The organism is Pseudomonas sp. NPDC087346 (genome assembly GCF_044744235.1).
Classification (GTDB): Bacteria; Pseudomonadota; Gammaproteobacteria; order Pseudomonadales; family Pseudomonadaceae; genus Aquipseudomonas.
The window spans coordinates 57,672-101,065 of record NZ_JBIUXX010000007.1 but is presented as its reverse complement, the minus strand read 5'-3'; the positions used below and the strand labels follow the sequence as shown (position 1 = coordinate 101,065).

Genomic DNA, 43,394 nt, shown 5'->3' with positions numbered 1-43,394 from the left:
AGGATCGCCACGGCGAACGCGGCTACGTGGTTGTAGTCGTTGTAGAGGATCTCGACGTGCAGCGGCAAGGTATTGGTCACCCCGCGAATGTGCCCGGAAACCACCGACACCGCACCGAACTCACCCATCGCCCGCGCGGTACACAACACCACGCCATAGATCAGGCCCCACTTGATGTTCGGCACGGTGACATGCCAGAACATCTGCCAGCCATTGGCGCCGAGCAGACGTGCGGCTTCCTCTTCCTGCGTGCCTTGTTCCTGCATCAGCGGGATCAGTTCACGGGCCACGAACGGCACGGTGACGAAGATCGTCGCCAGCACGATGCCCGGCAAGGCGAACACGATTTGAATGTCGTGGTCCTGCAGCCAAGGCCCGAAGAAGCCCTGTGCGCCGAACATCAGCACGTAGACCAGACCGGCGATGACCGGCGATACCGAAAACGGCAGGTCGATCAGCGTCACCAGCATGCTCTTGCCGCGGAACGAATACTTGCTCACGCACCACGCGGCACTGACGCCGAACACCACGTTCAGCGGCACCGAGATCAGCACGGCGATCAGCGTCAGTTTCAGCGCCGACAGTGCGTCCGGTTCGAAGATCGCAGTGAAGAATGCGCCGAAGCCGTTCTTCAAGCCTTGCGATACCACGATGAACAGCGGCAGTACCAGAAACAGGAAAAACACCAGCCAGCCGAGGCCGATCAATACGCGTCGTGAATTCGCACTGCCACGGCGGGCGGCGTTGGCCGAAGAGGCGGCCGCAATAGACGATTGGGACATGTTCGCGCCTCCTTATGGGGTTTCGATGCGCCGCTGCAACAAGTTGATCAGCAGCAACAGGACGAAGGAAACCACCAGCATCAGCACGCCGATGGAAGTGGCGCCGGTGTAATCATACTGGTCGAGTTTGACCATGATCAGCAGCGGCAGGATTTCGGTTTTCATCGGCATGTTACCGGCGATGAAAATCACCGAGCCGTACTCGCCGACACCACGGGCAAACGCCAGGGCAAAACCGGTCAACCAGGCTGGCAGCAGTGCCGGCAGTAGAATGTGGCGGAACACCTGCAACGGTTTCGCGCCGAGGCACGCGGCCGCTTCTTCGACTTCACGCGGTATATCGGCCAACACCGGTTGCACCGTACGCACCACGAACGGCAGGGTGACGAAGGTCAGCGCCAGAGTGATCCCGAGTGGCGAATAGGCGATTTTGAAACCGAGGTCGGCGGCAAATTGGCCGACCAGACCGTTGGGGGCGTACAACGCGGTCAAGGCGATACCGGCTACAGCGGTCGGCAGCGCAAACGGCAGATCGATCATCGCGTCGATGATCTTGCGCCCCGGGAAGGTGTAGCGCACCAGCACCCAGGCGAGCAGCGTGCCGATAATGCCGTTGATGATCGCCGCACACAGCGCGGTGCCGAAGCTCAGCTTCAACGCCGCCAGTACGCGGGGTGCCGAGATGATCGTCCAGAACTGATCCCAGGTGAGTTGGGCGGCATGGACGAACATCGCCGCCAGCGGGATCAGCACAATCAGGCTGAGGTACACCAAGGTGTAGCCCAGCGTCAGCCCGAAGCCGGGTATGACGGGGGAGATACGACGCGACATAAAAGTCCCTGGTTAAAAACGCATTCCGCTAAACGCACCAATGTGGGAGCGAGCCTGCTCGCGAAGAGGGAGTATCAGTCAACTTTACGTCCTCTGACACACCGCATTCGCGAGCAGGCTCGCTCCCACATTTTCCGCGCCTGAGCATCAGGCTCGTGGTGTGGTTGAAATCAGATTACTGCGCCTGATAGATCTGGTCGAACACGCCACCGTCGTTGAAGAATTTCGGCTGAGCGGTTTTCCAGCCGCCGAAGTCCTTGTCGATGGTTACCAGTTCCAGTTTCGGGAACTGCTGGGCGTATTTGGCGGCGACGTCTTTATCCCGTGGACGGTAGAAGTTTTTCGCCGCGATTTCCTGACCCGCCGGGCTGTACAGGTGCTTGAGGTAGGCTTCGGCGATCTGTTCGTTGCCCTTCTTCTCGGCGTTCTTGTCGACCACAGCCACCGGAGGTTCGGCAAGGATCGACAGCGAAGGTACAACGATGTCGAACTTGTCGGCGCCGCCGTCTTCTTTCAGCGCGAGGAACGCTTCGTTTTCCCAGGCCAGCAACACGTCGCCCTGACCGTTGTTGACGAAGGTAATGGTCGAGCCGCGAGCACCGGTATCCAGAACCGGCACATGCTTGAACAGGGTCTGTACGTATTCCTTGGCCTTGGCTTCGCTACCGCCGTTGGCTTTCAGGCCGTAAGCCCAGGCCGCGAGGAAGTTCCAGCGTGCACCGCCGGAGGTTTTCGGGTTCGGAGTAATCACCGAGACGTCATTCTTGACCAGATCGCCCCAGTCCTTGATGCCTTTCGGGTTGCCTTTGCGCACCAGGAACACGATGGTCGAGGTATATGGAGTGCTGGCGTCCGGCAGACGTTTCTGCCAGTCGGCGGGCAGGGTCTTGCCGAGTTTGGCGATTTCGTCGATGTCGCCGGCCAGTGCCAGGGTCACGACGTCGGCACGCAGACCGTCGATCACCGCACGGCCCTGTTTGCCCGAGCCACCATGAGACTGCTGGATTTTCACGTTGTCGCCAGCGTGTTCCTGCTGCCAGAACTTGATGAATTCAGCGTTGTAGTCCTGATACAGCTCACGCGTCGGGTCATACGACACGTTGAGCAGCTCGTAGTCCTTGGCAACCGCGGAACCGGCAAACACAGCGCTGGCCAGAGCGGCCAAAGCGTAACGGCGAATCGACGACATGGTGAAAGCTCCTGGAATTCTATTGGCTTTTTCTTATGTATTGCTGAATCGGGTGCCGGTTAAAGATCGCCGCCTCCGACAGCTCCTGTGCAGATCCCCTGTTGGACTTGCCGCAGGCTGCGATCTTTTGCTCTACGGATCAGCTCGGTTTGTTGCCCGGCTGCTGCAAGCGGAATTTCTCTTTACGTTCGATCTGGACGACTTGAGCGTTGTGCACAGTGATCTCCACCGCGCCGAAACGCAGATCGCGCAGAGCGCTCTGGATTTCACGCAAAATGGTGGTTTCGTCCTGACCGTCAACGCTACGCAGGGATGCGCTCATGGTGCTGCTCCTTTGTATGGGATTTGCCTGGCAGTGGGCGGCACTGCGTTCGGCGTGGGAGCAATATAAGAGAGGCGCGGATATTCTTAAAAAGACTATTTAAGAATGTTTATATAACTGAAAAACATTATGTGGCGGGGCAAGGGTTTGCGCGGTGTTCAAGCTCCTGAAGAACACTGAAAACCTGTGGTGAGGGGATTTATCCCCGTTGGACTGCGCAGCAGTCCCCTGCTACCTGGATAAAGAACGGGGCCGCTCCGCGACCCAGCGGGGATAAATCCCCTCGCCACAAGATCAGCGCTCAGCTTCAACAGACTTGTCAGCCAATAACTGGCGCCTTCGTCCAATCAATATCCTGCGGCGGGCTCGGCCGTCCGAACCAGTAACCCTGACCCAGATCGCATTCCTGTCCCAACAGGAAAGCCGCCTGCTCAGCCTGTTCGATCCCCTCGGCATGCACCTGCATGCCCATGCTGCGGGCTAGTGCGATGATCACCCGGACAATTGCCGCATCATCCTCATCCCACGGCAGGCCGGCGACGAAACCCTGATCGATCTTGAGCTTCTGCACCGGCAGGCGCTTGAGCCGCAGCAGCGACGAATAGCCAGTGCCGAAATCGTCGATGGCCAGCCGAATCCCCAATTCACGCAGGTGATGCATCTGCTCCAGCGCCACCTCCGGATCTTCCATCACCGCGCTTTCAGTCACTTCCAGTTCCAGATAAGCCGGGTCCAGTCCGGTGTCATGCAGCACCTGCGCCACCTGCTGATAAAGCTCACGACGGGCGAACAACCGTGACGAGACATTCACCGCGATAAACGACAACACCACACCATCCTGCTGCCATTGGCACATCTGCCGGCAGGCCTGCTGCATTACCCAGGCGTCGATTTCGGCGATCAGTCCGGTGCGCTCGGCAATCGGGATGAACTCCGCCGGCGACACCAGACCACGCTGCGGATGCTGCCAGCGCACCAGCGCCTCGACGCCAATCAGGCGACTGGTTTTCAACTCATGCACCGGTTGGTAGTAAACCCGCAGTTCCTGCTGCTCAATCGCACGGCGCAGTTCGAAAGCGATCTCAACCCGCCGCTGCGCATGTGCAGTGAGTTCTTCGGTGTACAACGCGTAGCCATTGCGCCCGCTGCTCTTGGCCTTGAACAGCGCCGCATCGGCATTGCGCAGCAGTTGCTCGGCACTCAAGGCATCGCTGGGGAACAGGCTGATGCCGATGCTGGCGTTGATAAACAGTTGGTGACCGTTGATGCAGAACGGCTCCTTGAGGGCATCGAGAATGCGCTGCGCCAGCGCTGCTGCCTGCACCAGTTGCGGACAACTCTCGGCCAGCACCGCAAACTCATCGCCGCCGAGCCGCGCCAGAGTGATGCCCGGCCCGAACAGTTCCTGCAAACGCACTGCCACCGCCTTGAGCAAACTGTCACCGACGTTGTGCCCGAGACTGTCGTTGATCATCTTGAAGTGATCGAGATCGAGCATCAGCAAGGCGCAACCGCGTTTGTGGATCTGCGCCGAGGCCAGCGCCTGCTCGGCACGGTCACTGAACAGCAGACGGTTCGGCAGATCGGTCAAAGGATCGTGGTGCGCGAGGTGCTTGAGTTCGTGCTCGGAATCCTTGATCGCACTGATATCAGAGAACACCGCGACGTAATGACTGAGCCGACCCTGATCGTCGTGAATGACGCGGATGGTCTGCCATTGCGGGTAGATTTCGCCGCTTTTGCGACGGTTCCAGATTTCCCCGCTCCACTCACCCTGACTTTGCAGCGTGGCGAACATCGCCTGATAGAAACCCGGTGGATGATGGCCGGACTTGAACAGGCTCGGTTGATGGCCGAGGACCTCTTCACGCTGATAACCGGTGATCTCGATGAACGCACGGTTGACGTGCACGATCAGGCCCTGGCGGTCGGTGACCAACACGCCTTCACGGGTGCAATCGAACACCGCCGCGGCTTGGCGCAGACGTTCGCGATCCGCCTGACGCTCGCGCAAACGCGCGCCGATGCCCAAAACCTCACACAATTTAGCCCGCGCAAGAAAGATCAATCCGGCGCTGATCGCGGCCCAGACGTAACCGTTGATCAGTTGCCAACGCTCCAGGTCGACAGACTCATCAAAGAAACTGTTCAATAAGTAACCAGTGCCGCGCAGCCAGACTATGGCAAACAACAGGTAAAGCAGCGCTGCACGCATGGCATCGCGATAAATGGCAGGCATTCGGCTGTCCATGTCCCTACAAAAAGGTTGGAATTATAGGTCAAGAAACATCCAGCGACTCTTATCTGAAAGGGCGACTGGTTTTATCTGTGTGCTTAGTGATAATGCAACGGCTGTTTTTATCTTTATCGAGGGCCCTATAGCCTATGTGGTACGAAGGTTTTCTTGGCTTGTCGGCCTGGTCACTGGTCGCTGTCACCCTGCTGATGACCCACGTGACAATTATTGGTGTCACGGTCTATCTGCACCGTTACTCGGCCCATCGCTCGCTGGAGCTGAATGCTGGCCTGAAACATTTCTTCCGCTTCTGGCTGTGGCTGACCACGGCACAGAACACCCGCGAGTGGACGGCCATCCACCGCAAGCACCACGCCAAATGCGAAACCGAAGATGACCCGCACAGTCCGGTGATCAAAGGTCTGTCCACGGTGCTGCGCAAAGGTGCCGAGTTGTATCGCGCCGAAGCCGAAAACCCCGAGACCCTGCGCATCTACGGCAAGAACTGCCCGGAAGACTGGATCGAACGTAACCTCTACAGCCGTTATCCGTTGCTGGGTGTGGCGATCATGGGTGTTATCGACCTGCTGCTGTTCGGCACCATCGGCATCACCATCTGGGCGATCCAGATGATGTGGATTCCTGTGTGGGCCGCTGGCGTCGTCAATGGTCTCGGCCATGCCGTCGGCTACCGCAACTTCGAATGCCGCGATGCCGCGACCAATCTGGTGCCGTGGGGCATTCTGATCGGTGGCGAAGAACTGCATAACAACCATCACACCTACCCCAACTCGGCCAAACTGTCGGTGAAGAAGTGGGAGTTCGACCTCGGCTGGGCGTGGATCAAAGTCTTCAGCTTCCTGCGTCTGGCCAAGGTGCAGCGCGTTGCGCCAATTGCCCACCGCGTCGAAGGCAAGGGCAATCTGGACATGGACACCGCCATGGCGATCCTCAACAACCGTTTCCAGATCATGGCCCAGTACCGCAAGCTGGTGATTGGCCCGCTGGTCAAACAGGAACTGGCCAAAGTCGATCACTCGGTGCGTGACCAGTTTCATCGGGCCAAACGCCTGCTGTCACGGGAAACCAGCCTGTTGGAAGATCGTCATCACCAGCGCATCCAGAACATGCTCGAACACAGTCAGGCACTGAAGGTAATTTACGAGAAACGCCTGGCCCTGCAGCAGATCTGGGTCAAGACCAGTGCAAATGGCCACGATATGCTCGCGGCGATGAAGGAATGGATTCACGAGGCCGAGTCCAGCGGCATTCATTCCCTGCGCGACTTCGCCAACCAGCTGAAGACCTACTCGCTGCGCCCTGCAGCCGTGTGATTGTGGCGAGGGAGCTTGCTCCCGCTCGCTGCGCAGCAGTCGTAGAACCCTACACCGCGTTTTGACAAACAAAACGCGGTGTCGGTACCGCCCGGCGGGAGCAAGCTCCCCCGCCAAAAAAGGTCGGAACTTAGCTCCAAAACCCCTATCTCAAAGACACTTCGCCACCCCGGCGGGCTTATTGGTGGCCGCTGTCGTCATACGCGGCACGCCCTTTGAGACAAGTGTCGATGGTCAACAACAATCAAAAAGACTCGTCCCTCCCGCAGTGGCCCGAAGCCGCGCAAACCCTCATGGCACTGATGCACGCCCAAGGCGAGGTCGCCCGCCTGAGCGAACGGGAACAACTGTTCAGTTCACTGCTGGTCAGCGTCAACGCGGTGCTTTGGGCCTTCAATTGGGAAACTCGGCAGGTGCTGTACGTCAGCCCGGCCTATGAACGAATTTTCGGGCGCTCTGCCGGGCTGTTGCTGGCGGACTACAACCAATGGCGCGACAGCATCTACCCGGACGACCTGGACTACGCCGAGCAAAGCCTCGCCCAAGTCCTGCACAAAGGCGCGGTGGAAGATCGCGAGTACCGGATCATCGCCGCCGACGGCCAGATACGCTGGCTCAGCGACAAATGCTTCATCAATCGCCAGGAAGAACCCGGCCAGCCAGTGATCATCGTCGGCATCGCCGAAGACATCACCGACAAGAAGCAGATGGAAACCGAACTGCAACGGCTGGCCACCACTGACGTGCTGACCCAGAGCAGCAACCGCCGGCACTTCTTCGAATGCGCCAACCGCGAGTTCGAACAGGCCCGTTTGCAAGGCGCGCCACTGGCCTTTCTGCTACTCGATATCGATGACTTCAAGGTCGTCAACGACTCCTATGGCCATCCCGAGGGCGACAACGTCCTGCAACGCATCGCCGAATGTGGGCTTGCATCCCTGCGACGCGGTGACCTGTTCGGACGAATTGGTGGAGAGGAATTTGCTGCCGTGTTCCCGGGGTGTGCGCCGGACATGGCGATGCAAGTGGCCGAACGGCTGCAACGAGAGATTCAGCGCTTGAGCTTCAGCCATGATGGCCAGGCGTTCGGCATCACCGTCAGCCAGGGCCTGACCAGCCTCACCGCCGAGGACGAGAACCTCGACAGCTTGTTCGCCCGCGCGGATGCGGCGATGTACGAAGCCAAGCGCCAGGGCAAGAACCGGATCGTCTCTGGTTGAGCCCGGAATTTCGGTCCAACACATAACCCGTGTAGGAGCTGCGGCACGCTGCGATCTTTTGACTTTAAAGATCAGGATCAAAAGATCGCAGCGTGCCGCAGCTCCTACATGGAATCACGCGGGTTATTTACGCATCCGCATCAGTTCCGGCAGACCGATCTTGAGCAATCGCGCCGTACGGCTTTTCGCCAACTCCTCCACGCCTTCATGCTCGGTCAATCGGGCCATCTGCGCCGCCATGTTCATCACCAGCGCTTCGCGGGAATACACCCCGCCACCGAGCTGATAAACCGAAGCAATCAACTCACGCAACTCCAGCGGCAGACGCCAGCGAGTTCGCAGTGCCGAGCCGTAAGCCGCACCAAATTCCGCCAGCGCCTCGCCGACCTCTTCCAGTTCATCCAGCTCACCGCCCGCCTGCTGCCATTCCTGCAAACAGCGCAGCAACGCCAGATCACCCAGTCGATGCAGCATCCCCGCGCAGTAACAGCGTTCCTGATCCAGATCGAGCAGGCGTGCCAGCGTGCGCGCGTATTCAGCGGTGTGCAGTGACAAGCCCCAATAACGCTCGGCATAATCCGCCAGACAAGGATCGCTGAGTTTCGCGCTGCGCTTGAGCGCCAGCCCCAGAATCAGGTTCATGCTCTGCCCGGTGCCGAGCCGATGCAGCGCCTGTCCCAAGGTCTGCACGGGCGCGCTTTGATGTTGCGCCGCACTGTTGGCCGCCGCGATCAACACTGCAGTGATCTGCGGATCAGTGCGGATTTCCTGCTCCAGCAGGTTCAGATCCAGACCATTGGGATTCAGACTGCGCTTCACCGCCACTTGCACATCGGTCATCAGTGGCGCGCCATCGGTCTGCTCGCGGCGCCGCTCAAGGAACACCGACAGGGTCATGCCCGGCGCCAGCGCCGGCACTTCGCAGAACACCTCTTCACCAGCGTTCAGCAGCAAACCCTGCAAGCGCTCGGTCAAGCTTTCCATGTTCAGCGGTTTGGTCAGGTACGCCGTCGGTGCCAACGGCAACGCTTCGCGCACGCTGGCGCTGTCGTTGCGGCTGCTCATCAGAATGAACGGCAGCGGCGGATTGCGTTTGCGCTGACGCACACTGCGCAACACGCTCAGACCATCAATGCCGGGCAACTCCCAATCGACAATCGCCAGGTCATACGGCACTTCGCTGAGCAGCGACAGAGCTTGCTGGCCATCGGCACACAGATCCAGCCGCGCATCGCAGCGCACATTCAGCAGCACTTGTTTGAGCAGATCCCGAGACCACGGATCAGCCTCGGCGATCAGCACTCGGGGTACCGCGGGTAATACAACGGCAGTCATGCGCGCTCTCCCTTGCAATGCCTGAACCTTAGCCAATGCTGGCCTTTCGATACAGCGCTAAAGCGGTCGAAGTGTTTCAGGGGCATGAAAAAACCCGCCGAAGCGGGTTTTTTGTCGATCCGATCACACAGTGCCGGGGCTTACAGCTCCGAGAAGCACTCTTCGATGATCGCCAGACCTGCGTCCAGTTGCTCGTCCGGCGAGGTCAGCGGTACGAGTACGCGCAGAACGTTGCCGTAGGTGCCGCAGGACAGCAGGATCAGGCCCTTGTCGCGAGCCTTGGCCACGACCGAGGCCACAGCAGCGGCGTTTGGCTTGTGGCTGTCGCCATTTTCGAACAGCTCGACCGCAATCATCGCGCCCAGCGCACGGACTTCGCCGATCACCGGGTACTTGGCCTGGATGGCTTTGAGGCCAGTGACCAGACGCTCGCCGACTGCCTTGCAGCGGTCCAGCAGGTTTTCTTCTTCGAACACTTCCATCACGGCCAGCGCCGCGGCGCAAGCAATCGGGCTACCAGCGTAGGTGCCGCCCAGACCGCCTGGAGCGATGGCGTCCATGTACTCGGCCTTGCCGCAAACACCGGCCAGCGGGAAGCCGCCAGCGATGGATTTGGCGAAAGTGGTCAGGTCGGCGCTGACGCCCATCTGTTCCATGGCGAAGAAAGTGCCGGTACGGCCAGCGCCGGTCTGCACTTCGTCAGCGATCAGCAGGATGCCGTGCTGGTCGCACAGGGCACGCAGACGCTTCATGAATTCTTTCGGCGCGACGTAGAAACCACCTTCGCCCTGAACTGGCTCGATGATGATCGCGGCGATGTCTTTCGGCTCGGCGTCGTTCTTGAAGATGCGTTCGATGGAAGCGATCGAATCATCAACGCTCACGCCGTGCAGTTCGTTCGGGTACAGAGCACGGAAGATGCCGCCTGGCATCAGACCCATGCCGGCCGAGTAAGGTACGACTTTACCGGTCAGACCCAGAGTCATCATGGTGCGACCGTGGTAAGCGCCGGTGAAGGCGATCACGCCAGCACGGCCAGTGGCGGCACGGGCGATTTTCACGGCGTTTTCTACGGCTTCGGAACCGGTGGTGACCAGCAGGGTTTTCTTGTCGAAATCACCTGGCACCTTGGCGTTGATTTTTTCGCACAGCTCAACGTACGGCTCGTAGGCCAGTACCTGGAAGCAGGTGTGAGTCAGCTTGTTCAGTTGCTCGGTCACGGCGGCGATGATTTTCGGGTGCAAATGGCCGGTGTTCAGTACAGCGATACCGCCGGCGAAGTCGATGAATTCACGACCTTCAACGTCAGTCACGGTCGCGTTCTTTGCCGACTCGGCGAAGATCGGGTGAATCTGGCCTACACCACGTGGAACAGCTGCGGTACGGCGGGCCATCAGTTCAGCGTTAGTCTTGCTCATTACAGTCCTCATTCGCCGCTCATCGGGCGGCGTGGTTCAAGGATTAAGCGGGAGGAATCGACGGTGGCAGCATGCGATGATCGACTGCCACGGCGTTCCCGGCCGCAGAGAAAATTCCGGTTTGAAACGACGCAAAGGGACAGCGCTCTCGTGCCCTTTGCGTTTAAAGCAATGCCAGGCCGGGCTTAGATGCCCAGGCAGAGGTATTTGATTTCTAGGTAATCTTCGATGCCGTACTTGGAGCCTTCACGGCCCAGGCCCGAGGCCTTGATGCCGCCGAACGGCGCGACTTCGTTGGAGATCAGCCCGGTGTTGACGCCGACCATGCCGTATTCCAGGGCTTCAGCCACACGGAACACACGGCCCAGGTCGCGAGCATAGAAGTACGAGGCCAGACCGAACTCGGTGTCGTTGGACATCGCGATCACTTCGGCTTCGTCTTTGAAGCGGAACAGCGGCGCCAGTGGGCCGAAAGTTTCTTCCTTGGCCACGGCTGCGTTTTTCGGCACGTTGGTCAGGATGGTCGGCTCGAAGAAGTTGCCTTCCATCTGCTTGCCACCGGCCAGCACGGTTGCGCCTTTGGCCACAGCGTCAGCGATGTGCTCTTTGACCTTGGCCACGGCTTTTTCGTCGATCAGCGGGCCAGTGGTGGTGCCGTCTTCCAGACCGTTGCCGATCTTCAGTTTGGCGACTGCCACTTTCAGTTTCTCGGCGAACGCGTCGTAGACCGAATCCTGAATGTACAGACGGTTGGCACAAACGCAGGTCTGGCCGTTGTTGCGGTACTTGGAAATGATCGCGCCTTCGACGGCCTTATCCAGGTCCGCGTCGTCGAACACGATGAACGGCGCGTTGCCGCCCAGTTCCAGCGAGACTTTCTTGATGTCCTTGGCGCATTCAGCCATCAGTTGACGACCGATTTCGGTCGAGCCGGTGAAGGACAGTTTGCGCACGATCGGGTTGCTGGTCAGCTCGCTGCCGATGTCGCCGGCGCTGCCGGAAACAACGCTGAACACGCCCGCAGGAATGCCGGCACGCTGGGCCAGTTCGGCCAGAGCGAATGCGGAGAATGGGGTTTGCGAAGCCGGCTTGAGCACCATGGTGCAGCCAGCGGCCAGTGCCGGGCCGGCTTTACGGGTGATCATCGCGGCCGGGAAGTTCCACGGCGTGATGGCCGCGGTAACGCCGATTGGCTGCTTGATCACGATCAGGCGCTTGTCCGGCTGGTGGCCCGGGATCACGTCGCCATAGATGCGCTTGGCTTCTTCGGCGAACCACTCGATGAACGAAGCGGCGTAAACGATTTCGCCCTTGGCTTCGGCCAGCGGCTTGCCCTGCTCGAGGGTCATCAGGCGAGCCAGGTCGTCCTGGTTCTCGATCATCAGTTCGAACCAGCGACGCAGTTTGCCCGCACGTTCCTTGGCGGTCAGTGCACGCCAGGCCGGCAGTGCCTTGTCGGCGGCCTCGATGGCACGGCGGGTTTCGGCAGCGCCCATCTTCGGCACGGTACCGAGGATCTCGCCGGTTGCCGGGTTGTTGACCTTGATCGTCTGACCGTTGTCCGCGTCTACCCAAGCGCCATCAATGAAGGCTTGCTGGCGGAACAACTGGGTGTCTTTAAGCTGCATGTCGGCTTTCCTTAACAGCACCGCGACAGACGCGGAGCAAAATTATGATTGTAGAAAGGCGCCTCGCAAGGCTGCCGTCAGGGAAATCATTACCGGGTTGAAGCACTTTATCAGCGCACGGCCAGCAACACGTGCGGCTCGGCACCCGGTCAAAGAGCGTTTGAAATCTCAAACGAATCCTAGGATCAAAGGGGGTAAAGGACAATAGGCCGTTCGAAAAAAAGAACAAAAACCCCGCTTTTGCTGAATTTTTCAGATCAACGAGCCAAAAGCCCCGGTCGCAGGCAAACGATAGATCAGTCCCGCCAAAGCGCCAAACGAGCCTTTTGCAGAACGTTACAGCTTTATGGAATGCCGCCGCCGATCCGACATCCGCACTGACAATACCTGCTAAAACCCAGCATGGACGCCCCGAGCCGACCTAGGTATGATGTCGCCCGCTGCACCAGTAGCTCAGCTGGATAGAGTACTGCCCTCCGAAGGCAGGGGTCGTGGGTTCGAATCCCGCCTGGTGCACCATAGATAGAAACGAAAAAGCCTCAGACTTCACGGTCTGGGGCTTTTTTGTGGGCAATGCATTTCAAGGCTGATTGTTGCTGTTGAGTTCAAAGAGCCGGGCGAGGTCCTGCGCGCTATGCAGAACGCGCTCTATCAGGATGTCGCCCTCTACGATCGAGTAGAAAATCAAGTATCGGCCATGAGTGATCATTTTCAGCCCCTTGGCACATTCCTCTCGGGAAACCCCTTGATTCGGCTGGGTGGTGAGGTGCTCACACCTCACACGCAACTCGCTAACGAAAGATCGGGCACGTCCAGGATTGTCGCGAGCGATGTAGCGGGCAATCTGCTGCAAATCGTCGCGGGAAAGTGCAGAAAACAACAACCGCCTCATCGGCGATTTTGCTCTGCTTCGATGTCATCTATAAGTGCATCAAGCTCAGAAAAAACGGTGTCGGCTGCCACGGCCGGACGTGGATCATTGCGACTTGCAGCAATCGCCTCGCGCAATTCAGCGGCTCGCAGGCGATCAAGCAATTCCTGATAAGTCGCATGCGCCAGCAGGTAGGCAGCGGGACGATTATGGTTGAGAACGGCGATGGGCTCCAAGCCGGCCTGCTCGATCACAGTGCTGGGGCTGCGTTTCAGTTCGGTGATACTCACCGAGCGACTAGCAAGCAGTTGCTCCATGACGCCTCCAAAGGTACAAAAAATAGTACCTTATAGTGCTCTTTTTTGAAGTTGAGGGTCAACGAGCAAATGATCGGCGTAACGTCAGGAATCAATCGCAGGCGGGGGTAATCAAAGGCGAAGCTCCAGCATGTCGGAGGCCGTCAGAACAGCGATTTGGATATGTATAAACGCGAACGATCGGCAAATCACCTTCACTCCGTCGTCCAGTCAAACTCGTCATAACCCTCATCCTCGTCGTCTTCTTCCTCCTCAACCTCCTCGTCATAAACGTCCTCTTCCAGCACGTCTTCTTCCGATTGGTTGAGCAGAAATTCCTTACGAGCTTCGGTAATCGCTCGCCGCATCTCCTCGCCCTTTTCCGGGCAGTTGAGGAGTTGGGCGATGCGGTCGATTTTCGGTGCCACTTTGTTCTCCAGCGCATCGGCAATGCCCCGATAGTGCGCGTTTTTGCGGGGCAATGCCAAATCGCTGGGGGTTGCTGTGATCAGTTTTCTTGTAATTGTTTGAGTCGTGCGTCGAGATCGGCATTGGGGTAGCGTTTGTGCAGGTTGTTGAACAGCGCATCAGCCGCTTGCGACTGGCCGGATTCACGCAGGCGCAGAACTTCTTGTAGTTGCTGGTCCAGGCCATTGGCCGGGGCGGCGGCGCGCTTGCTGGTCTTGGCTTGGTCGGCCATGTCCGCGCTGATCGCTTCGCTTTGCATCGGTGCGGCCATTTCCATCATCGGCGCGGGAGCGGGCATGCCGCCTGCCGGTGCGGCCAGCGATTGCGCTTCCGGCGCTTGTTTTTTAGCCAGCGGTGCAGCGGGTTTCGCGGCCGGGGCGAAGTCGTATTGGGGTAGCGGCTCGGGAGCGCGCTGCACCAGTGACAACATCAATGCCACGCCGACCAGGCTGGCGAACGCCACTTGATAACGTGGTCTCTGACAGGCTTGCAGCCAGCGCTGCCACAGGCTCGGCTTCGGCGCCGGGGTTTGCCGGTGGGCGGCATCGAGAATAAAGGCATCAAGACGCGCCGATGGCTCAGCGTTGTGTTGCTCACGATAGTGCTTGAGCAGTTGTTCTTCGGGTGTCTGGCGGGCGTCAGTCATGTCAGTACCTCCTCGGCCAGCAGCCGACGCAGTTTTTGCTGGGCGTAGCGCAAACGGCTTTTGACGGTCTCCAGCGGTGTTTCGGTGAGGCTGGCGATTTGCGCCAGATCGAGATCGCCGTGGGCGCGCAGCAGAAAGACTTCACGCTGGTCGGCGGGCAGGATTTGCAGGGCATTTTCCAGGCGTTGGCTGTCGCGGCTGAGATTGAGCAATTGCTCGGGATCACTCGCCTCATCGCTGACAGCGTGGACCTGCTCGTCATAGCTGTCATGCAACGGTTGATGGACGCCGTGCTTGCGCCAGTGATCGATCAATCGATTGCGGGCAATCTGGAACAGCCACGTACGAAATGTCGCCCGGCCCTGTGGCTGACTGCTGCTGCGGATCAGGCTCAGCCAGGTTTCCTGATAGACCTCTTCCGCCAGTTCTGGCTTGCCACTCAAACCCAGCAAGAACCGATACAAACCCTGGCGATGGCGGGCGTACAAAATCTCGAACGCCACAACGTCGCCTTCACGGTAACGCGCCAGCAACGACTCATCGCTGCTGGCGGCGGGGCTGTCTGCGGGGGCAAACAGCTGACTGATGAAGCCCTTCAAACGGCTCACTATTCAATCCGTCGTTCGGTCGGCATCACGTTGGATGCGGTTGAAGTACGCAGGCTCTGCGCCAGCTCCACCAGTTGCACGAACTCGTTGCGCAGACCGAAGCGATCATCGCCCCGCGCCCCTCGGGCCAGTTTTTCGGTGTCTTGCAGGCTGAAATCGCCGGTATAGCGACCGTCCTTGAGTTGCTGGGAAAACGCCGCGACCGCAGCGGCAAAACGCAGATCCTCGCTGGCCGGTTTGACCTGATTGCTGATCGGGTGCTCGATCAAAAGACTTTTCCCACCTTCCGGCGACTGATATCGCACACGCAGCATCGCCATCTCTCCTGTGTTTTCAGACATTGCGACAGCAGCCTTGCCGTAGCGCAGCGGCTCCAGCCAGCCCTTCTCGCCTGCGGGGACAATTTCATACAGCGCTGTCACCGTGTGTCCTGCCCCGATTTCACCGGCATCGACCTTGTCGTTGCTGAAATCCTCACGCTTGAGCGCACGGTTTTCATAACCCAGCAAACGGTATTCGCTGACCTGCGCCGGGTTGAACTCCACCTGCAACTTGACGTTTTTCGCCACCACCGCGAGGGTCGAAGCGAGCTGATCGACCAGCACTTTGCGCGCCTCGCGCAGGTTGTCGATGTAGGCATAGTTGCCGTCACCGGCGTCGGCCAGTTGTTCCATCAAGTGTTCATTGTAGTTATCCACACCGAAACCCAGGGTCGTCAGGGAAATCCCGCTCTTGCGCTTATCCACAGCCATTTGTTTCAAGCTGTCGAAGTCGCTGACACCGACATTGAAGTCACCGTCGGTGGCCAGCAGGATGCGGTTGATGCCTTTGGCGATGAACGCCTGTTGCGCCATCTGATAGGCCAGTTCGATACCGGAAGCGCCTGCCGTAGAACCACCCGCCGTCAGTTGCTCGATGGCGGTACGAATTTTGGCTTTTTCGCGACCGGATGTTGGCTCCAGCACCACTCGCGATTCGCCGGCATACACCACCAGCGACACCCGATCCTGTTCGCGTAACTGATCAACCAACAGTTTCAGGGTGCTTTTAACCAGCGGCAGGCCTTCGCGGCGATCCATCGAACCGGACACATCCACCAGAAACACCAGATTCGCCGGGGCCAGTTCTGCCACCGCACGATCGGAAGCCTTGATGCCGATCCGCAGCAAACGCGTGTGCGCATTCCACGGAGTGGCGGCCAGTTCGGTGGTCACGCCAAACGGCGAGCCATCGCTGGGCAGTGCATAGTCGTAGGGAAAATAATTGACCATTTCCTCCAGCCGCACCGCGCCTTCCGGCGGCAAGCGGCCCTGATTGAGCAAACGGCGGACGTTAGCGTAGGCGCCGGTATCGACGTCGGCACTGAAAGTGGAGACCGGGGTTTCTGCGACGGAATGGATCGGGTTGTCGGCGAGCGCTTGATATTGCTCGCGCTGCTCTGCGCGATAGCCCTGTGGATAACTTTCGCCTGCCGGCATTGGTGCAAAACTGGCCATCGGCGCGGCACCCGCACTGCGCTTGGCCATCGCCACATCAGCCTTGAGCGCTTCATGTTGAATCAACACTTGCGGCTGCGCTGGGGCGGGAACAGCGGCAGATTGCGGATCAGAAGTAACGCCGCAGCCAGCAACGGCGAGCAACACGCCGACCGCCACGGGCCGCAGGAAAGATACAGGGAGAGACATGGGGGCTGACCTCGGGATGAAATTGATCCATTCATCCTTTGAGACGGGCAGCCCCTTCAGTTCGGGTTAAACCCCGCTGGAAATATTTTCAGCGGTGATAACGCCGTACTGCACTGCTGTTGCGCAGCACATGACCTTTGATTTTTTCCATCAGCTCGGCGCGGGTCAGACCGGCCGGCAACGCGTCTGGAGCCAGATCGAGGGCGTAGATCTGAATGATGTAGTGGTGCGCGCTGTCGCCGGTCGGCGGGCAAGGGCCCATGTAGTGCGTATTGCCTTTGCTGTTGGTGCCGCCGACGCCTTCGAAAGCGGACTTGGCACCGACGCCGGCCGGGATCTGCCGGGTGGTGGCTTTGATGCCGTAGTGAATCCAGTGATCGACGCCCAGGCCTTTCTGGCCATCCGGATCGTGCATGACGATCGCATAGCTTTGGGTGGCCGCCGGGCCGGCATTCCAGCTCAGCGCCGGCGACTGGTTCTTGCCGCCGCAGCCTGCCGCGTCGCTGGCCGCAGCCGCGGTGAACAGGCGGTTATCCGAAACGCCGGGGATGCTAAGGGTGAAGCGCTCCTGGGCCTGCGCCGGAAACTGCACGCAAAGGGCGACGGCAAGGGCCGCCAGCCAAGGGTTGAGAGTGGTCAATCGGGTCATTCCGGGAGCACCTTGTGCAGTTGGGCCGTCGTCGGCCTGCAAACTATAGCTGTACCGTTCGTGCCGTGGCAGTGGCAATTGGCTGAACCTCGCACTGCGCCGCAAACTCGTAAGAGAAATGCCCGCGAGGAAGCCGAATATGTCCCTGCACCATGTCGCCCGTTTCGCCGATGTTCCTGAAGACCATGGCCTGCAAGTGCAGATCGGTGATTGCAAGATCGTACTGTTACGCGTCGCAGGCCAATTACGCGCCTTTCAGGGCGAATGCCCACACGCCGGCGCGCCATTGGCTGACGGTGCGTTGTGTCACGGACGTCTGATTTGCCCATGGCACAAGGCGGCGTTCCGCGCTGAGGACGGCAGACTGTGCGAGCCGCCGGCCCTCGACAGCCTCAAGCGTTACGCCTTGGAACTGCGCGGCGACGAAGTCTGGGTCGATGACCAGCCGATTTCCGATCCGCACGTTCCTCCGGCAGATGATTCACGCACATTCATCATTGTCGGCGTCGGGGCGGCAGGCACCGCGTGTGCGGCGGCGCTGCGCGAGAAGGGTTTTGGCGGACGCATCGTGCTGATCGATCACGAGCCCGAGGCCGGTTACGACCGCACGGTGTTGAGCAAGTTTGTACTCGCCGGGGACATGTCGGCCTCAGAGACACCCGCATTGCGCGATCAAGGCTTCTACCAAGAACAACGCATCGAACGAATTCACGGCGAAATAACGTCGATTGATGCTCAAGCGAAAACCCTGCATTTGAACGATGGCCAAAACCTGCAATACGACGCGGCAGTTCTGGCTACCGGCGCCACACCCAACACACTGGAGTTGCCGGGTGCCGATCTGCCACAAGTGTTTGTTCTGCGCTCAAGGCAGCAGGCCGAACAGATCATGCGCGGCACCGAACCCGGGCAACGGGCAGTGATCATCGGTGACAGCTTCATCGCAATGGAATGCGCCTCGGCGCTGCGTCAATACGGACTCGAAGTCACTGTACTCGCCCGGCATGCCATTCCTTTCGCCGCGCAATTCGGCGAAGCCGTGGGCAAAGCGATCCGCCAACGGCATGAAGACCACGGCGTGAAATTCATCACCGAACATCAAGCCCAGGAAATCGTCGGCGACGGTAAAGTCGAAGCGGTGCTGCTCGACAATGGCTTGCGCATCGCTGCGGATCTGGTTCTGGCCGGGATCGGCGTGCGCCCGGCCACCGAGGCTTTCGCCTCATTGCCAAGAGAGAAAGATCTGTCATTACGCGTCGACGGCGGTATGCGCGTGACCGATGGCCTGTGGGCGGTTGGCGACATCGCCACGTTCCCGTTGAACGGTCAGCCACAACGCATCGAACACTGGCGCCTCGCCCAACAGCATGCGCGAATCGCTGCTGCCAATATGCTCGGCGCCGAGGAACACTATCTCGATGTGCCGTTTTTCTGGACCTGGCATTTCGGCAAGAATTACGACTATCTGGGCCACGCCGAGCAATGGGATCAGATCGAGTTCATAGGAGAGCCCGAGCAACCGCCCTTCATTGGCCTGTTCGGCAACAAGGGCCTCGTGGTGGCCGCGATCGCCTGCGAGAAAGAGCGGGCGATGGCGATGCTCGCCGAACGGATGAAACAACCACTGCCCATCGATGAAGCCTGGAAACTGATCCGCGACTAACGAAAAACCGACTCAGCGGTTCGACGGTTCACGATTATCATCATCCTCGGCATGCAGAAAGATCGTCCGCGGATTTTCCAGTGGTGCCAGCGGCGGCGGCAACTCGGCCTGTTCAACCGGCCAGAAATGCGTCACCACATGGCTGATGTCGCCTTCCTGATCGTTGTGAATAGTCATCACCCCCGGCGTGCGCAGTTTCTGCAAACGGTCATCGTTGAGTCTGAAACTCTTGCTCAGCCCATCGTCATCAACCACCGGCGCCGGCAAACGCCGCTGAGCGAAGCTGCGGCTTTTACGCTGTTGATAACGCGCCCAGGAAATCAGGATCACCGCGTTGACCAACGCTACCCACAGATAGATATGCAAAGTGCCCAGCGCTTCGAACGCCGAGTTATCGATGAGCGGCCCACCCGCATGGGTTTCGATCAGTGGCCACAGCCCTCTGACCAGCAGAAACAGCAGGCCAACCCAGGCCAGCACCGTGAGGATCACGTCGATCACGACCAGGAACGGCCGCTGGCGAGTCCGGATGATTTTCATTTGATAACCTCCTCTTCGTCATCGCCGACCGGTTTGATGCCCCGGTCAGGACTGACCCAGCGCGCACGTTTCTGATGTTGGCCGAACAGCACTTTGGGAAAGCTGACCAGCGTGGTGAGCAGGCTGATGAACCAGAACACCAGCGGGTACCAGACCACCCAGAACATGGTTTTGCCCAGACCCGGTTCGTAACGCCGATCGATGATGATGCTGATCGCGAACTGCACCAGACAGACGAACGCCAGCAGCAACCCGGTAAACGCCGGAGGCATCAGGTGATCGACGGCGATGGCTTCCGGCATGACCACAAACTTGCCGACGCCCCAGAAAATCACCGACAACAGGAAAGTGAACGCCCAACCGGTCGACAGGCAATACTCGAACAGCAACGGCCACAGATAACGGTGGCGGTACTGCCAGATGCCACGAATATTCTTGAACAACACTTCGGCGCCACCCTGAGCCCAGCGCAGGCGCTGCTTCCACAACCCGCCGAGGGTTTCCGGCATCAGAATCCAGCACAGTGCGCGCGGTTCGTAAAAGATGCTCCAGTGGTCGAGTTGCAGCTTCCAGCTGATGTCGATGTCTTCGGTGATCATGTCCGGGCTCCAGTAGCCGACCCGGTTCAACGCCGTACGGCGGAACGCGACGATCACGCCGGACACCGTGAAGATTCGCCCGAATACCCGCTGCGTGCGTTTGATCAGACCGATGATCGAAGAGAACTCACCGACCTGCACCCGTCCGACCAGCGTCGAACGCGTACGAATCCGTGGGTTGCCGGTCACCGCACCAAGCCGTGCGTTGTCGAGCATTGGCGCTACCAGATAGGCCGCCGTGTTCGGCGCGAGCAGCGCATCACCGTCGATGCACACCAGATATTCGCTACGTGCGGCGATGGCGCCCATGCGCAGGGCGACAGCCTTGCCCTGGTTTTCCGCCAGATGCAGGACCCGCAGACGTGGATCTTCTTTGGCCAAGGCATCCAGCACTTGCGCGGTGTTGTCCTTGGAACCGTCGTTGATCGCGATGACTTCGATGTTCGGGTAATGCTGGGCCAGCGCGGCGTGGATGGTATCGGCGGCGTTGTCACCTTCGTTGTAGCAAGGGATCAGGATCGAGATCAGCGGCTCGCCGGCCAGTGGCGGCGGCAAGGTGTCATCCTTCCACGGCCAGTGCCGCTCCCAGTGCAGCCAGAAATACAGGCCACCGGCAATCCACAGCCCGGACATGAACAACGGGTAGAAAAACACGAAGTCCATCAGGAACTGCCCGGTCACCAGGAAGATCAGCCCCAGCGGTACGCCGAGGACGATCGCCAGAACAAGCAGGGCTAACAGTCTATCCAGCATGTCATGGGTTCCATTTGTTGGAGAGCGCAGGCCGCACGGTTTTCAGGTCCGGCAGGTTGTCGAGGAAGTTGTCCGGGTAGTAACCAAAACTGGTTGCACCCTGACGCTTGAGGCGGCCCATCCAGTCCGCCAGTTGCGCACCGTCGATATCGTTCTGGTCTTTTTTCGTCCAGTCCCGTGCCTGCAATTCGAACACCGTGCGATCCAGCGCACCGGGACGTTTCTTCACGGTGGCGACCAGCGCTTCCAGCCATGGACCGGATTGCGCCTGGGTCTGTTTTTCCATGAGCGGCATGGCCATCGGCGCCGTCCAGTCGTAAGTCGCGAGGAAGTCGTCAAGGTTCTGCGCGAACCACGCTTCGCTGGTCGGATTGAGCATCGGTTCAGCAAATATGTTGCGCGCCGTCAGTACCTGCGGGCCACGGATGGCGCGGACCTTGGCAGTCAGCTCATTGGTGAAGTCGATCAGGTAGCGGCTCTTGAAGCGCGTCCAGCGCTGCATCGCTGCCGGATCATCGCGAAGCGCGGCAATCGAACCCGGCAAACCGTGCGCCGCGTAAGCCTTCAGCGCCTCGGGGCTGGCGTCTTCAAAGTCCGAAAGCACTGCGTCATCGTGGTAGAGGATGCCGTCGACAGAGGTCAGGCGTGCCACGTCTTCGTAGATTTCACCGATGATCCGCCGTACTTCGGGATCGAATGGCGACAGACGCTTGTACTGATCCGGGTCCACCGAAGTGGTACCGGTTTTCGGGTCCCAACGGGTCACGCGTGGCAACTTGGCGTCGAGGCCGAAGCTCAGCACCGGCATCCACGCGAAGACTTTCACATGGGCGCGAGTGCGCAGTTGCCAGGCCACACGGTCGAAGATATCGGCACGCATTGGCAGATGACGGTTAGGGAAGTACAGCGAGTGCACCAGGCCATCGCCCTTCGGATCGGCGAAAGCTTGCAGGAACACCGTGTTGGCGCCCATATCAGCCATACGCTGGATTAGTTTGCCGAGGTTGATTTCCTGTTGCGCCGGGTCAGGGTCGTAGACGTTATCCAGATCGACATGCACCACGCGCATGGCGAAATCGGACTGCACCGCGACGATGCTATTGGCGAAATGCTCGCCGTCCGGATCGGACGCAACGAGGAATCGCGGGCCACTCATCAGGTTGTCGAGAGCGTCGAGACCGTCGTCGAGGGTCAGGGCCATTTCGTAGCCCTGCTCGCCGACCACGGTCAGCGAAGTGCCGTCCGCCGTGCCGTATGGCCAGACCCAGATGCGCGGTTTGTAACCGGTGACCTTGCGGATTTTTTCCGAGATGGTGACCACGTCGGTACGAATCCGTGCACGGAAATCTTCTTCGGATTCGTAGCGTTTGGTCACCGGGTCATAGCGCCGGGTCGCCGCCGCAGGCTGCATGTTGCCCTGCGGGTTAGCGAGGATGCCTTTGTGGCTGGCATCGGTGTGAGCCGCGATTTCCACCAGCCCGGATTGCGAGATTTCCCGCACCTGATCCCAGGTCAGGAAGTCGGAGCGCGCACGCGGCGTACCGGCGAAGTCCACCGGCTGGTTCAGCGGTGTATCGATCCAGGTGCCGACCGGCGCCAGCAGCGCGTGCCAGTTGTAGGCGCGCAAAACCGGCAGCACGCGGGTATAGAAGCTTGAATAACCGTCGTCGAAGCTCAGCAGAATCGCTTTGGCCGGCAGCTCGGGGCCACCCTTGCGCGCCGCCATGATCTGGTCGACCGTCACCGGTTTGTAGCCGTTCTCCCGCAGCCAGGCGAGTTGCTCGATCATGCGCTCGGTGCGCACCGCCACCACGGCTTGATCGGGATCGCGGTCTTCGATGTCGTGATAGGCGATGCCCAACACATGATTTTTCGGCCACGGTTTTTCGCTGGCCGCCACCGGTCGTTCGGAAGGCGGCGTGAACGCCGGGGCTTGCTGGGCACAGGCGCTGATCAGCAGCACTCCCAGCAGAAGGATGAAACGCGAAATCAAAGGCATCTTCAAACTCTTCTAGAAGCGGAAAGTGAGGTCGACGAGCAGACGCAGATCGGTTTCCCGGTCACCGTCGTAAGGCCGGTTGATCACACTCAACAAGCCGCCCACTTCGAATACATCGTTCCAGGCGTAGCGCTGGCCGTAACCGAGCATTGCCATGCCGCCCGTGCCGTGATCACGCTGGCTGTAAGTACCCGCGCCGGCCTGGAACTGTTGGCTCCAGGATGTTTCGTAGCGGTGGTAGAGCACGTGATTGACGTTCACCGTCGGCATGACGCTGAAGTCCGCCTTCGGGTTGAAGTACGGCACATCCTCGGAGTTGGAGTTGTGGCTGGTGCCGACTTCCAGACCGGCATCGACCTGCACGTTCGGTGCGCTGTAGACGCCTTCGCGACCGGTGAGCAAGGCTTCGACGCGGTTGTTGCCGTCGCTGAAGTGCGAGGGGCTGACAGACAGTTTCCACTCGCGACTTTCGTTGGCGCGCCAGCGGATGAAACCGCTGCCGCCATTGGCCTTGATGTCGCTGTTCAGCGCACGCAACGGCGTTTCGGCCGACAGATAGGCGAGGCTGCCGCCGTACTGCCAGTTGTCGTTGATGTCGCGGGCAATCGCAATGCGCGCGCCTTGTTTGTCGCCGTAGCCGTAATCGTGGTTGGAGACTTCGGCTTCGAGGGTCATGTCGCGGGTGCGGCGTTCCAGGCCGACGCGCTGGAAGCGGTCAGTACCGGTGCCTTCGGCGAAATCGCCAGTGGCATAACCGACGCCGGCAAACACGCGCCAGTCTTCATTGATCGGTGGGCTGTAAAGGGTGCTCTGGATACCGAAATCCCGGCTGCCGCTGACAGCCCCGGCACCGCTGCCGCCACCGCCGTTGGCCTTGCCGCCGTAGGCTTCGACGCGCAGTTCGGACATGTCGTGTACTTCGCGTTCGCGTGCTGCTCGTTGTACCTGACGGTTGTCCGGGTAGCGCTCGACCACATCGTCGGTCAGCGCATCCATCTGCCGCCATTCCTGCAGAGTCATGGCTGTCCGCGCCTGGGCAAGTTCCAGTCCCATATCGCGCGGCACCATGCTCTCGGTTTCCTTGAGCTGGTTTTCCGCACGGCGCGGCCATTGGCGGGCCAGATAAAGGTCGGCTTGCGCCAGACGCAGGCCGACGTTGCCCGGGGCCTGATCCACCAGTGTCTGCAACTGCTCCTCGCCGTGCGGCAGGTCGGAACCATAGGCGCCGGCCTGCGCTGCGAGTTGCTGGGCGTCCATCCATTCGTCATTGGGGTTGCCGATTGGCAAGCCCTTGAGTTCGATGCGTGGACGTTGCGACTTGGCCAGATCGTCGGCGACCTTGCGCGCCTCTACGGCGCGATCACTTTCGAGCAGCGAGTAATACAGCGCGGTGGTGTCTTCGAGACGATCACCGGCATCGGCGTCGGGCGCCGAAAGCACCTGGCGATAGAGGTCGGTGGAGATTTCTGGCTGACGCTGATCCAGATAGGCAGCGGCGACCCAACGCAAAGCGTAGGTCGGGATCTTCACGTTTTCAGCTTGCAGCTTTTGGTATTCGCTGATGACGTCAGCGGTGCGCGCCCGGGCCTTGAGCGCGCCCATGCGGTCGATGCGCCAGCGAACCACGTCGTCGTGGGCGCTGGCGTCAGGAGTCCAGGTGGCGAGCAGTTTGTCGTAATCGGCCAACGCTCGGTCGGCGATCACGTAGCGTTCTTTTTCAGTGCGGCTGGCGAACTCGGCAAGACGCACGCGCTCGGCGGCAAGATCGCCTTCGAGACGGCGCAAAGTTACCGGATCGATCAGCCCCGGCCGTTGCTTGGCCAGACGCAGCGCCGGTTCCGGCAAACGGGCCTTTTGCAGGGCGACCACGTATTCACGGGCGACTTCCGGTTTGCTACCGGCGCGGATGAACGCCTGGTCGTACTCGAACAGCGCGTCGTATTGCTTGCCGGCGCGGGTCAGCGCGTAGCCGAGCGCCAGACGCCGGGAAGGATCGTCAGGTTTGGCGGCGACCAAGGCTTTGGTGCGGGTGACGGCTTCGTCGGGCTTGCCGGAATCGGCCTGGGTCAGCGCCAGACCCAATTGCAGGTCGGCGTTGTTCGGGTCCAGCGCCAAGGCTTTGTTGTAGACCTGAGTCGCCTGATCCCAACGCTTGAGGTTGCGATAGGCGCGGGCGGTGGCGGTCAGCGCCTGCACCGGCAGTACGCGGTCACGGCCCTGGGTTTCGTAGACTTGCACCACTTCGGCGTCAAGCCCGGCCCAACTGGCGATTTGCAGGTGATCGCTGATCTGCCCGGTGGTCGATTGCCCCGCCGGCACCTGACGCAAAACCGTCAGCGCAGGCGTGTACTGCCCGGCACGGGCATCACGCACCATCTGATCATAGGGTGTATCCGCAAACGCCAGTGCCGGCCAAAGCAATTGGCTGCACAGCGCAAAACGGAACAACGGGCGTAAACCACGATGTAAAACAGGAACATCAGTACGCGGCATTCGTCAGCATCCTTACATGGCCAGCCGGGTCGCAATGCCCTCCTTGCCCATTCGTAACGAAGGCCGAGTGAGTTTCCCCCGGCCAAGCTTAGTCAGGCAGTCTTGCATGCAAGCGTAGACCAATATTCAGAACACAATAATTGTTCAGAATCGTGACAGGGCTTCTCCCGTAGGCGCGGCGAACCCTTCCTCCAGACAGCAAAACGCCCGGCGTCTGCGGGTGCAGAGGCCGGGCGTCGCTTTGAACGCTGGTGTTTACAAGGTCCGATTACTGAACCTGAGTGACACCGGCAAACTTGCTCATCAGGAAGCCGATGAACTGCTCGACGGTCATTTTCTGGCCGTTGAATTCCACCTGATTGGCGGCGTAATGCAGCTTGGTCACGACATTGCTGCCGTCCAGAGTCGCCAATTGCGAACCGACTGCCATGCCGGAGAACATCTCGGCCGCGGCGCTGGCCTGATCGGCAATGGCTTTGGCATCGGTCTGACCATCAACCTGCGCCTGCACGCTGAGCAGATCGATCAAACTCGGCTTGGACACCTGGATATTCAGGTCGAGCAACGCGAGCAATTGTTTGCCCAGTTGATCCGGCGGCAGATCCATCGACTGCGGTTTGGTCAGGTCAATCACCACATTGGCGCGGCTTTCACCGTTGGCGGTTTTCAGCGAGAGGTTTTCCAGCGCCACTTGCGGGCCGGCAGCCAGCAGTTTTTGCAGATCGGCTTTGACCTGTGCGGACTCGGCTTCGGTCAGGTTCAGTTCCGGCGATGGCAAACCTGCGGCGGCGGCCTCGGCGGAAGCCTTTTCGTAAGGCTGCAACTTGGTCTGGTAGACCTGCATCAGCGACATGGCCGACGGGATGTCGAGGTTCTTCAGGCTCATGGCCATCTGTGCCGAACCGATTTTCTTGTCGTTCAGCGACACTTCGCCGATCTGGTAATCGGCACGCCCGGAAGCGTTGGTGCCGGTTTCTTCGGTGAGGTTCTTCATTTCGAAGTTCTTCACGCCCAGCACCGATTGCTTGGGACCGAAGGTCACCTTGCTGCCGGTCAGTTCCAGAGTGTTTTCGCCGGTGTAGTAGCCGTAACTGCTCTTCGCCAGATTGCTCGCCAGGGTCAGACCGTTGAGCTCGATCTGCACCGGCGCCTGATCTTCGGCGACCGAGGTCAGCTTCAGGCTATCCATGTAGCCGTTGGCCTTGACCTTCTGCGCCTGGGCGCTGGCGGAAATGTCCATGCTCAGACCGGAAAACTTCAGACTCGACTGGTCATCCAGCGCGGTTTCCAGCGGCAGCAGTTCGAGGCTGCTGGTGGTCGACTCGTCGTAACCGATGTTGGTCACGCCTTTGAGCGGCGCGGCACCTTTGGTTGCGGCGAACCACTTCTCGGTGGCGGCATTCTTTTCCAGCTCATAGTTGCTGGTGGCCATGACCGGCAGCCATTTCAGCGACAGCAGACGCGAGAACGGCAGTGGGCCGTGTTCGATATGGTCGACAAACAGCAACTCGACCGGCGCCTCGCCGAACATTTCACCTTCGCCCTTGAGGCGATAGTGCGCGGTGCTGGTGAAGGTGTGGCGCTCAAGCGAAACCAGTTCCAGCGACGCGGTGCCGTTGGAGCCGGCCATCGCGGTCTGCAGCTCTTTGTTGGCATTGCTGACCGCATTGTTCAGCACGCCTTCAATCTTGGTGCCCGTGTACCAGGCCCCGCCGACGCTGATGGCACCGATGGCAACAACAATTCCGAGAAGCACGCCTGCTGATTTATTCATGAATGACCTGATCGATTTCCGTGGCTGTGAGTGTGGTCGTCTTCCCTGAACCCGTAACCGGGTCGCGGCTCGACTCCGCTGAAATTAGCGATGGAGATTAGCACTGGGCGCGGGAAGCGGCTCAATGTTTAAAGGTTAAAGGTTAAAGGTTAAAGGTTAAAGAGTGTCTATGGGGAGTGTGGACAGTGAACAGGCTGCAAGAGTTTCGGTGATCTGGAGACGCAATCGCTGGCAAGCCAGCTCCCACAGGGATATCTCTTTACCTGTGGGAGCTGGCTTGCCAGCGATGAGGCCCGTTGATTGACCGAAGATCAGGAGTACTGAACCTCGATCTCATCCAGTTGATGATCAAAGCTTTTGAGCCGCGCCGTCCAGGTATACACCAGCACTTCGAAATCCCGGTCGATCACCGCTTCGCCCGGTCCTTCGCCACGCGGGTCGCAAAAATCCAGCTGATAGCGTTCCCGAGCCATCGCGGTGGCGACATCGGACAGTTCACGGGCGTTGTTCAGCCAGTGCCAGCCTTCGTCAGCGATCTGCTTGTCGAGTTCCAGGCATTGTTTTTTCAGGGCTTCGAGGCTTTTTTCCAGCGGTGTGCCAGTGAGCTCGCCCATGACTTCGGCGAAGGTACGCCCCGGCTGCCAGTAACTGCCCCAGAAATAGCGATCGAATACGGTTTCGACCCGACGCAGCGCGACTTTGGTGTCCCAGATCAGCACCAGGGTTTTGCCCTGTTCAAGCTGTCTTTTTTTGACCCGCTGCACCTGAACCGATGCCCAGGCCACCACCACGATTGCCATGACCGCAATCAGCGCGGTGGCGCTGTCGAGGAAGACCATGGCCTTGTCGATCTGGTGAGCGAGCATGATGCCGTAGAAATAGGTGGCCGAAAGCAGCAGCAGCGCTGCAAGGGCGCACCAGAAGCCGAGAGCGTAAGGGTTTTTCATTATTGGTTTCCCCTAGACCAGCACTAGCAATCTGCGTTGAAAAGGCGCCTTGCTCGGGGCGCCCTTCCAACACTTCAAAGCATAGCAACGGCCTCAGGGTTTGCCGGGGTTTGACGCTTGCGTTCGTCCGCTTTCCCAACCGCCGCCGAGGGCGAGGAACAAATCGATCTGGCTCATCGCAACCTGGGTGTTGGCAGCGGCCAGTTGCGCGGTCACGTCGGTGTAAGTGCGAGTGGCCTGAAGGTCGGCCAGAAACGACTCGCGACCCGCCTGGAAGAAGCGGTGCGTCTGGTCTGCCGCCAGTTTCGCCGACTGTTCGGCATCGGCCAGCGCATCACGGCGTTGCAGCAACGCGGTGTACTGCGCCAGACCGGTCTGGGTTTCACGAATGGCGTTGAGCACCACGCCATCGAAATGCGCGAGCGAAGCCTGGGTGTTCGCTTCGGCTTCATGGATTCGCGCCCGGGCGCCGTTGGTCGGCACCTTCCAGCTCAGCGACGGGCCAAAGCCCCAGCGGTTGGTCGAAGGGTCGCCGAGGTCGGAGATGATGCCGACGGTGCCGATGGTCGCGCCGATGCTGATGTCGGGGTACAACTCGCCAGTGGCGACGCCGATTCCGGCAGTCGCGGCAGCCAGACGGCGTTCGGCCTGGCGAATGTCAGGGCGACGCTTGAGCAACGCAGCGCCATCACCCACCGGCACCAGTTGCGCGATTTTCGGCAGTTCGGCGCAGGTCGCCGTGCCTGCCGGCAATTGATCGACCGGTTTCGCCAGCAGCATCGACAGACGGAACAACCCGGCCTGACGCGCCGCTTCATAACGCGGCATGTCGGCGCGCAGGGATTTGAATTGGGTTTGCGAACGGGTGACCTGGGTTTCATCACCGCGCCCGGCATCGCGCAGACGCTGGATCAACGTGGTGCCCTGCTGTTGCAGGTCGAGGGAATGCTGGGCAATTTCCCGCTCTTCGTTGGCCGCACACACCTGGGTGTAAGCGCGGACCACGTCCGCCACCAACGTGATGCGTGCGGTATCAGCGGCTGCCTGAGTCGCATCAGCGTTGGCCTTCGCGCCTTCGATGCCGCGTTGCAAAGTGCCCCACAGGTCAAACTGGTACGAAGCGCTGATGCCGATATCGCCGACATTGGCCACCGGCACTTTCTCCGGCAGCAAATACGCCTGACCTGATTCCTGCAAACGCTGGGCGCCCATCTTCACGCCGGCACTCCAGCCGCCGGCAGCTTCAGCCTCGTCGACTTGGGCGCGAGCCCGTTGCAGGTTGGCTGCGGCGACGCGCAAATCGGTATTGGAAGCCATGGCCTGCTGCACCAGTTGATCCAGACGCGGGTCCTGATACAGCCGCCACCAGTCCGCCGGCACTGGCGCCGAAACCACCGGTTTGCCTTCTACCGCCAGATCGCCTTGAAAGTCCGAGCGGTTCACCGCGGATTTTTCCGGCAAGTGGTAATCCGGGCCGACCATCTGACAGGCCGACAACATCAGACCCAACCCGGCGATCATCAGCGCCCTGCTCATTGCGCGGGCTCCTGCTTGCGGTTGTCGGTTGGCTGATCGTCGATGATCGACACGGTCGCGGTGCGCCCGGCAATCATGCGGAAGTCTTCCGGCACATCATCAAAGGCAATGCGCACCGGAATCCGCTGGGCCAGCCGCACCCAGCTGAACGCCGGGTTGACGTTGGGCAGCAGGTTGTTGCCGCTGGTACGGTCGCGGTCTTCGATACCGGCGACGATGCTTTCGACATGCCCGCGCAGCTTCGCCCGGTCACCGATCACGCGGATGTCCACGGACTGGCCGACATGGATGCCGTCGAGTTTGGTTTCTTCGAAATAGCCATCGATGTGGAAGGAGTTGCTATCGACCACCGACAGCACCGCGCGGCCGGCCGTGACGAACTCTTGAACACGCGGCGCCCGGTCGTTGACGTAGCCATCGACTGGACTGCGGATCACCGAGCGGTCGAGGTTGAGCTGCGCGCTGTCCACCGTCACCAGCGATTCCGCCAGCGCCGATTGCGCACGAGCCACCTTCGACTGGCTTTCTTCCAGCTGCTCGGCCGGCACCAGGTTACCGAGGCCACGGTTACGCTTGGCTTCACGCTGGGCCTGAGCGAGGGTTTCTTCGCGGTCGGCCACGGCAGCCTTGGCCTGACGCAGGGCCAGTTTGAAACGGTCCTGGTCGATGCTGAACAGCACCTGCCCGCGTTTCACCAACTGGTTGTCCTTGACCTCGACCTGCTGGATCAGCCCGGAAACGTCCGGCGCGATCTGCACGACATCGGCACGAATATGGCCGTCGCGAGTCCACGGCGCGAACATGTAATACATCACCATGCGCCAGACGAGGACGACGGCGAAAGTCACGATCAGCAGGGTCAGTACCACGCGACCGATAGTCAAAAACGGTTTTTTCATGTCATCAGGTATCGACTGAGTGAGTCCACGCCGTACAGAAGCACGGCGTAGAGCGCCACGTTGAACAATGCCCGGTGCCAGACCAGACGGTAAAAGTGCAGGCGCGTCAGCACGCCATGCACCAACAAAAACAGCACATAAGTGATGCCCATCAACACCAGCAAGGTCGGCAGGAAGATGCCGCTGATGTCCAGATCACCGATCATAGGGGCGCTCCATCGGGCAGCGGTTCTTCGGGCTCGGCGCTGGAAACGAATTCAACGCCGGGCAACAGCGCCAGACGCAAACCGCTCAAGGCGTGCAACAGGTGTAGACGGGTTTCCTCGTCGCCGTGACCATTGAGCGCACGGCGCGTGCGGTCCATGGTCATCAGCAACGCGCTCGGCGCTGGCAAGCGTTCGCCGGCCTTGAGACAGGCGCGGAAATACTCGCCGACTTCCGCGACTACTTGCTGCAACAGCGTCTTCGGCACGCCGGTCACACGCGGGGTGTAGGCGAGCAAGTCGAGCAAATTCAGGCCGACGCGTACTTCGCGCAAGGCGATGCCCGTGTCCTGCCCGGTCAGGGCCAGTCGTGGCAAGTGCTGCATCAGCCGGTCAAGCAGTTGCACGCCCAATTGCCGGTGTTCGGCGAGATTCGCCGGCTCGGTCATGTTGACGATGTCTTTCCAGCTGAAACGGGTGAGGCGCTTGGCCGCCAGTTCGGCGCCAAACGGACGCGCCACCAGCGTCCAGATGAACGCGAACAACAGGCCTATCGGCCCCGCCAGGTTGGAGTTGACGAAGGCAAAGAAGTCCGCGTCGTAAGCACCCTGAATGCTGATGAATGACGAGGTGTTGACCAGCGTCAGCAGCATGCCGAGGTAGAAACGCGGCTGCACCGTAAGGGTGCCGACGCAAATGAACGGGATGGCAAACGCCAGCACCAGCATCGGGAAATCGTGCAGGTTCGGCAGAATCAAAAACAGGTAGAGGCTGGCAAACAGCACCGACATCCCGGTCCAGAAAAAGAACCGGTAAATCTGCGGCGCCGGGTCGTCCATCGAGGCGAAGAAACTGCACGCCACTGCCGCCAGAATCACCGCGCTGCCGCCGTCCGGCCAGCCGAGCAGAATCCACAGCACCGAGGCGACAATGATCGCCAGAATGGTCGAGGCCACCGAGTAGAGCATCAGCCCACGGTCGATAAATGGCGTCAGGCGACCAAGGCGCCAGTGACGATACACCGCACGCCAGCTGTCCTGACGCTCGCAGAGAATCGCATCCTGCAGACTGCGGCAGTCCTGCCACAGATCGATGAATTCACCGAGGCGGTAAATCGAGTTGGAGAACAGCAGTTGCCTGCGATCCTCCAGCGCTTCGGTACTCGGTTGCAGGGCTTCGAGTTGGTCTTTCAGCGCTTGCCAGCGATCAAGATCGGCGTCCTGATGGGAAAGCCATTCACGGGTCGCAGTCAGCAGCGGAGCGAATTTTTCCACCAGTTCCGGGGTACGCCGTTCGAGGGCGTAGAGCGAGTCTTCGAGAGCATCGATCACCGGCAGCAGGTGGATCATGCGCCCGCGCAATTCCTTGGTATTGCGCACGGTTTGCGGTCGCGAACCTTCGTGCGGCAACTGGCCGATCATCAATTCGAGGCTGTTGAAACTGGCAACCATGGCCATGCGCAGTGCGGTGACTTCTTCGGGCTGCACATCACGGCCGAGAAACTTCAGGCTGTAGCTCGTCGCGTCGGCGAACCACTTGCCCACGCCATCGTTGAACACCGGCGCCAGACGCCTTGGCCAGAACATCGCGCCGACCACCGCGGCAACGGCAATGCCGAGGAAAATCTCTTCGGTCCGCGCTTCCGCCACGTCCCACACATTCAGCGGGTTATCCACCACCGGCAAGGCAATCAGCGGCAAGGTGTAACCGGCGAGCATCAACGCGTAGCTGTTGGCGGTGCGCAAATGCAGGGACAGAAACAGCAGAATCCCCGTCCACAGCGCAATCACCACCACCAATACATACGGGCTCTGGACGAACATCGGCACGAAAAAAACCGCCGCCGCAGCGCCGAGAAAGGTACCAATTGCACGATACAAGGCTTTGGAACTGGTCGGCCCGAGGAAGGGGCTGGAAACGATGTACACCGTGGCCATCGCCCAATACGGTCGCGGCATTTGCATGAGCAAGGCGATGTACAGCGCAATCATCGACGCTGCAAAAGTACGGACCCCGTAGAACCAGTCCCGGGCAGGCGGAATGCCGGAGAAAAAACCGTTCAAGGATTAACCACCGCTGGCGGATTGGCCGCCTCAAAAGCTTTCAGTACTCGAAGCGTAGCTTCCAGATCACTTTGGTCGATGCCTTCGAGCACTTCGTGACGCAGCCGCACCAGTTCGATTTCCACCGCCTGCACCAGCTCCCGACCGGTGTCGGTCAGGCTCAGGCACTTGGCCCGGCGATCCTGCGCATCTTCAGTGCGGCAAACGTAACCGGCGTGGCACAACTGATCGAGCAGGCGCACCAGCGACGGACTTTCCATCCCGGCCGCCTGCGCCACCGTCACCTGCCGCACACCCTCACCCAAACGCCCGATCATCAAGAGCGGGACGGCACAGGCTTCGGAGATTCCATAATTGACCAGCGTGGTCTGGCAGATCTTCCGCCAATGCCTGGCGGCCACCACCATGGCACTGCTGATATTCATCTGGAGAGCGTCGAGGTTATTCGGCACGGGACAACACACACTGTTAGTTTGCTAACTATCAATATCGCATTGGAGGGGATTTTCAGTCAAGTTTTGAAACAAATCTACCCGTCGGTCGCAAGTAGCAATCCTGAATATCTAATTGCGTATCTACAATGTATATACCACGTCAGTATCCATCCTTTTTCCAAGGAGCCGAAAATGTCGAAGCAAGCCGTTTTCACAATGAAACTTGAGCCGGAACTGCGCGAGCAGTTTATGGCTGAAGCGGAGGCATCACACCGTCCTGCGTCGCAGATTGTGCGAGAAATGATGCGTCAGTTTGTTCAGACTCAACAGGAAGCTCGTGAGTATGAAATATTTTTACAGCGCAAGGTCGACATAGCCCGGGAGTCAATGCGGGCGGGTGATGGCCTGTCCAATGAGGAAGTTGAAGCACAATTCGCCGCCAGGCGCAGGCGGGCAGAAAATCAAGAATGAAGATTATCTGGACTCCAGCCGCCGCACAGGATCGTGCACAGATTTGGGATTACCTGCATGCACAATTACCCCGCCCGCCCTTTACGCAACAATACATTCAACTCATCCACCACCTCCGCCCAATCGGCATCCTCCAGAATTTCATCGCGCAAAAACTCGGCCTGACTTTTCGTCCAGAAAAACGCGTCTGCCAGGTGCAGTTCGGGTTTCAGCGGGGAATGGGTGGCGATGAATTGCTCGATGCTGACCGGGTCGTCGTCGAGGCCGAGTTGTTTGAACAGGGAGGGCAAGCTGTGGGTTGGCTGTTGCATGTTGGGCTCCTTGAAGTAAGTGGTGTGTGGAAGATTATTCGCGAGCAAGCTCGCTCCCACAGGTTTAACGCGATCTCCTGTGGGAGCGTGGCTTGCCCGCGATGGCGTCAGCTCAGGCGCCATCAAATCTGATGACTCAACTCCCGCACCTCGGCATGCGGCACCATTTTCAGAAACTCGGGCATGCTCATGTGCAGCAGATAGTTATGGGTGCCGGCTTCCAGATAGATGTCTTGCTGCCGCGTCAGCAGCGGGTCGATAACCATGTCCAGACCATAGGAATCGCCCAGAGGCGGCACCGCGCCGCGTTCACAGTCGTCGAAGATATGCGGCAGATTGCTTTCGCGGGTCAGTTGCCATTCACCGCCGTTGCGCACTTTGCTCAAGTCCAGGTGCCGACTGGCCGGCAGCACCGCCATCAGGTAATGCCCATGGTGGTCATCGAGGATTACCGATTTGGCTACTCGCTCGGCGGGAACCCCGGCGACCCGCGCTGTCTCCAGGCTGCTCGCCGAGTGTCGGTGGGCGACGATGTCATATTCGCAATGCGCCCGGTTCAGGCTGCTTTGGACCTTTTTTGCCATACGCATGATGCACCTCGATGTTCGGCGAGACGCTGCCCGCAGAACGTTGTTGCTGTTTCCCAGAGTCTAGTTCGGCAGACCGCCAGCGAACGGAATTCCGCTCACCGGACACATCCGCACATTGATCAAAATTCATCCAGGCGCAGCCTCAACTAGACTGAAAGAACTACCCCACGACTCTCCCGGAGGGTCACGTGAACAGCCGTTGTTGTGCGTTTGTCCTGTTACTGCTGGCGAGTGGCTCGGCCTTCGCCGCTGACGCCTCGATTGCATCAGTGAACCCGGTCGGTCTGTGGCTGATTACCTTGGGCATCGTTTTTCTGATTGCCGAAGCTGCGCTGCCGAATTACGGCGTGATCGGTCTGGGCGGGATCATCATGTTCGTGATCGGCGCACTGATTCTGAGCAATGCCGAATTGCCGGTGCCGATGATGATTGGTCTGGGCCTGATCAGCGCCCTGCTGCTGATTGCACTGCTGGTCCGCGCCTTGAAAACCCGGCCGCGACACGCAGTCAGTGGCGATGCCGGCCTGCTCGGCAGCGTGACGCCAATTACCACCGTGCAACCGGGTGACGCGCGTAACGGCTGGGTGCAACTTCAAGGTGAACGCTGGCAAGTGCTCAGCGCCACACCGCTGCAAACCGGGCAATCGGTGCGCGTGGTGGGTCGCAAGGGATTGTTGCTGCAAGTGGCCGCGGCTGACGCGGCGCCGCTCGGAGAGTGATCATGGGTCTGCAAATCGGTTTTGTTGCACTGCTGTTTCTGGTGATAGCCCTGGCGGGTTCGACGTTCCGCATCCTGCGCGAATATGAACGGGGCGTGGTGTTCCAGCTCGGACGTTTCTGGCAGGTCAAAGGCCCGGGGCTGATCCTGCTGATTCCGGTGGTGCAGCAAATGGTCCGGGTCGATCTGCGCACCGTGGTGCTCGACGTGCCGCCGCAGGATGTGATCACCCGCGATAACGTCTCGGTGAAGGTCAACGCAGTGCTGTATTTCCGCGTGCTCGACCCGCAGAAGGCGATCATTCAGGTGGAAGACTTTCTCTCGGCCACCAGCCAACTGGCGCAGACCACGTTGCGCGCGGTGCTCGGCAAACATGAACTGGACGAGCTGCTGGCAGAACGCGAACAGCTGAACATCGATATCCAGCAGGTGCTCGACGCGCAGACCGATGCCTGGGGCATCAAGGTCGCCAACGTCGAAATCAAGCACGTCGATCTCAACGAATCGATGGTTCGTGCCATCGCCAAACAGGCCGAGGCTGAACGTGAACGCCGGGCCAAGGTGATCCATGCCGAAGGCGAATTGCAGGCTTCGGAAAAACTCATGCAGGCCGCAGAAATGCTCGGCCGCCAACCCGGCGCCATGCAGTTGCGCTACATGCAGACTTTGACTTCGATTGCCGGTGACAAGAGCTCGACGATTGTCTTTCCATTGCCGATTGAGCTGCTCAAGGGCATGGCGGATTTATCCGGCAAGTCCTGACACTGATACCTGTGGCGAGGGAGCTTGCTCCCGCTGGACTGCGAAGCAGGCCCGAAACCATTCAACCGAGTTTGTTCCGGGTTACCTGATCGCTTGGATTTACGACTGCTTTGCAGCCGAGCGGGAGCAAGCTCCCTCGCCACAAATAGTATCGATGCGGAAAATTTCCAGCGCTTCATAGGGTGCCTGCGCGCAGTTTTGCACTCGCGTCTGCAACAGCGCCGACGCCTCACGCCGCTTGTCTTCGCCATCGGCGACAAACACCTGCGACGGCTGTTTTGCATGCCGACCAGTCGTCGCAAACACTTGCTGGCGCTGTTCGGCACTCAGGCCGAAAAACTCCGCCAATCGCCCGCCCATCGCCTCTGGCAACTCGCTGTAATTCACCACCATCCCGCCCGAATCACGACAGTGCGCCAGCCCCGCTTCGAGCAAACGCCCGAGGCGCCGAGCGATGAAATCTTCGCGTCCTTCAAACGGCAATCCATCCTCCAGAACACCGTCGCCGAGCATGCCCGGCACCATGTGCATGCCCGGACGACGCAGGTGCGAAACGGCGATTTCCAGCGGATCGCGATAGACGAACAGCCACGGAGTGTCAGGGAAGCATTCACGCAACAACGGCCATTCACCGATGTTCCAGGCATCAAGCTTGATCACCAGGCGTTGCTGGTTACCGCCCCGCCGCTGCCCGTAGGCCGAGAGCAATCCGCTGATGGCCGACAGTCGTTCAGCGGCGGGCAAATCACTGCGTAGCAAGGCATCGAGCGGCGGCGGTTCCGAGACGACGATGTGATCGTCGAGCCCGGCGAGCATCTGGCTGATCAGCGTCGAGCCACAGCGCGAGGCGTGCAGGATGAAAGCGCTCGGTGCCAGTCCGGGGCTTTGTGCCTGCCATTCGGCCAGTGCCGATAGCGGCGTTTGCCGACGGAACGCCTGATTGAATGGTAGACGCAACGCGTCTTCCACCGCATCGCGGAAAAACGGCTGATGCAACGGCAAATCGCCAAACCAGCACCAGTCAACCTGCCATTGTCCGGCGACCGGCCAGACACGAATCGGCAACCAGCCGTGCAGATTCAAGCGCTCCATTGTTCATTCCATTGCCGACGACCATTGCGCATCGCGGCACGCAGTTCTTCGCGGGAAAATGCCATTCCCCGCTCAGCGGCCAGCTCCAGGGTTCGCGAGATGAACTGTTCAGGATCGGGCAGTACCTGCAAGATCGCCGATAGCGCAGGGTCAGTAGCGACCGCGCGCTGAAAACGTTGCAGCGCTGTTTCGATCCGTTGTGCTTGTGGGGTGCTTGGCAGACCGTCGGCGATCATCCGCTCCAGCCACTCGCCGGGCCGACAATCGAGCACCAGATGAACCCGCAGCGACGTATCGCGATTATCCACGCGATGCGGTCGGGCGAGATCGAGAAACCAGCACTCCCCGGCCTGCATCGGGATTTTTTCACCGTCGAGCCAGAAGTCCACTTCGGGCGGGCTGAGCAGCGGAATATGCAGGCGCAGATCGGCATCCGGGCCATCAAGATCGTAATCGCGATGTTCGTGAATCTGCGCGCCCGGCGCCAACCGCAACAGCCGCGCACTGACGATTTCCAGCGGCAGATCACGCAAGCCGGTTTGCCAGCGCTCGTTCAGCCGCCAAGGTGCGCGGTGCAGCGGTTCACCACGTCCGGGCGACAACTCGGTCAACGCGTCGCTCGCAGAAATCAGCGCGACACCGCTCCAGTCACCGGTGAAGTACCCGGCATTGAAATGGCTGCGCCAGGCATCGTCGGCAATCGCCGTCAGCGCTTGCAGCAATAGCGGCAGATCCACCGACACCGGCAAACGCGAATACGCCGGGCGGTTCATGCCTTTGGCAACACTGAACATTCACCGAGCCAGGTCAGCAATCGATCAAGGCACGCCTCAACCGATTGCCCGCCGGTATCGAGGACCAACGCAGCTTGTGCCGGAGCTTCATAAGGCGCCGAGACGCCGGTAAACCCCGGCAACTCACCACGCCGCGCCCGACCGTAATGCCCTTTGGGATCGCGTTGCTCACAGACCGCCAGCGATGCACTGCACCAGACTTCGCGATAATCCTCGCCCAGCCGTTGAGCGAAGATTTCCCGCAACTGCGCCAGCGGCGCGATCATCGCCAGAATCACAATGTGGCCGTTTTCCACCAGCAGCGCCGCCAGTTCGCTGGCGCGGCGAATGTTCTCCAGTCGATCCGCGTCGGTGAATCCCAGATCGCGATTCAACCCGGTGCGCAGGCTATCGCCGTCGAGCACCACACTCTGCAAACCGCGCTCGAACAGCTCGGCATGCAGCGCTTGGGCAAGCGTCGATTTGCCCGCCGCCGGCAGGCCGGTCAGCAGGATCGCCGCACCGCGATGGCCATTGCGGACCTCGCGTTGCGCACGGCTGATGCTGGCGACTGGCGCCAGTAGATTACTTGACCGCGGCATGCGCCACCGGCACCGAGATATCCCCCGCCGCCCACGCCGATTCGCGGTTGGCCAGCGCGGTCGCGATGGACTGCACTTCGGTCGACTGCACTTGATCCGGCAACGGATCGAGGCCGGCGCTGGCGAAGATCTGCCCGTAGGCGTTACGCAGATCAGCGTAAGACAAATCGCGACGCAGATCGGCCTGCAAGTTGTTCAACTCGCCCTGGATCAACTCCAGTTCGCCAATGCCGGCGGCCTGATGACGGTTGCGTAACTGGCCGACGATTTGCCCGTCAATGTCCGACAGTTGCTGGTTGGTCTTGAACTGACGCATCGCTTCCCGATAGTTGGCGTTGGCCACGTACAGTTGTGCCAACACCGCAATCGACATCGCCTGACGGCGCGCGGCAGCGACTTCTTCGCCAGCCTTGGCGACATTAATTGCCGCCGGAGCGGAGATCACGTTGAACAGGTTCCAGGTGACTTTCACCCCATAGTCAGCCCAGCCCTGCTCGACCAGAAACGAGTTGCTGTCGTAATGCCCACCAGCGGAGAACTCCAGACCCGGCAGCAGGCGCAGCATGGCCTTGCGGGTTTCGGCGGCGCTGATGCGGGTCTGGTAATCCTGCTCGCGCAGTTCCGGACGACTGGTCAGGGCTTCCTGTTCCAGTTTCGACAGATCGACCTTGAGCTCCGGGATCTGATAACCGTCGTCGGTGGCCAGGGTCAGGTTGGTGCCCAGCGGCAAGTTGATCAGCGTCGCCAGTTCGGTTTTTGCCAGCGACAAGGCGCGGCGCTGTTCTTCCAATTGACGCGTAGCTTCGATCAGCGAGCGTTGATAACCCAGCGATTGCACCGGGTCGCCGATGCGCTGATCGCTCATGCTCTGGCTGTTGTTGCGCGCCGTTTCGACCCGCGCCATCAGGCTGTCGATCTGCTTTAGCAGGCGTTCGGCGGCCATTGCTCGCCAATAGGCCGAGCGCACGTCCTGGACGATGGTGTTGATCACCTTGCGCCGACGTTCCTGAACGATCAGACGCTGGTCGCCCTGCTGCTTGGCGCTGATGTAGCTGACGCCGAAGTCGAGCACGTTCCACACCATGGTCAGGTCGGCGACATCACGGTCGCGATCCTGAGAGGTCGACGGTTCCAGGGACTGGGTGCCGGTGCGCACACTCTGGCTGCTGGAGGCGCTGACGTTGTTACGTCCGACGTAACCGGCATCCAGCGCCATACGCGGCAGCATGTCGAAGCTGGCGAGGTCGAGTTGCCGCTTGGCGAGTGCCTCTTCCATGATCTTCAAGCGGCCTTCGAGGTTGTACTTCACCGCACGGGCCATGGCCTGGTGCAGGGTCAGCGGACCGCTGAGCGGTTCCTGATCCTTGTACATGTTCTGCAGGTCGGTTCTGGCCCTCTGCTCACTGACGCTGCGCTCGATAGGATCGCTGGTGACTGCGCAACCGCTGATCGCCAGCGCCAGCAAGCTGGCGCCGAATAACTTCTGACTCTTCTTCATCCCTGGACCGCCCCTGGCTACCGCACCGTGTTAAGTAGTTTTGTTGGTTCAGGCCGATATTTCGCTGATACCGACCTGTTGCAATGCCGCCGCCAGGTCATCGACCCGGTGCTGTTCACTGTCCTTGAGTTGTTGCAGTTGCTGACCCAGCGTCGGTGCGCCAAATACTCCGCGCAGCCCCTGGGAAATATCGCCGCCCTTGATCGAGTGATGATCGAAGGCGTTCAACGCATCGCGATCGCTGTCGCTGCCCTGGTTGAACAGGCTCGACAGCGTACTGCTGCCAAACACCCCGCCATCGCCGCCGCCAAATCCGAGGAAGCCATGACCCGAGCCGTCGCCGTAGTTGCTGTCGGAGAACACCTGAGCAATGAAGCTCGGGCTCAGCGCGCCGTGGTTCATGAAGATGTCGCCCAGCGGCCGCAGGCCATCGCCGATTACTCGCTGCTCGAACAACGGAGCGAAGGTCAGCGGCGAACCGAGATCGCCGGTGGGCGGAGTGAAGATAATCGGTTGCAGCGGCACGTTAGGTTGCGGCGGCAAAACCACTGGATCGCCGGCACGGAATTCCGGATCGGGCGGCACCACCACAATCGGTGAGGTCGGCGTCGATGGCGGAACAATCGGCGGCACGGTGTTGATCGCGTAGTTGCCGGACTGACTCGTGCCACTGCCGCTGTTGCCTGACTGATCACTGACCCCGGCACTGTTGACGCTGATCGCGTTGCTGGTGCTGCTGACGTTGGCGTTCGGCGTCAGGGTCGCGGTCCAGGTTTTGCCACCGTCACTGCTGCTCAGGTTCGACAGCGTGCCGTTGGCCACATTGATGTCGGCCAGATCAAATCCGCTGACGGCTTCGTTGAAGGTGATCGTCACCGGCGAAGTCTGGCCGAGACCCAGATTCGGATTGCCGATGACGACAGTCGCAGTCGGTCGTTCACTGTCGATCGCGTAGTTGTTCGACACCGTCACGGTGTTGCCGGTGTTGCCTGCCAGGTCGGTGACGTTGCTGGTGTCCAGCGCGATGAAGTTGCTCGGGTCGGTGACATTGGCGGTCGGGGTGAACGTCGCGGTCCAGGTCTTGCCGCCGTCGCTGCTGCTCAGATTGCTCAGATCACCGTTGGTCACGCTCAGATCAGACAGATCGAAGTTGCTCACCGTCTCGCTGAAAGTGAAGGTCACCTGCGTGGTCTGGCCGATACCGATGTGCGGGTTGGCGACCACGATATTCACGGTCGGCCGGGTCGCATCCAGTATGTAGTTGTTGGAAATGGCGATGCTGGCGCCAGCGTTTCCGGCGAGGTCCTGCACACCCGAAGTGTCGAGCACGATCAGGTTGGTCGTGTCGTTGACGTTGGCGGTCGGGGTCAGCGTGGCAGTCCAGGTCTTGCCGCCGTCACTGCTGAGCAGGTTCGACAACGCACCGTTGGCGACACTGATATCCGACAGATCGAAGCCACTGACCGCTTCACTGAAAGTGATGGTCACCGTGGTGGTTTCACCGATACCCAAACGATTGTCGGCAACCACGATGGTCGCGGTCGGCAGCGCGGTGTCGATGGCGAAGTTGTTCGAATCGGTGGTGCCCACGCCCGCGTTGCCCGAGGCGTTGGTCACGCCGCTGTTGTCGAGGACAATCAGGTTAGTGGTGTCGGTGATGTTGCTGGTCGGCGTGAAATTTGCCGTCCAGGTAACGCCGCCGTCGCTCGACGAAAGGTTGCTCAGCGTGCCGTTGGCGACGGTCAGGTCGGCTGTGGTGAAACCGCTGACGGCCTCGCTGAAGGTGATGGTCACCAGTGAGGATTCGCCTGCTTTCAACGCGGTGTCCGCGACAACGATGGTCGCAGTCGGCACCTCGGTATCGACCTGATAATTGCTCGAATTGGTGGTGCCAGTGCCGGTATTGCCGGCCAGATCACTGATGCCAGCGTTATTGAGGACGATCAGGTTGGTCGCGTCGGTAACGCCGATGGTCGGCGTGAACGTGGCGGTCCAGGTGATGCCGCCGTCACTCGATGTCACGTTGCTCAACGTGCCATTGGCGACGCTCAGATCGGAGTTGTCGAAACCGGTCACGGCCTCGCTGAAGGTGATGGTCACCAGCGCCGTTTCGCCGGGCCGCAGGTCATTGTCGCTGATGACGATAGTCGCAGTCGGACGCTGACTGTCGATCACATAATTGTTCGAGTCGGTGGTGCCGCTGCCGGCGTTGCCAGCCACATCGGCGATGCCGGTGTTGTCCAGAGTGATCAGATTGCTGGTGTCGGTGATGCCGACCGTCGGGGTGAAGGTCGCGGTGAATGTGATGTTGTCCGAGGTGGTCAGCCCGGACAATGTGCCGTTGGCTACGGTCAGGTCAGCCTGAGTGAGTCCGCTCACCGCTTCGCTGAAAGTAATGGTCACTGTGGTGGTCTGGCCAACTCCCAGCGCCGTATCGGCAACCACGATGGTCGCGGTCGGACGCTGGGTGTCGATGGCGTAACTGTTGGAGTTGGTGGTGCCGCTGCCGGCATTGCCTGATGCATTCTGCACGCCGCTGTTGTCGAGGGTGATCACGTTGGTGGCGTCAGTGATGCTGGTCGTTGGAGTAAACGTTGCGGTCCAGGTAATCCCGCCGTCACTGCTGCTTACCGCGGTCAAAGTGCCGTTGGCGATGGTCAGGTCAGCGTTGGTGAAACCGGTGACCGCCTCGCTGAAGGTGATAGTGACCAGCGAGGTCTCACCAATGTTCAGCGCATTGTCGGCGACCACAATGGTCGCGGTCGGCAACACGGTGTCGATGGTGTAGTTGCCGGAATTGGTGGTCCCGGCGCCCGCATTGCCCGCAAGGTCAGCGATGCCGGCATTGGCGAGGGTAATCACGTTGGTGGCATCGTTGACGCCCACCGCCGGGGTGAACGTTGCGGTCCAGGTAATGCCGCCGTCGCTGCTGCTTACCGCGCTCAGCGTGCCGTTGGCAATCGTCAGGTCGGCGTTGGTGAAACCGCTCACCGCTTCGCTGAAGGTGATGGTCACCAGCGAAGTTTCACCGGCGCTCAGGGTTGGATCGGCGAGCACGATGGTTGCGGTCGGGCGTTGCGTGTCGATGCTGTAGTTGTTCGACGTAGTGGTGCCGCTGCCGGCGTTGCCGGCCAGATCGGCAATGCCGGTGTTATC

General features: G+C 60.1%; 39 protein-coding genes and 1 tRNA gene (1 of these 40 only partly in view). 7 read left to right on the top strand and 33 right to left on the bottom strand.

Annotated elements, in window-relative coordinates; all coding sequences use genetic code 11:
* The 5 genes from cysW to dibA all read right to left on the bottom strand — a co-directional run.
* A partial coding sequence (cysW, locus tag ACIOZM_RS06450) for a sulfate ABC transporter permease subunit CysW (RefSeq protein WP_401210882.1) occupies positions 1-782 on the bottom strand: 782 nt, incomplete at its 3' end.
* A 12-nt stretch (positions 783-794) separates the two neighbouring features.
* Positions 795-1,613 carry a sulfate ABC transporter permease subunit CysT gene (cysT, locus tag ACIOZM_RS06445; RefSeq protein WP_401210880.1) on the bottom strand — a complete coding sequence of 273 codons (819 nt, stop codon included), beginning with the start codon at positions 1,611-1,613 and terminating at the stop codon, positions 795-797.
* A gap of 175 nt (positions 1,614-1,788) precedes the next feature.
* Complete coding sequence (locus ACIOZM_RS06440) at positions 1,789-2,802, bottom strand: sulfate ABC transporter substrate-binding protein (RefSeq protein WP_401210878.1); 1,014 nt, start codon at positions 2,800-2,802, stop codon at positions 1,789-1,791.
* Between the two features lie 139 nt (positions 2,803-2,941).
* Positions 2,942-3,124 carry a sulfur starvation response protein OscA gene (gene oscA, locus ACIOZM_RS06435; RefSeq protein WP_003220508.1) on the bottom strand — a complete coding sequence of 61 codons (183 nt, stop codon included), beginning with the start codon at positions 3,122-3,124 and terminating at the stop codon, positions 2,942-2,944.
* A gap of 319 nt (positions 3,125-3,443) precedes the next feature.
* Positions 3,444-5,363: a phosphodiesterase DibA gene (dibA, locus tag ACIOZM_RS06430; protein WP_401210876.1), complete on the bottom strand. Its 1,920-nt coding sequence runs from the start codon at positions 5,361-5,363 to the stop codon at positions 3,444-3,446.
* A 146-nt stretch (positions 5,364-5,509) separates the two neighbouring features.
* Between dibA and desA the strand changes: the two genes are divergently transcribed.
* Positions 5,510-6,694: a delta-9 fatty acid desaturase DesA gene (desA, locus tag ACIOZM_RS06425; RefSeq protein WP_401210874.1), complete on the top strand. Its 1,185-nt coding sequence runs from the start codon at positions 5,510-5,512 to the stop codon at positions 6,692-6,694.
* 230 nt (positions 6,695-6,924) lie between these two features.
* Positions 6,925-7,914, top strand: a complete 990-nt coding sequence (locus ACIOZM_RS06420) for a GGDEF domain-containing protein (protein ID WP_401210871.1) — start codon at positions 6,925-6,927, stop codon at positions 7,912-7,914.
* Positions 7,915-8,037: 123 nt separating this feature from the next.
* Here the strand turns inward: ACIOZM_RS06420 and ACIOZM_RS06415 are convergent, their stop codons facing one another.
* The 3 genes from ACIOZM_RS06415 to gabD all read right to left on the bottom strand — a co-directional run bounded on the left by ACIOZM_RS06415 (position 8,038) and on the right by gabD (position 12,295).
* Complete coding sequence (locus ACIOZM_RS06415) at positions 8,038-9,249, bottom strand: HDOD domain-containing protein (protein WP_401210869.1); 1,212 nt, start codon at positions 9,247-9,249, stop codon at positions 8,038-8,040.
* A 140-nt stretch (positions 9,250-9,389) separates the two neighbouring features.
* On the bottom strand, positions 9,390-10,667 hold the full coding sequence (gene gabT, locus ACIOZM_RS06410) for a 4-aminobutyrate--2-oxoglutarate transaminase (protein ID WP_401210866.1): 1,278 nt from the start codon (positions 10,665-10,667) through the stop codon (positions 9,390-9,392).
* Positions 10,668-10,852: 185 nt separating this feature from the next.
* Positions 10,853-12,295, bottom strand: coding sequence for an NADP-dependent succinate-semialdehyde dehydrogenase (gabD, locus tag ACIOZM_RS06405; protein ID WP_401210863.1), 1,443 nt, complete (start codon positions 12,293-12,295; stop codon positions 10,853-10,855).
* Positions 12,296-12,737: 442 nt separating this feature from the next.
* Between gabD and ACIOZM_RS06400 the strand changes: the two genes are divergently transcribed.
* Positions 12,738-12,814 (top strand) — tRNA-Arg (locus tag ACIOZM_RS06400).
* A 61-nt stretch (positions 12,815-12,875) separates the two neighbouring features.
* Here ACIOZM_RS06400 and ACIOZM_RS06395 read toward each other — a convergent pair.
* The 7 genes from ACIOZM_RS06395 to ACIOZM_RS06365 form a co-directional block, all read right to left on the bottom strand.
* On the bottom strand, positions 12,876-13,175 hold the full coding sequence (locus tag ACIOZM_RS06395; RefSeq protein ID WP_401210860.1) for a type II toxin-antitoxin system RelE/ParE family toxin: 300 nt from the start codon (positions 13,173-13,175) through the stop codon (positions 12,876-12,878).
* Positions 13,176-13,183: 8 nt separating this feature from the next.
* Positions 13,184-13,483, bottom strand: coding sequence for a type II toxin-antitoxin system Phd/YefM family antitoxin (locus tag ACIOZM_RS06390; protein WP_401210857.1), 300 nt, complete (start codon positions 13,481-13,483; stop codon positions 13,184-13,186).
* A gap of 194 nt (positions 13,484-13,677) precedes the next feature.
* Positions 13,678-13,950, bottom strand: a complete 273-nt coding sequence (locus ACIOZM_RS06385; protein ID WP_401210854.1) for a hypothetical protein — start codon at positions 13,948-13,950, stop codon at positions 13,678-13,680.
* A 20-nt stretch (positions 13,951-13,970) separates the two neighbouring features.
* The gene (locus tag ACIOZM_RS06380; RefSeq protein ID WP_401210851.1) at positions 13,971-14,576 is read right to left on the bottom strand and encodes a hypothetical protein; all 606 of its coding nucleotides are present in this window, start codon (positions 14,574-14,576) and stop codon (positions 13,971-13,973) included.
* Positions 14,573-15,154: an RNA polymerase sigma factor gene (locus tag ACIOZM_RS06375; RefSeq protein WP_401211046.1), complete on the bottom strand. Its 582-nt coding sequence runs from the start codon at positions 15,152-15,154 to the stop codon at positions 14,573-14,575. The genes ACIOZM_RS06380 and ACIOZM_RS06375 overlap by 4 nt, the downstream gene beginning before the upstream one ends.
* 29 nt (positions 15,155-15,183) lie before the next feature.
* On the bottom strand, positions 15,184-16,869 hold the full coding sequence (locus ACIOZM_RS06370) for a von Willebrand factor type A domain-containing protein (RefSeq protein WP_401210848.1): 1,686 nt from the start codon (positions 16,867-16,869) through the stop codon (positions 15,184-15,186).
* 88 nt (positions 16,870-16,957) lie between these two features.
* Positions 16,958-17,518: a YbhB/YbcL family Raf kinase inhibitor-like protein gene (locus ACIOZM_RS06365; RefSeq protein WP_401210846.1), complete on the bottom strand. Its 561-nt coding sequence runs from the start codon at positions 17,516-17,518 to the stop codon at positions 16,958-16,960.
* Positions 17,519-17,657: 139 nt separating this feature from the next.
* Here ACIOZM_RS06365 and ACIOZM_RS06360 point away from each other — a divergent pair, with 139 nt between their 5' ends.
* Positions 17,658-19,181, top strand: coding sequence for an FAD-dependent oxidoreductase (locus ACIOZM_RS06360; RefSeq protein WP_401210843.1), 1,524 nt, complete (start codon positions 17,658-17,660; stop codon positions 19,179-19,181).
* A 12-nt stretch (positions 19,182-19,193) separates the two neighbouring features.
* Here the strand turns inward: ACIOZM_RS06360 and pgaD are convergent, their stop codons facing one another.
* The 11 genes from pgaD to ACIOZM_RS06305 all read right to left on the bottom strand — a co-directional run bounded on the left by pgaD (position 19,194) and on the right by ACIOZM_RS06305 (position 33,412).
* Positions 19,194-19,721, bottom strand: coding sequence for a poly-beta-1,6-N-acetyl-D-glucosamine biosynthesis protein PgaD (gene pgaD, locus ACIOZM_RS06355; RefSeq protein ID WP_401210840.1), 528 nt, complete (start codon positions 19,719-19,721; stop codon positions 19,194-19,196).
* The gene (pgaC, locus tag ACIOZM_RS06350; RefSeq protein WP_401210838.1) at positions 19,718-21,073 is read right to left on the bottom strand and encodes a poly-beta-1,6-N-acetyl-D-glucosamine synthase; all 1,356 of its coding nucleotides are present in this window, start codon (positions 21,071-21,073) and stop codon (positions 19,718-19,720) included. Before pgaC ends, pgaD begins: the two co-directional genes overlap by 4 nt.
* A 1-nt stretch (position 21,074) precedes the next feature.
* Positions 21,075-23,072, bottom strand: coding sequence for a poly-beta-1,6-N-acetyl-D-glucosamine N-deacetylase PgaB (pgaB, locus tag ACIOZM_RS06345; protein WP_401210835.1), 1,998 nt, complete (start codon positions 23,070-23,072; stop codon positions 21,075-21,077).
* Positions 23,073-23,084: 12 nt separating this feature from the next.
* Positions 23,085-25,565, bottom strand: a complete 2,481-nt coding sequence (gene pgaA, locus ACIOZM_RS06340; protein WP_401210833.1) for a poly-beta-1,6 N-acetyl-D-glucosamine export porin PgaA — start codon at positions 25,563-25,565, stop codon at positions 23,085-23,087.
* Between the two features lie 268 nt (positions 25,566-25,833).
* Positions 25,834-27,339 carry a YdgA family protein gene (locus ACIOZM_RS06335; protein ID WP_401210829.1) on the bottom strand — a complete coding sequence of 502 codons (1,506 nt, stop codon included), beginning with the start codon at positions 27,337-27,339 and terminating at the stop codon, positions 25,834-25,836.
* Between the two features lie 311 nt (positions 27,340-27,650).
* Positions 27,651-28,286: an NADH:ubiquinone oxidoreductase subunit N gene (locus ACIOZM_RS06330; RefSeq protein ID WP_401210827.1), complete on the bottom strand. Its 636-nt coding sequence runs from the start codon at positions 28,284-28,286 to the stop codon at positions 27,651-27,653.
* A 93-nt stretch (positions 28,287-28,379) separates the two neighbouring features.
* Positions 28,380-29,822, bottom strand: coding sequence for an efflux transporter outer membrane subunit (locus ACIOZM_RS06325; protein WP_401210825.1), 1,443 nt, complete (start codon positions 29,820-29,822; stop codon positions 28,380-28,382).
* Positions 29,819-30,721, bottom strand: coding sequence for an efflux RND transporter periplasmic adaptor subunit (locus ACIOZM_RS06320; RefSeq protein WP_401210822.1), 903 nt, complete (start codon positions 30,719-30,721; stop codon positions 29,819-29,821). Before ACIOZM_RS06320 ends, ACIOZM_RS06325 begins: the two co-directional genes overlap by 4 nt.
* Positions 30,718-30,927, bottom strand: coding sequence for a DUF1656 domain-containing protein (locus tag ACIOZM_RS06315; protein WP_027611129.1), 210 nt, complete (start codon positions 30,925-30,927; stop codon positions 30,718-30,720). The genes ACIOZM_RS06320 and ACIOZM_RS06315 overlap by 4 nt, the downstream gene beginning before the upstream one ends.
* On the bottom strand, positions 30,924-32,987 hold the full coding sequence (locus ACIOZM_RS06310; RefSeq protein ID WP_401210819.1) for an FUSC family protein: 2,064 nt from the start codon (positions 32,985-32,987) through the stop codon (positions 30,924-30,926). The genes ACIOZM_RS06315 and ACIOZM_RS06310 overlap by 4 nt, the downstream gene beginning before the upstream one ends.
* Positions 32,984-33,412 carry a MarR family winged helix-turn-helix transcriptional regulator gene (locus ACIOZM_RS06305; protein ID WP_401210816.1) on the bottom strand — a complete coding sequence of 143 codons (429 nt, stop codon included), beginning with the start codon at positions 33,410-33,412 and terminating at the stop codon, positions 32,984-32,986. The genes ACIOZM_RS06310 and ACIOZM_RS06305 overlap by 4 nt, the downstream gene beginning before the upstream one ends.
* A gap of 201 nt (positions 33,413-33,613) precedes the next feature.
* Between ACIOZM_RS06305 and ACIOZM_RS06300 the strand changes: the two genes are divergently transcribed.
* The gene (locus ACIOZM_RS06300; protein ID WP_401210814.1) at positions 33,614-33,892 is read left to right on the top strand and encodes an antitoxin of toxin-antitoxin stability system; all 279 of its coding nucleotides are present in this window, start codon (positions 33,614-33,616) and stop codon (positions 33,890-33,892) included.
* 65 nt (positions 33,893-33,957) lie between these two features.
* On the opposite strand, the gene ACIOZM_RS06295 is transcribed toward ACIOZM_RS06300, so the two are convergent.
* Both ACIOZM_RS06295 and ACIOZM_RS06290 read right to left on the bottom strand, forming a co-directional pair.
* On the bottom strand, positions 33,958-34,203 hold the full coding sequence (locus ACIOZM_RS06295; RefSeq protein ID WP_401210811.1) for a DUF2789 domain-containing protein: 246 nt from the start codon (positions 34,201-34,203) through the stop codon (positions 33,958-33,960).
* A 122-nt stretch (positions 34,204-34,325) separates the two neighbouring features.
* Entirely contained in the window at positions 34,326-34,793 is a 468-nt protein-coding gene (locus tag ACIOZM_RS06290; protein ID WP_401210808.1) for an aminoacyl-tRNA deacylase, read from the bottom strand.
* A 188-nt stretch (positions 34,794-34,981) separates the two neighbouring features.
* Between ACIOZM_RS06290 and ACIOZM_RS06285 the strand changes: the two genes are divergently transcribed.
* Together ACIOZM_RS06285 and ACIOZM_RS06280 are read left to right on the top strand one after the other, a co-directional pair.
* Positions 34,982-35,512, top strand: coding sequence for an NfeD family protein (locus tag ACIOZM_RS06285; protein WP_401210805.1), 531 nt, complete (start codon positions 34,982-34,984; stop codon positions 35,510-35,512).
* A gap of 2 nt (positions 35,513-35,514) precedes the next feature.
* Positions 35,515-36,273, top strand: coding sequence for a slipin family protein (locus tag ACIOZM_RS06280; protein WP_401210803.1), 759 nt, complete (start codon positions 35,515-35,517; stop codon positions 36,271-36,273).
* 99 nt (positions 36,274-36,372) lie between these two features.
* On the opposite strand, the gene ACIOZM_RS06275 is transcribed toward ACIOZM_RS06280, so the two are convergent.
* The 5 genes in view from ACIOZM_RS06275 to ACIOZM_RS06255 are tightly spaced (at most 48 nt apart) and all read right to left on the bottom strand, a layout consistent with a single transcriptional unit that may run on beyond the window.
* Positions 36,373-37,365: a sulfotransferase family protein gene (locus ACIOZM_RS06275; RefSeq protein ID WP_401210800.1), complete on the bottom strand. Its 993-nt coding sequence runs from the start codon at positions 37,363-37,365 to the stop codon at positions 36,373-36,375.
* On the bottom strand, positions 37,353-38,138 hold the full coding sequence (locus tag ACIOZM_RS06270; RefSeq protein ID WP_401211043.1) for an aspartyl/asparaginyl beta-hydroxylase domain-containing protein: 786 nt from the start codon (positions 38,136-38,138) through the stop codon (positions 37,353-37,355). Before ACIOZM_RS06270 ends, ACIOZM_RS06275 begins: the two co-directional genes overlap by 13 nt.
* Entirely contained in the window at positions 38,135-38,740 is a 606-nt protein-coding gene (gene cysC / locus ACIOZM_RS06265) for an adenylyl-sulfate kinase (protein WP_401210797.1), read from the bottom strand. The genes ACIOZM_RS06270 and cysC overlap by 4 nt, the downstream gene beginning before the upstream one ends.
* A complete protein-coding gene (locus ACIOZM_RS06260) occupies positions 38,724-40,238 on the bottom strand; it encodes a TolC family protein (protein WP_401210795.1) in 1,515 nt (504 codons plus the stop codon). Before ACIOZM_RS06260 ends, cysC begins: the two co-directional genes overlap by 17 nt.
* A gap of 48 nt (positions 40,239-40,286) precedes the next feature.
* Positions 40,287-43,394, bottom strand: the end of a protein-coding gene (locus ACIOZM_RS06255; RefSeq protein WP_401210792.1) for an Ig-like domain-containing protein. The gene runs 3,300 nt beyond the window's last position; 3,108 of the gene's 6,408 nt are visible here — the last part of the coding sequence; its start codon lies off the right edge, out of view — the gene reads right to left on this strand; the stop codon is at positions 40,287-40,289.

Excerpts from the sequence above, each read along its gene's own strand:
- ACIOZM_RS06290 (WP_401210808.1), bottom strand. The coding sequence starts at position 34,793 with ATGCGTATGGCAAAAAAGGTCCAAAGCAGCCTGAACCGGGCGCATTGC.
- pgaD (WP_401210840.1), bottom strand. The coding sequence starts at position 19,721 with ATGAAAATCATCCGGACTCGCCAGCGGCCGTTCCTGGTCGTGATCGAC.
- ACIOZM_RS06440 (WP_401210878.1), bottom strand. The coding sequence starts at position 2,802 with ATGTCGTCGATTCGCCGTTACGCTTTGGCCGCTCTGGCCAGCGCTGTG.
- ACIOZM_RS06305 (WP_401210816.1), bottom strand. The coding sequence starts at position 33,412 with ATGAATATCAGCAGTGCCATGGTGGTGGCCGCCAGGCATTGGCGGAAG.
- ACIOZM_RS06260 (WP_401210795.1), bottom strand. The coding sequence starts at position 40,238 with ATGAAGAAGAGTCAGAAGTTATTCGGCGCCAGCTTGCTGGCGCTGGCG.
- pgaB (WP_401210835.1), bottom strand. The coding sequence starts at position 23,072 with ATGCCTTTGATTTCGCGTTTCATCCTTCTGCTGGGAGTGCTGCTGATC.
- pgaA (WP_401210833.1), bottom strand. The coding sequence starts at position 25,565 with ATGCCGCGTACTGATGTTCCTGTTTTACATCGTGGTTTACGCCCGTTG.
- ACIOZM_RS06360 (WP_401210843.1), top strand. The coding sequence starts at position 17,658 with ATGTCCCTGCACCATGTCGCCCGTTTCGCCGATGTTCCTGAAGACCAT.
- ACIOZM_RS06325 (WP_401210825.1), bottom strand. The coding sequence starts at position 29,822 with ATGAGCAGGGCGCTGATGATCGCCGGGTTGGGTCTGATGTTGTCGGCC.
- ACIOZM_RS06275 (WP_401210800.1), bottom strand. The coding sequence starts at position 37,365 with ATGGAGCGCTTGAATCTGCACGGCTGGTTGCCGATTCGTGTCTGGCCG.
- desA (WP_401210874.1), top strand. The coding sequence starts at position 5,510 with ATGTGGTACGAAGGTTTTCTTGGCTTGTCGGCCTGGTCACTGGTCGCT.
- oscA (WP_003220508.1), bottom strand. The coding sequence starts at position 3,124 with ATGAGCGCATCCCTGCGTAGCGTTGACGGTCAGGACGAAACCACCATT.
- ACIOZM_RS06330 (WP_401210827.1), bottom strand. The coding sequence starts at position 28,286 with ATGAAAAACCCTTACGCTCTCGGCTTCTGGTGCGCCCTTGCAGCGCTG.
- ACIOZM_RS06380 (WP_401210851.1), bottom strand. The coding sequence starts at position 14,576 with ATGACTGACGCCCGCCAGACACCCGAAGAACAACTGCTCAAGCACTAT.
- cysC (WP_401210797.1), bottom strand. The coding sequence starts at position 38,740 with ATGCCGCGGTCAAGTAATCTACTGGCGCCAGTCGCCAGCATCAGCCGT.
- gabD (WP_401210863.1), bottom strand. The coding sequence starts at position 12,295 with ATGCAGCTTAAAGACACCCAGTTGTTCCGCCAGCAAGCCTTCATTGAT.
- dibA (WP_401210876.1), bottom strand. The coding sequence starts at position 5,363 with ATGCCTGCCATTTATCGCGATGCCATGCGTGCAGCGCTGCTTTACCTG.
- ACIOZM_RS06280 (WP_401210803.1), top strand. The coding sequence starts at position 35,515 with ATGGGTCTGCAAATCGGTTTTGTTGCACTGCTGTTTCTGGTGATAGCC.
- ACIOZM_RS06415 (WP_401210869.1), bottom strand. The coding sequence starts at position 9,249 with ATGACTGCCGTTGTATTACCCGCGGTACCCCGAGTGCTGATCGCCGAG.
- ACIOZM_RS06300 (WP_401210814.1), top strand. The coding sequence starts at position 33,614 with ATGTCGAAGCAAGCCGTTTTCACAATGAAACTTGAGCCGGAACTGCGC.
- gabT (WP_401210866.1), bottom strand. The coding sequence starts at position 10,667 with ATGAGCAAGACTAACGCTGAACTGATGGCCCGCCGTACCGCAGCTGTT.
- cysT (WP_401210880.1), bottom strand. The coding sequence starts at position 1,613 with ATGTCGCGTCGTATCTCCCCCGTCATACCCGGCTTCGGGCTGACGCTG.
- ACIOZM_RS06295 (WP_401210811.1), bottom strand. The coding sequence starts at position 34,203 with ATGCAACAGCCAACCCACAGCTTGCCCTCCCTGTTCAAACAACTCGGC.
- ACIOZM_RS06315 (WP_027611129.1), bottom strand. The coding sequence starts at position 30,927 with ATGATCGGTGATCTGGACATCAGCGGCATCTTCCTGCCGACCTTGCTG.
- ACIOZM_RS06420 (WP_401210871.1), top strand. The coding sequence starts at position 6,925 with ATGGTCAACAACAATCAAAAAGACTCGTCCCTCCCGCAGTGGCCCGAA.
- ACIOZM_RS06335 (WP_401210829.1), bottom strand. The coding sequence starts at position 27,339 with ATGAATAAATCAGCAGGCGTGCTTCTCGGAATTGTTGTTGCCATCGGT.
- ACIOZM_RS06320 (WP_401210822.1), bottom strand. The coding sequence starts at position 30,721 with ATGAAAAAACCGTTTTTGACTATCGGTCGCGTGGTACTGACCCTGCTG.
- ACIOZM_RS06270 (WP_401211043.1), bottom strand. The coding sequence starts at position 38,138 with ATGAACCGCCCGGCGTATTCGCGTTTGCCGGTGTCGGTGGATCTGCCG.
- ACIOZM_RS06390 (WP_401210857.1), bottom strand. The coding sequence starts at position 13,483 with ATGGAGCAACTGCTTGCTAGTCGCTCGGTGAGTATCACCGAACTGAAA.
- ACIOZM_RS06365 (WP_401210846.1), bottom strand. The coding sequence starts at position 17,518 with ATGACCCGATTGACCACTCTCAACCCTTGGCTGGCGGCCCTTGCCGTC.
- pgaC (WP_401210838.1), bottom strand. The coding sequence starts at position 21,073 with ATGCTGGATAGACTGTTAGCCCTGCTTGTTCTGGCGATCGTCCTCGGC.
- ACIOZM_RS06370 (WP_401210848.1), bottom strand. The coding sequence starts at position 16,869 with ATGTCTCTCCCTGTATCTTTCCTGCGGCCCGTGGCGGTCGGCGTGTTG.